Raw genomic sequence first — 57091 nt, 5'->3', positions numbered from 1 at the left:
GGCGTCGCAGTGGCCGCATGGACCTGCGCAATCACCGCAAGATCGCGGTGATCGACAACCGCGTCGGTTTCGTCGGTTCGCAGAACCTCGCCGAGCCGGAGTTCGTGCCCGGATTTCCCAACCGTGAGCTGGTCGCGCGGGTGCAGGGGCCGGTGGTGAATCACCTGGAAGCGGTGTTCGCCAGCGACTGGTTCATCGAGACCGGCGAACGTCTGCAAGTACAGCCGGACGCAACGCGGCACGCGGAGGATGTGATCACGCAGCTGCTGCCCAGCGGGCCGGCGTACCCGTTCGAGAACGCGCGCGACGCGGTCAACGCGCTGATCCATCTGGCACGCCGCCGCGTGGTGCTGGTCACGCCGTATTTCGTGCCGGACGAGGCCACGCTCAGTGCGCTGCGCATCGCCGGCATGTCTGGCGTGGACGTGCAGCTGATCCTGTCGCAGAGCAACAACCAGCGGCTCACCGCCTGGGCGCAGGAGGCCTACTACGACGAGCTGCTGCGCTGTGGCGTCAAGATCGCGCTGTATCGGCCGCATTTCCTGCACGCCAAGCACCTGAGCGTGGACGACGATGTGGCGCTGGTCGGTTCGATCAACCTCGACATCCGCTCGTTCGCGCTCAATGCCGAGATCGGCATGCTCTGCTACGACCGCGGCGTGGTGGCGCGGTTGCACGAGATCGAGCGCGATTACCTGAGCGACTCGATCCAGGTCGACATGGCGCAGTGGCGCGCGCGCCCGGCATGGCGCCATAGCCGCGAAGGCATCGCACGGCTGGCCGATGCGTTGATGTGACACGTAAGCGGGACGTGAAACAGGGTTGCCCGGCTGACGCAGACGGGTAAACCTCATCCTCTACAATCGCCGGATGAACGAACAGATGTCCTCGCGCGATTGCGACATCGCCATCATCGGCGGTGGCGCCTCCGGCGTACTGGCGGCAATCCAGCTGCTGCGGCAGGCGCATGCCGCGATCCATATCGTGCTGGTGGGTTCGGCGTTGCCGCTGGCCGATGGCGTGGCGTATTCCACACGCCGCGCCGAGCATCTGCTCAATGTGCCGGCCGGCAAGATGAGCGCATTCCCGGATCGCCCTGGCGATTTTGTCGACTTCCTGAGTGGTGAGCCGACCTTCGATGACGTGGACGCGGCAGAGCTGGCGCGGCGCTACATCGGGCGTCGCCATTACGCGGACTACCTGCGCGAACGTCTGCGGCAAGCCCGGCAGGACAGCGCGGCAACGTTCGAGGCCATCCACGATCGCGTGCTCGGGCTCGAAAAACATGAGGACGCACTGCGCCTGCAATTGGCCCGGCAAGGCGAGCTGCGCGCGCGAGGCGTGGTGCTGGCGGTCGGCAACGCTTTGCGACCGCTGCCGGCGCGCGGTGCGGCCGGGCTGGAAGCTTCGCAACGGATCGAGGCCTGGGACAGCGAGGCGCTGGGCGGGATCGCGCCGGAGTCCACGGTGTGCATCGTCGGCTCCGGGCTGAGCATGGTCGACAGCGCGGTGACGCTGCATGCGCGCGGTCATCGCGGGCCGGTGCACGTGGTGTCGCGGCATGGCCTGATGCCGCTGCCACATGCGCGGGATGCGGTTGCCGAGCTGGATGTGCAGGCGTTGCTGGCGATGCGACTGCGTCCGCGCATGCGCGCGCTGCGCAGCCATGTGCGCGCGGCGATGGTACGCGGCCTGCCCTGGCAGAGCGTGATGGAGGCGCTGCGCCCGTACAGCCGGGCACTGTGGCAATCGCTTTGCATTCGCGACCAGCGCCGCTTCCTGCGCCACGTGGTGCGATATTGGGACGTGCACCGACATCGGATTGCGCCGGAGGTCCACGCCAGCCTGCAGGCGATGTGCGACAGCGGTCAGTTGCAGGTGCATCGCGCGCGTCTGGATACGGTGTTCCCGGTTGGTGCCTGCGTGCAGCTGAGCGCACGCACCGCGCACGGGCATGCGTTGCAGCTGGATGCGAATCAGCTCGTCAATGCCACCGGCGTGGAGATGCGCGTGCAGGCGATGCGCAATCCGCTGTTGCAGCAGTTGCTCGGTCTAGGCCATGCCGTGGCGGGGCCGCATGGCATCGGTGTGGATACCGACGAGGCCGGTCGCCTGATCGATGCCGAAGGTCGTGCCGATCCGCGTATCCAGGTGATCGGCAGCCTGCGCACCGGCAGCCTGTGGGAGAGCCTGGCGATCCCGGAGTTGCGCGGGCAGGCGCACGAGGCGGCGACTGCGCTGCTGGCGTTGTAGGGCGGGATTCGGGGTTCGCAAAAGCCTGTTCCGGACAGCAGGTTCGCTGTGGGAGGGACTTCAGTCCCGACAGGACTTGTCGGCCCACTGTCGGGACTGAAGTCCCTCCCACAAAAAACAATCAGATCGCTTGCCAACTGGATCCGGGAAAAGAAGCCTATCCCGATTCCCGATTCCCGATTCCCGATTCCCCACTTCGCGTAAAATGCGCGGGTGGATGTCTCTCATTTGCTCGATCACCTGAACCCCGCCCAGCGCGAGGCCGTTTCCGCGCCGCCCGGGCACTATCTGGTGCTGGCCGGCGCCGGCTCCGGCAAGACGCGGGTGCTCACTCACCGCATCGCCTGGCTCAACGAAGTCTATGGCGTGCCGACCCATGGCATCCTGGCGGTGACCTTCACCAACAAGGCCGCCGGCGAGATGCGGCATCGCACCGACCTGCAGTTGCGGCAGGGCAGCCGCGGCATGTGGATCGGTACCTTCCACGGTCTTGCGCACCGGCTGCTGCGCCTGCACTGGCAGGACGCGAAGCTGCCGGAAAGCTTCCAGGTCATGGACAGCGACGATCAGCTGCGGCTGGTCAAGCGCGTGGTGCAGGCGCTGGAGCTGGACGAGACGCGCTACCCGCCCAAGCAGGCGATGTGGTGGATCAACACGCAGAAGGACGAAGGCCGTCGCCCGCAGCACATCCAGCCTGAAGGTCGCGACGACTGGACCGAGACCCTGCGCCAGGTCTATGTCGCCTATCAGGAGCGCTGCGATCGCGCCGGGTTGGTCGATTTCGCCGAGTTGCTGCTGCGCGCGCACGAGCTGCTGCGCGACACCCCGGCGCTGCTGGCGCATTACCGCGCGCGTTTCCGCGAAATCCTGGTCGATGAGTTCCAGGACACCAATGCGATCCAGTACGCGTTCGTGCGCGTGCTGGCGGGCGATTCCGGCCACGTGTTCGTGGTCGGCGACGACGATCAGGCGATCTACGGCTGGCGCGGCGCCAAGGTCGAGAACGTACAGCGCTTCCTGAAGGATTTCGGTGGCGCACAGGTCATCCGGCTGGAGCAGAACTACCGCTCCAGCGCGAACATCCTCGGCGCGGCCAATGCGGTGATCTCGCACAACCCCGATCGCATCGGCAAGCAGCTGTGGACCGAGTCCGGCGACGGCGATCCGATCGACCTGTACGCGTCCTACAACGAGGTCGACGAAGCCCGCTACGTGGTCGAGCGCGCGCGCCAGTGGGTGCGCGACGGCGGCAGCTACGGCGAGGCCGCGGTGCTCTACCGCAGCAACGCGCAGTCGCGTGCGTTCGAAGAAGCACTGCTGTCCGAACAGATCCCGTATCGCGTCTATGGCGGTATGCGCTTCTTCGAGCGCGCCGAAGTGAAGGACGCGCTGGCCTACCTGCGGATGCTGACCAACCGCAGCGACGATGCCGCGTTCGAACGCGCGGTCAACACGCCTACGCGCGGCATCGGCGAGCGCACGCTCGACGAGGTGCGCCGGCTGGCGCGCGCGCAGAGCCTGTCGCTGTGGGAAGCGGCGATGGTCTGCACCCAATCCAGCGAACTGGCCGCACGCGCGCGCAACGCGCTGGCCGGTTTTCTCAATCTGGTCCAGCAACTGGGCGTGGAAAGCGCGCAGATGCATCTGTCCGAGCGCATCGATCACGTGCTGGCGCGCTCGGGTTTGCGCGAGCACTGGTCCAAGGAAAGTCGCGGCGGACTGGATTCGGAGTCGCGCACCGAGAACCTGGATGAACTGGTCTCGGTCGCCTCGCGCTTCGTATTGCCCGAGGCCGACGAGGAAGTGCCGGCGATGAGCGAGCTGGTCGCGTTCCTGTCCTACGCCTCGCTGGAGGCCGGTGAAGGCCAGGCCCAGGCCGGCGAGGAAGGCGTGCAGCTGATGACGCTGCATTCGGCCAAGGGTCTGGAGTTCCCGCTGGTGTTCCTGGTTGGCCTTGAGGACGGGCTGTTCCCGAGTGCGCGTTCGCTGGAAGAGAGCGGGCGGCTGGAGGAAGAGCGCCGGCTCGCCTACGTCGGCATCACCCGCGCGCGCCAGAAGCTGGTGCTCAGCTACGCCGAATCGCGTCGCATCCATGGCCAGGACAACTACAACGTGCCTTCGCGCTTCCTGCGCGAGATCCCGCGCGAGCTGCTGCACGAAGTGCGACCGAAGGTGCAGGTCTCGCGTACGGCCTCGCTCGGTGCGATGCGTGGGCCGGTGCGCGGCGTGACCGAGGCCGCTCCGATCAAGCTCGGCGCCAACGTCATGCACGCCAAGTTCGGCGGCGGCGTGGTCACCGACTACGAAGGCAGCGGCGCGCATGCGCGCGTGCAGGTGCAGTTCGACGAAGTCGGCGCGAAGTGGCTGGTGATGGCCTACGCCAACCTGACGGTGGTGTAGCAACCCGCCAGGCGCCAGTCCCGGATCGCGTCTGGCGCTGGTTTTGAGTCCGCTGATGGTCGTCGTATGCTGTGGCGACGACGGACAAGGAGTGGACCGATGCGCACATGGATCGTGGCGGCACTGATGGCGTGGCCGATGCTGGCTGCAGGCGAGCCGAGGCTCGATACGTATCGAGCCGAGGAGATCGCCGGACTTTGGGAGGCACTCGGGCCCTTCGACGATATCAAGCATGAGAGCTACGTTGGTTTCACCCGGGTGGCAGACCTGGATGGTGACGGCGTCGAAGAGATCGTCTATCTCGGATCGAACTATTGCGTCGGCGCCGGTTTCGACTGCCCGAATGACGTCAATGTGCTCACCCGCCTGGTCCCGGGCAAGGGTTGGATCACGAGAGACCGGGACGAATATGAGGTGCGCGCACGCAAGACGGGCTATGTGCCCGATACCAGCGTGCAGATTCCCGGTGAAGTCATGTCGCTTTCGATCAAGGGAAACCGGATCGAGGTCTTTTTCATCGTGCGCGCCGAGTCGCCGATCTGCCTGCAGCAGCAACGTGATCGAGCTGGAAACAAGCGCTGCCCGGAACCCGGACGCTACCGATGGGCCTACGCCTGGACACCCGGCAAGCTCGAGCGCCTTCCCGACAGCCAATACGACGCCGTGGCGCCGCGCACCCATTTCCCGGAGCAGTTGCGGGATCGTTGGGTCGTGGCCGGTACCTCCTGCGAGCAGGCTTTGGTTGACGATGGAAAGGGCTACGTCGAGTTCAATTGGAATCGCATGACCGGCAAGGGCGAGGACGTCTGGCCGAACATCGTCACCCTGGTCGCGCAGGTGCCCTGGACGTGGCGCATCGTCACCGAGCGCAAGGGAAGCCGTGGCAAGGAAACACCCTCGGTGTTCATCCTCAGCGAGAAGCAGAACCGGCTGATCATCGTCGAAGAGGATCGCGTACGCACCTTTGATCGCTGCCGCTTCAATGTACTGAACGATCTGCGCCGCAAGCGGGAACAGGGCGGAGCCGCTGTCGGGCAGGTGTCTGGCGAGGGATTCAGCCAGCAGCAGGGATCCGGCCGGCGTTGATCCGGATCAACGCATCGTCTAAACGCGGGGTGTGCAATCGTATGGACCGCCGTCCTGGACGGCGTAACCGGAGATCGACATGTACAAGCGCATCCTGATCGCCATCGACGGTTCCGAGCTGGCCAATCGCGGCCTGCAGCAGGGCCTGATGCTGGCCAAGGGCACCGGCGCCGCCATCGACCTGGTCACCGTATCCGAGCCTTGGGCGATGGGCATGTATGACGCGATGGGCTGGAGCGTGGGCTACGAGGCCAGCCCGGAATACAGGAAGGAGCGCGAGGAAAGCGCCCAGGCCGTGCTGACCCCGGCGCTGGAAGCCGCCCGTGCGGCTGGCGTGATCGCCAATCCGCATCACGTGCTGGACCGCTATGCCGCCGAGGGCATCCTGGAGGCGGCCAGGGAGCTTGGCAGCGACCTGATCGTGATGACCTCGCATGGCCGCCGCGGCATGAGCCGGGTGTTGCTGGGCAGTCAGACCATCGAGGTGCTGACCGGCAGCACGGTGCCGGTGTTGGTGGTGCGGTGATTGGGGATTCGGGATTGGGGGATTCGTAACAGCCCCAATCCATCGTAGGAGCGGCTTCAGCCGCGATGGGGCATTTCCACCGGGAAAGCTCCATCGCGGCTGAAGCCGCTCCTACGAGATCACTTGTACTCGACGGTGGACTGGTAAGGCCCGTCGAGGCTGAAGCCCCTCCCACAACAGCAGCCTTTCCGAAGCAGGCTTTTACGAATCCCTAATCTCCAATCCCACATCCCGGCCTCACCAGCTATACAGCTTCCAGTACACCGGCGAAACGCCGTTGGGGTCGCCCTGGAGGTGGCCATCGCCGTTCTTGTCGTACAGGTAGTACGGGGCGCCGCGCACCGGGGTAATCTTGACCATGCGCAGCTGACCGCCCACGCGGTACTCATCGATCTTGTCGCCGTTGTCCATGGTCTTGCTGGCGATGTCGGGATTGTTCAGCGCGAGCGGAGCGCCGTCCTGGCCCATGGTGGCGCAACCGGCCAGCAACAACAGGGGCGCCAGCAGCAGGCTTGCTCGTTTCATCGTGGTGGCTCCAAGGGGGGATGCCGGCGATTATGCGCGCTGCCGCCGTGGCCGTGCGTGGAGGCCGCGTAGAATGACGCGATGAGCAGATTAGTCCTGATTGACGGGTCCAGTTACCTGTATCGCGCGTTCCATGCGCTGCCGCCGCTGAGCAATCCGCAGGGCGAGCCCACCGGTGCGTTGTTCGGCGTGGTCAACATGCTGCGCGCGACGCTGAAGGAGAAGCCCGAGTACGTCGCCTTCGTGGTCGACGCGCCCGGCAGGACCTTCCGCGACGATCTGTACGCTGAATACAAGGCGCATCGCCCGCCGATGCCCGACGACCTGCGCGCGCAGGTGCAGCCGATGTGCGAGATCGTGCATGCCCTCGGCATCGACATCCTGCGCATCGACGGCGTGGAGGCCGACGACGTGATCGGCACGCTGGCGCTGGCCGGGGCCGCCGACGGCATCGAGGTGACGATTTCGACCGGTGACAAGGACTTCGCCCAGCTGGTGCGTCCCGGCGTGGAACTGGTCAACACGATGAGCGGCAGCCGGATGGATTCGGACGCGGCGGTGTTCGACAAGTTCGCGGTCAATCCCGGCCAGATCGTCGACTTGTTGGCGCTGATGGGCGACACCGTGGACAACGTGCCCGGTGTGGAGAAATGCGGCCCGAAGACTGCGGCCAAGTGGCTGGCCGAGTACGGCTCGCTCGACGCGATCATCGCCAATGCCGACAAGATCAAGGGCAAGATCGGCGACAACCTGCGTGCGGCGCTGCCGCGCCTGCCGTTGAACCGCGAACTGGTCACGATCAAGACCGACGTGGCGCTGGAAAAGCGTGCGCAGGAACTGGTGCTGCGCGAGCGCGATGCCGAGGCGTTGCGTGGCCTGTACCAGCGCTATGGCTTCACCCAGGCGCTGAAGGAACTTGAGGGGGCCAGCATCGACGTGGCGGTGGCCGAAAAGGAGCCGGGCAAGGCGCGTGGTGCGGGTTTTGCCGCCGCACCTGTCGTCGCTGCCGCCGACCTCGATCCGGCGCTGGCCGCAGCCGGCGAGTACGAGATGATCAGCACGCTCGAGCAACTCGATGCCTGGATCGCGCGGCTGCGTGAAGCTGGTCAGTTCGCCTTCGATACCGAGACCGACAGCCTGGATTCGATGCAGGCCAACCTGGTCGGCCTGAGTTTCGCCGCCGAAACCGGCAAGGCCGCGTATCTGCCGCTGGGCCACGACTATCCGGGCGCACCGGCGCAGCTGGATCGCACGCAGGCGCTGGAGCGGTTGCGGCCGCTGCTCGAGGACGCAGCCGTGCGCAAGCTTGGCCAGCACGGCAAGTACGACCTGCACGTGATGCGTCGCCACGGCATCGCGCTGGCCGGCTACGCCGACGACACCTTGCTGGAGAGCTTCGTGCTCAATTCGGGCAGTGCCCGCCACGACATGGACAGCCTGGCGCGACGTTATCTCGGCTACGACACCATCAAGTACGAGGACGTGGCGGGCAAGGGCGCCAAGCAGATTCCGTTCTCGCACGTCGGCCTCGACGAGGCGACGAAATACGCCGCCGAGGATGCCGACATCACCTTGCGGCTGCACCATGTGCTGGCGCCCAAGCTGGCCGCCGAGCCGGGCCTGGAACGTGTCTATCGCGAGATCGAGATGCCGCTGGTGCCGGTGCTGGAGCGGATCGAGGCCAACGGCGTGCAGGTCGATGCCGAGGAACTGCGCCGGCAGAGCGCCGACCTGTCGCGGCGCATGCTGGCCGCGCAGCAGAAAGCCACCGAACTGGCCGGGCGTACCTTCAATCTGGATTCGCCCAAGCAACTGCAGGCGCTGCTGTTCGACGAATTGAAGTTGCCGGCGGTGGTGAAGACACCCAAGGGCCAGCCGTCCACCAACGAAGAAGCGCTGGAGGCGATCGCCGACCAGCACGAGCTGCCGCGGGTGATCCTGGAATATCGCGGCCTGGCCAAGCTGCGCAGCACCTACACCGACAAGCTGCCGGAGATGATCCATCCGCAGACCGGGCGCGTGCATACCAGCTACCACCAGGCGGGCGCGGCGACCGGGCGATTGTCTTCGTCCGATCCCAACCTGCAGAACATCCCGATCCGCACCGACGACGGCCGCCGCATCCGTCGCGCCTTCGTCGCCCCGCCCGGACGCAAGCTGATCGCCTGCGACTACTCGCAGATCGAGCTGCGGATCATGGCGCACCTGTCCGGCGATCCGGGCCTGGTCGCTGCGTTCGAATCCGGCGCCGACGTGCACCGCGCCACCGCGGCGGAGGTGTTCGGCCGCAAGATCGACGAGGTGACCTCCAACGAGCGTCGCGCCGCCAAGGCGATCAACTTCGGCCTGATGTACGGCATGAGCGCGTTCGGGCTGGCGCGTCAGCTCGGGATCGGTCGTGGTGAGGCGCAGGATTACATCGCGCTGTACTTCAGCCGTTTCGCCGGGGTGCGCGATTTCATGGAGAACACCCGCCAGCAGGCACGCGAGAACGGCTACGTCGAGACCGTGTTCGGCCGGCGCCTGTATCTGGACTACATCGCCAGCAGCAACCAGGCCCAGCGCGCCGGTGCCGAGCGCGCGGCGATCAACGCGCCGATGCAGGGCACCGCGGCGGACATCATCAAGCGCGCGATGGTGACGGTGGATGCATGGCTGGCCGATCACCGCGAGCGTGCGCTGATGATCCTGCAGGTGCACGATGAACTGGTGTTCGAGGTCGAGGAAGGTTTCGTCGAGGAACTGCGCCGCAACGTGGTCGAGCGCATGGCCGGTGCCGCGCAGCTGCGCGTGCCGCTGCTGGTCGATGTCGGCGTGGGCGACAACTGGGACGAGGCGCATTAGCGCGTGTCATCTGCTGCCTTGAATCCCGCGCAATCGGCATGCGTGGTTCCAGGGCGGCATTGCTCGGAATGCGCGCAGAAAATAAGCGGGATGAACGAGTCGGCGGAATGAATCCGTCCTTAATCCGACGAATTCTTAACCAGAATCTTCACGATTCATCAATGTAGGAAATGGTGTTATAGCCCTCGACAGGCGCAACGCCTGTCTGCAGATCTCTCCCATCCCCTGGAGCAGATCTCTGGAGCGGAACTCCTCCCCAAGTTCCCGTTCCCTGGCCCCGCCGACCTCCCCCTGGTCTGCGGGGCTTTTTATTGGTCGCGTGTCTGCGAGCGGTGAGACACGCGATCGGCGGTGATCGGATGTCGGGATCCACCCGCTGGATGTTCTGCAGCGATGAGGGGATATTCGGCATGGCGGCGGGCCGGGCAGGCTGGCGTAACCCGGCGTCGAATGCCGGGGTATTACGACATTGCACTGATCCTCTTTCGCTCAGACTGTGCCGTATCCGACCACGACGCTTATCTCATCCCATGTGCCTCCCGGCCCTGTTCAGCTTTCCACAGCCGTTGCGCTCCCTTGATCTGCCGTATGCGGAGGCGAAACCATGCGCGTACTGATTGCCGAGGACGAACCGTCGATTGCCGATGCGGTGGTGTTCGCGCTGAGGCAGCAGGGCCATGCGGTGGACCACGTCGACGATGGCACGCATGCCGACGCGGCGCTGCGCAGCACCGACTATCAGTTGCTGGTGCTCGACCTCGGCCTGCTCGGCGAAATGGACGGCATACGTGTGCTGGAACGGCTGCGGCGACGTGGGGCGAACACCCCGGTGCTGGTGATCACCGCGCGTGAAGGCCTGGATGAACGCGTGCAGGTGCTGGATCTCGGTGCCGATGACTATCTGGTCAAGCCGTTCGCGCTGAAGGAGTTCGAAGCGCGGGTGCGCTCGGTGCTGCGGCGTGCGATCAGCCAGGGTGCGCCGGAACTGCGGCTGGGCCAGCTGCGGCTGGACCTGAGCGGCCACCGCGCCTGGGTCGGCGAGGACGCGCTGGAGCTGACCGCGCGTGAATTCGGCCTGCTCGATGCGCTGGCGGTGCGTTCCGGCAAGGTCACCAGCCGCGCCCAGTTGGTGGAGACGCTGTGCAGCTGGGACGAGGAGATCAGCGACAACGGCCTGGATATCGCCATGCACCGCCTGCGCCGCAAGCTGCACGGCAGCGGCGTGGGTATCCGCACCATCCGTGGACTGGGCTATCTGCTGCAGGAACGCCAGGAGGGTGACGATGAGCCCTGAGCGCGTACCGGTGCGGCCGAGCCTGCGCCGGCGCCTGCTGCTGTTCCTGGCGGTGCCGATGCTGCTGTTGCTTGCGCTCGACGCGGCGGTGACCTACCGGATCGCGCTCGGCTATGCCAATCGTGCGCACGATGCCAGCCTGGCCGACGACCTCAGCGCGCTGACCGCGATGATGCGCAACATCCCGGGTGAGCGCGTGCTGTCGGCGCAGGCGCAGTTCCTGCTGCGCTATGACCCGGATGGGCCTAATTACTTCTCGGTGTCCAGCCGTCGCCATGGCCTGATCTACGGCGATACCAGCCTGCATCGGCTGCACCAGCCGGCGTCGGGCGCCGGGCCGCTGCTGTACGACATCGATGATGGGATCCGGCGCCTGCGCGCGGCTTCGATCAGCATGCCTTCGCCGTACGAGGACGGTGACGTGTTGACCGTGACCGTCGCCGAGACCCTGATCGATCGCCATCGCAGCGCCCGCCAGGTGCTGCAGTTGACCCTGCCGATACAGGCGGCGCTGATCGTGGCGGTGATGGGGCTGGTGTGGTTCGGCGTCAACCACGGCCTGGGCGTGCTGGCGCCGCTGACCCGGCGCCTGGCCGAGCGCGAGCAGGCGTTGGCGCCGGTCACCGGTCCGGACGTGCCGCTGGAGATCCTGCCGCTGACCCAGACCCTGGACACGTTGTTCGCACGCGTGCGAGGCACGTTGGCGCTGCACGAGCGCTTCATCACCGATGCCGCGCACCAGCTGCGCACGCCGCTGGCCGGCCTGCAGCTGCATGCCGAGCGCGCGATGACCGCCGATCCGGAACAGTTGCGCGACTCGCTGGCGCATATCCGCCAGCTGACCGGACGCGCGGCGCGTGCGGCCAGCCAGTTGCTGGCGCTGAGCCGCGTGCAGTCGCCGCATCGCGATGCCGATTTGCAGGCACCGGTCGCGCTGCATCGGTTGGTGCCGCAGGTGGTGGCGGCGCGGGTGCCGGACGCGTTGGCCGCCGATGTCGATCTGGGTTACCAGGTCGACAATGGGGAGCAGGCGGTGATGGTGCTGGGCGATGCATCGGGCGTGCAGGAACTGCTCGACAACCTGATCGACAACGCGCTGCGCTACGCCGGGCGCGGCTGCAGCGTCACCGTCGCGCTGGCGACGGCCGGCGCGCAGGCGGTGCTCAGCGTCGAGGACGACGGCCCCGGGGTGCCGGAGGCGCTGCTGGCGCGATTGGGCGAGCGCTTCTTCCGGGTGCCGGGCGTCGGCGGTGACGGGTCCGGCCTGGGGCTGGCGATCGTGCAGGGTATCGCCAGCCGCTACCAGGCGACGGTCGAGTTCCTGCGCGGGACACAGGGCGGGTTGCGGGTGGAGATCCGCTTTCCGTTACAGAACTAGGTGTTTGGTCCCGGAATGGATGACACGCCCCAGGGCATTTCACCGTAGGAGCGGCTTCCCCGGGAAAGCCTCATCGCGGCTGATGGCCCTAGGCCACCCAGAGCCGCCCCTACGGTGAACGAGGGGGCTGAAGCAAACATGCTCCAGTTGGCGGGGAGTCGATACGCTTCCTGAACGGATATGCCCGAGGGGCGCGATGAAAGTTTCGGGAAAACCTCGGCTGGGATGCTGGTCGCCTTCCAGGAAGGCCGTCCGACGTGATCCGATCCAGTGAATTCTTCTTTCGCGGTGGCCGCCATGGCGTGCTGCTCATCCACGGCCTGACCGGCACCCCGGCGGAAATGCGCCGGGTCGGCATGGGCCTGCACCGTGCCGGCTTCACCGTGCACGGCGTGCAGTTGGCCGGCCATTGCGGCGACATGGACGATCTGCTCGCCACCGGCTGGCGCGATTGGTACGCCAGCGTCGAGCGCGCCGCCGAGGCGCTGGCCGCCGAGGTCGATCAGGTGTTCGTCGCCGGGTTGTCGATGGGCGCGCTGCTGGCGCTGATGCTGGCGATTGAGCGGCCGGAACTGGTCGCCGGCGTGGGCGTGTACGGCGCGACCTTCCGCTACGACGGCTGGAACATCCCGTGGACGCGCCACCTGTCGTTCCTGCTGCCGTGGTTCAAGCGCTTCAACATCGGCCGCCGCCGCATGTTCATGGAGGAATCGCCGTACGGGCTGCGCGATGAGCGCCTGCGTGCGCAGATCAGCGCGGCGATGCAGAGCGAGGACAGCAGCGTGGCGGGACTGCCGGGCAATCCCTGGCATTCGCTGGCCGAGCTGTACGCATTGTCGGCGCGGGTGCGGCGCGGGCTGCCCATGGTGATCGCGCCCTGCCTGGTCGCGCATGCCGCCGAGGACGACGTGGCCAGCGTGCGCAACGCCGAATGGGTGATGCGCGGCGTGTCCGGGCCCACCGAGTTCCTGTTGATGGAAGACAGCTACCACATGCTGACCCTGGACCGGCAACGCCGCCTGCTGACCGAGCGCAGTGCCGACTTCTTCCAGCGCATCGCCGAATTCGGCCCGGAATCGCTGCTGCACGATGATCTGCGAATGACCGCGGCGGTGTTGTCGTGAGTCCACTCACCGCGGCGCTGTGGCTGCTGACCGTGGTGGTCGATACCGGCGGGCAACTGGCGTTCAAGGCGGCGGCGGTGGAAGGCATCGACGCCGGTGGCGATCTGATGGCGCGCTGGCGGCATCGGCTGGGGCGGCCGTGGCTGTGGCTGGGCATCGCCTGCTATGTGATCGAATTTCTGGCCTGGATCGCGTTCCTGTCGCTGGTGCCGCTGTCGGAAGGCGTGCTGCTCGGCTCGATCAACATCCTCGCGCTGATGCTGGCCGGGCGCGTGTTCTTCGGCGAGCGGCTGATGCCGTTGCGGGTGGCCGGGATGAGTCTGATCGGATTGGGCGTGGCGATCGTGGGAGCGGGTGGATGAGGCGGCTGTATCTGATCGGTTTTCCGCTGCTGCTGGCGTTCGATACGCTGGCGCAGCTGTGCTTCAAGCTGGCCGGCACGCACGCGTTGCCGCTGGAATTCAGCGTCGGCTGGTTGCAGCGCTTGTTCGGCCAGCCCTACGTCTACGGTTCGTTGTTCGGTTACGTCGGCGCGTTCTTCACCTGGATGACGCTGCTGGAGCGCGCGCCGATCGGTCCGGCGTTCGCCGCCTCGCACCTGGAGGTGGTGACGGTGCTGGCGCTGTCGGCGTGGCTGCTGGGCGAGCCGGTGACCGGCGTGCACCTGGCCGGCGCCGCGTTGATCCTGGCCGGTGTGGTCTGCCTGGCCCGGGCCGAGTCGCAGGATGTCGGTGCTACGGCCTGAGCTGCCGCCGACCGCCGGCCTGCCGCTGCGGCTGGGCGATCTGCTGCCGCGTGGCGGCGATGATCTGGAGACGTGGTTGCAGGCATTGTTCGGCCTGCCCGAGCCGCTGCTGACCTGCTCGGGCACTGCGGCGTTGCTGGTGGCATTGCGCACGCTGCATGCACTGGCGCCGGCGCGCGACGAGGTGGTGGTGCCGGCCTACACCTGTCCGCTGGTGCCGCTGGCGGTGCGCGCGGCCGGCTTGCGGTTGCGCGTATGCGACCTGCGCGAGGACCACTTCGATTTCGAACCGGACGCGCTGCAGGCGGTGTGCGGGCCGCGCACGCTGGCGCTGGTGCCGACCCATCTCAGCGGCCGCGTCGCCGATGTGGCGACCGCGCAGGCGGTTGCACGCGGCTGCGGCGCCTGGGTGATCGAGGATGCTGCGCAGGCGCTAGGGGCTCGCGTCGACGGCGGCAGTGTCGGTCTGCGCGGCGACATCGGATTTTTCAGCCTCGCCGCGGGCAAGGGGCTTTCGCTGTACGAGGGCGGCGTGCTGGTCAGCCGCGATCCGGCCTTGCGCGCGCTGCTGGCGCGTGCGGCGGCGAAGGTGCCGGTGCAGCCGCTGTGGGAATTGCGCCGCAGCGTCGAACTGTTCGCACTGGCGCTGCTGTATCGGCCGCGTGCGCTGGCACTGGCCTACGGAATGCCGCTGCGGCGCGCGCTGCGGCAGGGTGATCCGGAGCGCGCGGTCGGCGATCTGTTCGATCCGGAGATTCCGCTGCATCAGGTTGGCGCATGGCGGCGCGCGGTCGGTGCCAATGCGGTGCAGCGTCTGCCGGCGTTCCTGGTGGCGGCGCGCCAACGGGCTTTGGCGTGGCGTGAGGAATTGAACGCGCTGCCGGGCGTGAGTGTGTTCGGTGATCGTGCTGGTGAGCAGGGCACCTGGCCGGTGCTGTGGCTGCGGCTACCGGATCGGACGCGGCGCGATGCGGTGTTGCAGACGTTGTGGACGGCGGGGTTGGGTGTGAGCCGGATGTTCATCCATGCGTTGCCGGATTATGCGTATCTGCGTGAGTGCGTGCCGGCCGTTGAAGTGCCGCGGGCGCGGGCGTTGGCGGAGTGCACGTTGACGATTGGTAATGGGCCTTGGTTGGATGAGGCGGCGCGGGGGCGGATTTTGGCGGAGTTGATGAGGGTGGTGGGTTGATGTGATGTCTTTTTGTAGGAGCGGCTTCAGCCGCGATGGGGCTTTACCCCGGGAGTTGGAATTTGTGGGAGGGACTTCAGTCCCGACGGGCTTTCCTGGTGATGCTGTGCGTTTGCTGGTTGAAGCTACGATCAAGGGCAAGATCAAGGGCTTTCGCTCCTTCGGAGCGAGTCACCTTGATCAGCCATTCGGCTGCTGTAAAGCGCTTCTTTGCTCGTGCAAAGAAACGTAACCCAAAGAAAGCACGCCCCAGTCCTCGCGCCCTTCGCTGCGCTACGGGTCCACTCCGCCAGCGGGATTTTCTGACGCGGCATCCATGCCGCGGCAGAAAACGACGCACATCCATGTGCGTCGCCCTTCGGGTTTTTCCCGCTGGCTCCGTCGCTGCGGATGGGGGCCCCGAAAAAGCGAAAGGCGACAGCAAAATCACGAGCAACAGCAACAGCAACAGCAACAGCAACAGCAACAGCCGTAAAGCCGAGCTTGTTCGGCTGCTGGAAATTTTGGGGATATCTTCGAGACCGATACCTATCGGGTACTTCCTCGCCACGTCGTCCCCGCGCAGGCGGGGACCCCGTGCCTTTGAGCACTGCAAGAAAGTCCCTATCAGCCTTCGGCTGCTGAAAAACGCTTCCCGCCTTCGCGGGGATCACAACGTGAAAGTATGCGAGCGCTACAACCCGCGATCCGCCAAGACGGGAAGCGCTAACGCGCCTGCAGCGCCTGCAGCAGTTCCAGATTCAGCGCATGCTGCCCGGCCTGCCAGGCCGGCAGTGCCAGTGGATCCGGTTGTTGTTGTCCGTCCAGTGCCGAGAGCAGGCGTTTGAACGGGCTGCGGTAGCGGTAGTCGGAAATTTCGCCGGTGATGTCGCTGCCGATGATGGGGCCGGTCAGTGCGTTGATCAGGGCCTGCGCGTCGGCGAGTTGGAAGCGGCCTTGGTCCCAGTTGGTGCGGGCTACGTCTTCGGCGAACACGTCCTTGTCGATCGACAGGTAGGTTGGCAGGTGGGCGTCGTGGCGGGCGGCGAAGCTCGCCAGCAGGGTCGGGATGTCGCCGAAGCCATGCACCGTGCCGGCGCAGCCGAGCAGGCGTGCCCAGCGTGTGTCCACGCCCAGGCACCAGAGATGCAACCGGCCGGCGCGCAGGGGGGCGAGGTACTGCTCCCAGCAATGGGTGGTGCCGGCGTCGGACGAGCAGATGCCGACCACGTGTACCTGCGCGACCTGCGCCAGTGCGGCGGCGTGGCGTACCCACGAGCCGCAGTGCACGCCGAACGGGTAGCGCATGTTGTCCGGATGGTTGTCGAGCACGACCACCTGCAACCGGTGCCGGCTGCGTTCGGCGGCGAACTGCACCAGTGGCCAGCTCAGGTGATGGAAATCGCCGCTGCCCAGGAACACGGTGCCGTGCGGTCGCTCCAACGCCGGTCGGATCTGGCCGACGAAGCGGCGCAGCGTGCGCTGGCTGCAGCCGAAGCGCACCGCTTCCTGCCAGTGTTCAAGTGGCAGCACGCACGCATCGGGTAGCGCATCGGTGGAGTTGTCCAGGTCCAGGATCAGCGGGGCATTCATCCCGCTGCCTCGGCTTGCGGCATGTCGCCGGCTTCGTGCTCGAAACGGTGGACGTTGTGACGCAGCAGCAGGCGCAGCAGTGGGTTGCGTGGATACACGGCGTGCCGGGTCGGGGTGAGGCGGGCGCCGAGGTGGCGCTTGATCTCCGGATCGGTCCAGCCGGCCACGTAGTGGCTCAGGCCTCGTTGGCGGGCGTATTCCAGGTTGTGCATCCAGCTGACGGTGTAGAGGTTGTGCTCGCGTGACTGCGGGTAGGCGAAGCCGACGTACTTGTCCACCAGCATCCCGGCGTGCTCGTAACACAGGTTCCAGCCGATCAGCGTGTCCTGGTGGTAGTACGCGAACACGAGGCCGCCGCTGTCGCCATCACGCAGCAGCGCGGTCATGAAATCCTCGCCAAGCAGATCGAAATGAATCTGGCTCTGCGCGTAGACGGCGTAGAACAGCGCGTAATAGGCCGCGCACAGCTGTGGATCGTCGAAACAGGCCGCGCCGGTGGGATGGCATTCGATCCGCACGTGGGCGCGCGAGCGCAGCTTGCGACGGATATCGCGGCGGCGTCCGGATGACAACTGCGCCAGATACTCGTCCTCGCTGGCGAAATCGATCGGCACCCAGGCCAGCTGCATGCCCTGCATCAGCACGAAGCCGCGTTCGACCAGCGCCAGCGCGAATGCCTCGGCGCGCTGGTTGCTGCGCACGTCGAGCAGCGGCGATTCCGACGGCAGATCCTTGACGATCAGCAGCGGCGCGCGCTGTGCCTGCGCCAGTACCTCGTCGGCCAGCGCCTCGACGCTGCCGGCCAGCGGCAGCGGCGCGTACTCGGTGACGGTGCAGCCAATGAAGCTGGCCCGCCACTCCAGCCAGCGTCGCCAGTAGCGGTAGCCGGGCAGCGCGGCGACGCGCGTGCGCAGCGCGTCGTCGGCGGTGGTCAGCAGGTCCAGGCGAGCGGAGAACAGCGGCAGGCCGCTGGCCAACCGCTCGGCCTGGAATCCCTGCGGCGGGTGCGCGATGAAGTCACGCAACAGCGCCTCGGGTTCGAGCTGAGTGCAGTAGTGCATGCGCGCCGTCCGGCCCCGCGTCAGGCGGCCTTGGCCTTGGTCAGCGCCTGATCGATCAACGCGATCGCCAGGTCGATTTCCTCGTGGGTGATGTCCAGCGACGGCGCCAGCGTGATCACGTTCTTGTACCAACCGCCGACATCGAGCACCAGGCCGATCTTCTTGCCGTTGTGGGTCAGGTCGCCGGCCAGACCGATGTCGACCATGCGGTCGAGCAGCGCCTTGTTCGGCGTGTAACCGTCGGCTTCGCAGATCTCCGCGCGCAGCGCCAGGCCGAGGCCGTCGACGTCGCCGATTTCCGGGTGGCGCTTCTGCAGGTCCTGCAGGCCGGCGAGGAAGTGCGCGCCCTTCAGCGGCACGGTGCGCTCGTAATCCATCTCGTAGCCCATCCGGATCACTTCCAGGCCGAGCGAGGTGCCGAGCGGATTGGAGTTGAAGGTGGAATGGGTCGAGCCCGGCGGGAACACGGTCGGGTTGATCAGCTCATCGCGTGCCCACAGGCCCGACAGCGGATTGAGGCCGTTGGTCAGCGCCTTGCCGAACACCAGCACGTCCGGGGTCACGCCGAAGTGCTCGATCGACCACAGCTTGCCGGTGCGCCAGAAACCCATCTGGATCTCGTCGACCACCATCAGGATGTTGTACTTGTCGAGCACCTTCTTCAGGTCGCGGAAGAAGTTCGGCGGCGGGATCACGTAGCCACCGGTGCCCTGGATCGGCTCGACGTAGAACGCGGCGTACTCGGCCTGGCCGACCTTGGGGTCCCACACGCCGTTGTATTCGGTCTCGAACAGGCGCGCGAACTGCTGCACGCAATGGTCGGAATACTCTTCCGGGGTCATGCCCTTGGGACGGCGGAACGGATACGGGAACGGGATGAACATCGCGCGCTCGCCGAAGTGGCCGAAGCGGCGGCGGTAGCGGTAGCTGGAGGTGATCGACGAGGCACCGAGCGTACGCCCGTGGTAACCGCCTTCGAAAGCGAACATCAGGCTCTTGCCGTTGCGCGCGTTGCGCACCAGCTTCAGAGAATCCTCGATCGCCTGCGCGCCGCCGACGTTGAAGTGCACGCGGCCTTCCACGCCGAACTTGCGCTCCACGTCCTGCGCGATGGTCTTGGCCAGCTGGATGCGGGTCGGGTGCAGGTACTGGCTGGCGACCTGCGGCAGCGTGTCGATCTGGCGCTTCAGCGTCTCGTTCAGGCGCGCATTGGAGTAGCCGAAGTTGCACGCCGAGTACCACATCTGCAGGTCGAGGAACGGCACCTCGGCGCTGTCGAACATGTAGCTGCCTTCGCAGCGACGGAAGATCTTCGGCGGATCGACGTAGTGCACGGTGTCGCCGAAGGAGCTGTAGCGGGCTTCGTCGGCCAGCAGCTGGGCGTCATCGTCGAGCGAGAGGGCGGGTGTGTGCAGCAGGTTCATAAGATCGGGGTCCGGTGTGGAAGGAAGCGTCGGCTCAGGCCGGCAACGGCACGGGGGAAAGGGGCATCAGCGGCGCGGGATCGGTCAGGCGGCCATCGAGCAGGCGCGGCAGCAGTGCGAGCGCGTCTTCGAAGTCGTTGATCGGGCTGTGCGGGATGCCGCGCAGGCGGCAGTGATCGATCAGCTTGCGCTTGGCGAACACGTAGTCGGCACGGCCGGCCGCGCAGAAATCGGAGGTGCCATCGCCGATCAGCAGCACGCGGTCCTGTGCGCTCGGGCGGTGCTGGCGGATCTGCGCGCACTTGCAGGTGCCGGAGGCGCAGCCGGCGACCTGGTACGGCGAATCCAGCTCCCAGCGGCGCGGCTGTGCGGAAGGGCGGATGCGGTTGGCGACGATCGGCAGGTGCTTGAGGCCGTTGCGGGCCAGCAGGATCTGGATCGGGTGATCCAGGCCATCGCTGACCACCTGCAACGGCAACCCGCGTGCGGCCACGGCGGCGACGAAACGCGGGAAATGCGGGTCGATCGCCAACCCGTCCAGGTGCCGTTCGAACTGCTCGGGGCTCATGTCCAGCAAGGCGACCTGGCCGCTCATGCAGGCAGCCGAGCCGATGTGGCCGGCCTGCCAGTCGGCCTCCAGGGCCTCCCAGCCGGGCATGCCGAAGCGGTCGAGCAGGGTGTCGATGACGTCCTGCAGGCCGATGGTCCCGTCGAAATCGCACAGGACGCTCCAGGACAACGAAGGGATAGGTGACATGGGACTCGGGGAGTCGGACTAGGGTGGACGCCACCGTAAAAGGGCGACCTTTCGGCCTCCTTTCCGTGCCTGAACCGGTCTGCCGGCCTTCAGGTTGGGTTGCTCTGCCGATACCGCCCGGGTCCGGTATTGGCTAGTGTTCGGGTCTCGCCCCGCAGAGGAATGCGCCCCATGCACGACCTGTTCAATCTGGCGATGCCCTGGTGGGAGATGGTGCTGCGCGCGGTGCTGGTCTACGTGATCGTGCTGGGCATGGTGCGCGTGTCAGGCAAACGCACGCTCGGCCAGTTCACCCCGTTCGACATGCTGTTGATCGTGCTGCTCGGCAATGCGGTGCAGAACGCGCTGCTTGGCCAGGACACCTCGCTGGGTGGCGGCCTGTTGCTGGCGGCGACGTTGATCACGCTGAACTATGGCGTGGGCTGGATCACCACGCGCAGCAAGCGCGCCGAACGCCTGATCGAAGGGGTGCCGGTGGTGATCGCACGTGATGGCAAGGTGTTCGAACGGGTGCTGCGGCGCGAGCTGATCAGCGAAGCCGACTTTCAGGTGGCGATGCGCCAGCAGGGATGCACGAGCGTGGACAAGGTGCGGCTGGCGCTGCTGGAGACCAACGGCCATATCACCATCCTGCAGGAGCAGGATGTGCCGACGCCGTAGCGCGTCGGCGTATTGCGACTCAGCCGAGCCAGTCGCGCGGTACCAGATAATCGGCCAGTCGCGTTTCGGCGCTGCCCGGCTCGGGCTGGAAGCCGTATTCCCAGCGCACCCGCGGCGGCAGGCTCATCAGGATGCTTTCGGCGCGACCACCGCTCTGCAGGCCGAACAGCGTGCCGCGGTCGTAGACCAGATTGAACTCGACGTAGCGCCCGCGCCGATACAGCTGGAATTCGCGCTCGCGCTCGCCGTACGGCGTGTCCTTGCGGCGCTCGACGATCGGCAGGTAGGCATCGAGCAGACCGTCGCCGACTGCGCGCAGGTAGGCGAAGTCGGTCTCGAAGTCGCCATGCAGATCGTCGAAGAACAAGCCGCCGACGCCGCGCGTCTCGTTGCGGTGGCGCAGGAAGAAGTAGTCGTCGCACCAGCGCTTGTGCGCGGCGTAGCGCTCCTCGCCGAATGGCGCGCACAGCGCCTGCGCGGTGCGGTGCCAGTGCAGCACGTCCTCGTCGAACGGGTAGAACGGGGTCAGATCGAAACCGCCGCCGAACCAGGCCGCGACCGGTTCGCCATCGCGCTCGGCGCGGAAGTAGCGCACGTTGGCGTGGGTGGTCGGCAGGTACGGATTGCGCGGGTGGAACACCAGCGAGACACCACAGGCGCGCCAGCTGGCGCCGGCCAGTTCCGGGCGGTGCGCGCTGGCCGAGGGCGGCAGGCGGGTGCCGGCGACATCGGAGAAGCCGATCCCGGCCTGCTCGAACACCGCGCCGTCGCGCAGCACGCGGGTGCGACCACCGCCGCCCTCCGGGCGTTTCCACAGATCCTCGGCGAAACGGGCCTGGCCGTCGGCGGCCTCGATGGCCGCGCAGATGCGGTCCTGCAGGCTGGTCAGATAATCACGTACGCGGTCGAATTCGTTCATGCCGGCAATTCTAAGCGGCACTTGTTACCCGTAGGAGCGGCTTCAGCCGCGATGGCTTTCATGCAGGTCCCTCCGCAAAAGCCCGCACATCCATGTGTGGGGATTCAAACGGGAAAGCCATCGCGGCTGAAGCCGCTCCTACAGGTCTACAGGGAGTCATCCTGGAACTCGGCACGGATCTCCGGCCGGCACAGCTTCCACGCGATCCAGCCGTGCACCGCGGCGATCAATACCGCGCCGATCAGGCAGCACCAGAACAGCGCCTGCTGCAGCGTGTGGGTCATCGCACGCAACTGGTCGAGGTCGGCCGCGTCCGGGCTGGCCATGCCGTCCACGAGGCCGCCGAACAGGTTGTCCAGCAGCGGCAGGCCGGCGAAATTGGCCAGTGCCGCCAGGATCAGCCCGGCGATGAACGCGCGCCGCGCCCATTCGCGCCGACGCAGCAGTCCCCAGGACACCCAGGCCAGCACCGCCGAAAGCAGCACCCCGGCCAGCGACAGCCCGAGCAGATGCTCATCCAGCCACAGCAGCGGGGCCGGCACCGGCATATCCGGCGGCAGCAGGCCGGCAGCCAAGCCGTCGGCAGGCAGTGCGCCAGCCAGCAACAGTTGCAGCAGATTGCTGAGCACGCCGAAGCCACCCAGGGCCAGCGAGATGGCCGCCATCACCGTGACGAAGCTGCTGCGAACCGAAGTGGGCATGGTGGGTTACCGGATATCGCGTCGGTGGGGTTGGGTATCAGGGATGCAGCGCGGCCAGGTGGGCATCGAGCATGGCCTGCCCCGGTTCGTCGAGCCGGTCGTGGATCGACTGGTACCAGGGCGCGATCGCCTCGGCGGGCAGCTGCGTCCGCAGCAGCGGCAGGCTGCGCTCCAGGAAGGTCTCGAAGAACGGCAGCCCACGCACGTACAGGAAATGCGAGTCGGTGATCGACAGCTGGGCGTAGACGTCGCGCAGCCATTCCAGATGCGGCAGCGCACGCTCGGCGTGGCCGGCCTGTTCCAGCGCCGAGATGAAGTTGCCGCGTGCCAGCGCCGGGGAGACTTCGCGGGTCTCGGCGTTGATCTGGTCGAACTTGGCCAACCACGCTTCGCCACGGTCGATCTCGCCGCACATCACCGACACGGTGGCCAGTTGCAAGGCGTTGTGGGCGCTCTGCTCGCGCTCGAACAGCGGCAACCAGTAGTCGAACGCCTGCGGATAGTGGCCCAGTGCGCTCAGCGACAACGCGCAGATCCGGTAGGCATCGGCACCGGCCTGCACCTGCGGCGAGGCCAGTGCGAAGGCCTGCTCGTGCTGGCCGGCCTGGAGTGCTTCCAGGGCCGGGGCCAGCGCCGGATCGATGCCCGGATCGGCTTCGGCCGGTGTGGCGCTGGCCGGTTCCGCTGCAGTGGCGGCGCCGGAAGTACGGCCGAACAGGCGACTCAGGAAACCCATCGGCGACATCCTTGCTCAGTGAAGATGGCGCAAGGTACCGACTTCAGATGACCGCGACCAGCAGCGGCAGGATATGCACCGCGCTCAGCGGCGCGACCGGCACCGACCACGGCGGCGTGGCGCTCAACCAGATCAGTTCGGCGATCTCGGCCTGCACGGATGGCACGCCGTCGATGCGCACCGCGAACACGTCGGCACGCACGCGCCGCCCGGCTTCGTTGACCGCATCGTGCTCGAACTCGCCGAGCCGGCGCGCGCTGCCGGGCACGATGCCCACGTCCAGTTCCTCGCGCAGCTCGCGCGCCAGCGTCGCCAGCGCATCCTCGCCCGGCTCGCGCTTGCCGCCGGGCTGGATGAAGATCGCCGAGCCGTGCTTGCGCACCAGCAGCGCGTGGCCGGCACCGTCGTCGATCAACGCGGCGACGATGCGGATCGGCTCGGAACTCAGGGCGGCTGTTTCATTCATCGGGCGAGCATAGCGGTCGCCTGGGTGGCGACCGGTGCCGTCACCCAACGGCCCTGGCAGGGATCGCCGTGCGTGTCCTGCGCAGCGGGGCCGCCATCGAGCGACGGTGACACGCCTTGCGGACCCGAGCTGATGCGGGTGGCATCGACCTGCCAGCGCGCCGAGGGTGCGAAGTGCACATCGTTCAATTGCACCTCGAGCGGGTGGCTGGCATCGAAACCCTGCATCACCAGGTCGCCATCCTGCCCGTACACATGCTCGAACACGATGTTGCGATAGACCGGAATGTCGCTGCCGCTGGCATGCGCGTCGTAGCGCGTCTGCAGTTCGATCGGACGGCGGTTGTTGCGCAGGCAGATGTCGCTGTAGCGCACGTCCTGCACCAGGCCGCCGCGGCTGGCATCGCTCTTGATCCGCAGCCCGGCGGTGGTGCCGTCCAGCGTCAGGCGGTTGACCAGAACGTCGCTGACGCCGCCGTTGGTCTCGCTGCCGATGGACATGCCGTGGCCGGCGAGGAAGTGGTTGTCGAGGATGGAGATGTAGCGGCTGGGGCTGTCGTGGCCGGCCTTGATCGCCACGTTGTCATCGCCGGTGCTGATCAGCGAATGGGTGATGGTGACGTCCTCGGCATTGCCCGGGTCGATGCCGTCGGTGTTGCGCGCATTGGCGGGCGCGCGGATGTCCACGCCCCACACGGTGATGCCGTGCACGCGGCGCATCGCCACGTGGAAGTTGGGCGAGTCGCGCAGCTGCAACCGGTACAGGGTGATGTCGTGCGAGTCGTCGATGTCGATCAGGTGCGGCACGTTCTGCTTGCCGCCGGCACGGGCCTGCTCGGCCAACTGCCACCAGCTGGTGTGGGTGCCGGCCATCGGCTGGCCGCCCTGTCCGTCGATGCTGCCCGGCCCGCGCAGTCCGCTGTCATGGGCATGCTCGAAGCTGATGAAGGCCCGGCAGGCATGGCCCTTGGCATCGATCCGGCCGCACTGGCCGCCACCGCGGTCGTAGTCGCGCGGATCGGTGCTGGCGGCGAGGGTGACGCCAGCATCCAGCCACAACGTCACCCCGGAAGGGATCAGCAGGGGCGCGCTGATGATGCGCCGGGGCGCATCGGGCGCCTGCACGCGCACCGCCTGTCCGCTGGGGCAGTGGTCGAGTGCCTGCTGCAACTGATGCTGGGTCTGGTGCGCGTCGGCGCTGGGGTCGGCGGCGACGAGACTGCAAACGGTGGGCGCACCGACCGGCTCGCTGACCTGGCGGCGGTCCTGGGCGTGGGCGGCGGGGATCAGGGCCAGGGCGCAGGCGAACATGCCGGCGGCGCGGAATGACAGGGGAAGCATGCTCGGGCTCGCGGGTGGGGAGCCGGCAGCCTAAGCACAACTGGATAAACCCCGGCCATACGCGAATAACGGTATGGCCCGGGCCTGCCGCGACGATGCGGCAGGCCCGTTGCCGGACGCTGCGGTATCAGCGCAGCTGTTGCTCGAACAGCTTGAGGATGCGCTTGTACTCGTCCAGCCAGGAGTCGGCGCGGGTGAAACCGTGGCGCTCCAGCGGGTACGGGGCGATTTCCCAGTTGTCCTTGTGCAGTTCGATCAGCTTCTGGGTCATGTCGACCGAGTCCTTGAAGAACACGTTGTCGTCGATCATGCCGTGCGCGATCAGCAGGTGGCCCTGCAGGCCTTCGGCATAGTTGATCGGCGAGGAGGTCTTGTACGCCTGCGGATCGATGTCCGGCGTGTTGAGGATGTTGGAGGTGTATTCGTGGTTGTACTGCATCCAGTCACCGACCGGACGCAGCGCGGCGCCGGCCTTGAACGTGCCCGGCGCACGGAACATCGCCATGAAGGTCATGAAACCGCCGTAGCTGCCGCCGTAGATGCCGGCGCGATCGCGATCGCCCTGCTTGTTGGCAGCCAGCCAGTCCAGGCCGTCCAGGTAATCCTCCAGCTCCGGGTGGCCCATGTTGCGGTAGATCGCGGTGCGCCAGGCGCGGCCGTAGCCTTCCGAGGCGCGGTAGTCCAGATCCAGCACGATGTAGCCCTTCTGCACCAGCAGGTTGTGGAACATCTGCTCGCGGAAGTAAGGCGTGTAGCGCGCCGAGACGTTCTGCAGGTAGCCGGCGCCGTGCACGAACATCACGATCGGATAGTGCTTGCCGGGCTCGGGGTTGGCCGGGCCGTAATACTTGCCCCAGATCGTGCCGGCGCCGTGTTTGGACGGCACCTGCACGTACTGCGGCTGGACCCACGGCTGCGCCTTGAACGCCGGGGTGCGGGTGTCGGTCAGCACCGTGGCCTGACCACCGCTGGCTGGCAGCACCGCCAGCTGCGGCGGCAGGTAGGCGCCGGAGTAGCGCACCAGCAGGCGGCTGCCGTCCGGAGAGACGCTGTAGTCCTCGACACCGTCCAGCGCGGTCAGTTCGGAGACCTTGTCGCTGGCCAGATCGAGCTTGCAGACCTCGTAGTCGCCCGGCCACTTCTGGTTGCACAGGAAGTAGAAGCCGTGCCCGTCCGGGGTCGGCTGCGGGGCGGAGACTTCCCACTTGCCGGCAGTGCGCTGGCGTGACTTGCCGTTGCCCTCGACGGTGTACAGGTGCGAGTAGCCCGATTCCTCCGACAGCAGCCACAGCGTGCGGTTGTCCGGCAGCCAGCCGAAGTCGTTGAAGTCCCAGTTGATCCAGGCGTCGTCGTGCAGGCGATGGCGCGAGCTCAGCGTGGTCTTGTCCAGGTCCACCGTGGCGATCCAGCGGTCCTTGTTGTCGACCGCGCGCAGCAGCACGGCGACGTTGCGGCCGTCGTTGCTCCAGTGGATGGCCGCATCGCCGCCGCCGTAGCCCTCGATCCCGACCCGCACCGCGCGCTCACCCTTGAGCGGCTCCTTGCCGGCGGCCTTGCGCAGCGCCGCCAGCGGATCGGTGGCGATGCCCGGAAGATTTTCGAAGCTCAGCTTGCTGGCCTTGCCGGTGATCGCATCGACCAGCCACAGCGTTTGCGCCACCGGCGCGTTGCGGCCGACCCGGGTGCGTACTTCCTGGAATTCCTCATAGCCGGACTCGGTGACGTACTTGGGCATCTTGCCGGCCTGGCCCTCGTCGGCGCCCTTGGCCTGGGTGACGACGAGCAGGTGGCGGCCGTCGGGCGAGAGCGCGCTGTCGGCGATCTCCACGTCGTCGCCGAGATAGACCGGGGCCGGGGCGCGGCTCGGGTCGGCCTTGCGCCATGCTTCTTCCTGCTGTTTCAGCGCATCGCGCTGGGCGCGATCGGTGCGCAGCGTGGACAGCGTCGCCAGCTGCTGCTCGCGCAGCACGTCCGGCTTGGGATCGGCATTGGGATCGCGCGCGGCCTTGAGCACCGCGATCTGCGCGACACCGCCGCCCGGCGTCCAGCGATACCAGTCGTTGCCGGCGCGCCAGACCGCGCTGCCGTCGCTGGCGAACTGCGGGCGCGATTCGGTCTCGTTGCTGCGGGTCAGCTGGGTCAACGCGCCACTGCGCAGATCGCGCAGGAAGATGTCGCCATTGCGCACGAACAGCATGCGCTGGCGCTGCGCGTCGAAGACCGGCTCGTCGGCGTCGAGCGTGGCGCGTGCGTCGTCGCCAACGCGCGTGGCGGCGCTGCCGTCGATCGACTGGCGGTAGCTGTCGCGTACCGGGCTGCCGTCGCGCTTGAGCAGGTATTCGACCTGCTTGCCGTCCCACGACCACCAGGCCTTCTCGACCGAGGGGCCGATCCAGTCCGGGTCGGCCATGGTCTGTTCGATGGTCAACGGCGCGGAGGGCGCCTGGGCGGCGGCGGTGGCGACGAACAGCAGCAGGGACAGCGGCAACAGTCTGGGCATGGGCGGCAGCAATGAAGAGAACCGGGCAAGCCTAGCAGTCAGGGTGCGTTGGCCGGCTGGGCCACAGGTCATGCCGCGCTCATCTCGCTCTGGTATCAAGGCCGCCTTGCCAGCCTGGCGCCGCTGCCGCCAAGCTGGTGCGATGTTCCGCCCCGTTTTTGCCTGGAGAGTCCGATCCGATGTCCGCCGTTCCTGAACACCTCGCTCCGGCCACCGGCCCGCTGTTGACCTTGGGCAGCGGCGATCCGGACCGGATCGTCGTCTTTGACGGCGCCACCGCGATCGATCTGGCGAGCTTCCACGCGCATGTGCGCGGGCTGGCGGCGTGGCTGCCGTCCGGCACCCATGCGGTCAACCTGTGCGAGGACCGCTATCGCTTCCTGGTGGCGCTGTGCGCGGTGGCGCTGCGCGGGCAGACCACGCTGCTGCCGCCGTCGCGCGCGCCGGCGGTGGTCGAGGACGTGATGCAGCGTCATGCCGGCGCCTATGCACTCGGCGACGAACTGTTGGAGCTGGAACCGGCGCATTACCGCCGGTTGCCGGAGATGCTGCCGTCGGTTGCCGGCGAGCTTCCCCAGGTGCGTGCCGAAGCGGTGGCGGTGATCGCCTTCACCTCCGGCAGCACCGGCCAGCCCAAGCCGTATCCCAAGACCTGGGCGCAGTTCCGCGATGGTTGCCAGCAGAACCTGCTGGCGCTGCGTCAGCTCTGGCACGAGCGCGCGCCGGCGGTGCTGGCGACGGTGCCGCCGCAGCACATGTACGGACTGGAGATGTCGGTGGTCCTGCCGCTGTTGGGCGGGCTTGCCGTTGCCAGCGGGCGCCCGTTGTTCCCGCAGGACGTGGCGGCGGCGCTGGAGGCATTGCCGCGTCCGCGCTTGCTGGTCACCACGCCAGTGCATCTGCGCACGCTGGTGGCGGCGGAGGTGGCGATGCCGCAGGTCGATGGAATGATCTCGGCCACCGCGCCGCTGTCGCAGGAACTGGCCCAGCAGGCCGAAGCGAGCTTCGGCGGACCGATGTGCGAGATGTTCGGCTCGACCGAGACCTGCATCTTCGCGCGTCGTCGCACCGCACTGGAAACCGCCTGGACCCCGCTACCCGGCGTGCGCCTGACCCCGCAGCCGGACGGCACGCTGGTGCATGCCCCGCAACTGCCGCAGCCGGTGCCGCTGGCCGATCTGATGGAGATTCATGCCGACGGCAGTTTCGAGCTGAAAGGCCGCCAGGCCGACCTGCTCGACATCGCCGGCAAGCGCGCCTCGCTGGGCGACCTCACCCGCCGCCTGCTGGCGGTGCCGGGCGTGCAGGACGGCGTGGTGGTGCAACTGGAAACACCCGACGAGATCGGCGTGCGCCGCATCGCCGCGCTGGTGGTCGCACCGACGCTGGACGAAAGCAGTCTGCTGGCCGCGCTGCGGCAGACCATGGACCCGGTGTTCCTGCCGCGCCGATTGCGTTTCGTCGAGCGCCTGCCGCGCAACGAGACCGGCAAGGTGACCAGAGAGCGGTTGCTGGCGTTGCTGGGGGCCTAGCAAGAGCGTCGGTGCCCTCGTAGGAGCGGCTTCAGCCGCGATGAGGCATTACCGCTCCGAAGCAGGGATTCGGGATTGGCGATTCGGGATTCGCAAAAGCCTGCTTCGGAGAGACGGCTCTTGTGGAAGGGACTTCAGTCCCGACAGGCTTTACCGGCCTGCTGTCGGGACTGAAGTCCCTCCCACACAGCAGCCTTTCCGAACCGAGCTTTTACGAATCCCCAATACCGAATTACGAATCCCAGCCCCTCACCCCCACACACCATCGATCTCCACCGCCAGGTCGCGGCGACACACCACGGCGTTGAGCAATATCCGCGGCACGCTGTCGCCCAGCCGTTCGTCGAGTGCCTGGGCAATGCGCGCCAGGTCTTCCTCGCGGGTCACGTAAACCTTGAGCCGGCTGCCCGCGCCGATCACCGTCGGTAGCGCCGGTGCGTGCGTCCGCGCGGCGCCGACCAGCGCGTCGAAGTTGGCGAAGATTTCCTCGAGCTGCGCCAGCAACTGGCCGCCGTGACGCGTCTCGTGGCCGACCACGCTGGCGGTGCCCGACAGCAGCAGCGGCATCGGCGCGCTGTCCGGCGCCAGCATCGCGCGGGCGAAGCTCGGCGATTGCGGGCCGTACTGGCGCGGGTAGTGGTAGGCGCTGACCTGGCGCGGGTTTTCCAGCGGCGTGCCGGGTTCGCGCGCGGCCAGCCAGTACACCTGCAGCGTGCGCACGCCGTCGGTACGGCCGATCGCGGTCGCCGCCGGTAGCCGGCCTGTCTCGATGGTGCCGATGCCACGCGCGCGGCCGACGCAGAAATGGCGATAGCGCTCGTCGTCGCCTTCGCCCTCGATGATCGCGTCGAGGTAATTCCAGATCCGCAGCTGGTGCGGGTGGCGGCTGCCGGCCAGATGCGCGCCGATGCGCCGGTAGGCGTACTCGGCGGCGGCGGCGATGCCGCCGTGCGCGGCTTCATCGACCTGCAAGGCGCCGAACGCCAGGGTGTCGTCCTCGGCCCAGGCCAGATCGCCGTCGTGGCCGCTGCGGACCGGGCCGGCGCTGCGCCAGACCTCCAGCCGTTCAGTTCCGTAGGGGTGCAGGCCGACCTGCAGGTAGCGCGGATCGTCGCTGGGCGGGGCCGCGTCGCCGGCGCGGAAGCCGAGGATCGCCAGCACCTGCGGATCGGCAAGCAGGGCAGCGCATTCGGCGGGATCGGCGTAGTCCACCCGCAATGCGGGGGCGTGGGACATCATGTGTTCACTGCGCAGTGGTGGTGAAGCGGGCATGATAGCTCGGCATGGTCGGGGGGCCGGCTTGCCTGAAGGCGCGCAATCCCGGATCGTTGCGCCCCTTGTCCCGACGGAAGTACCCATGTCGCAACACACCGACGCCGAACGCGCGCTCGCCGAATTGCTGGTGGAAAGCCTGAACCTGGAAGGGGTGGAGCCCGCCTCGATCGATCCGGAAGCCGCGTTGTTCAACACCGGCCTTGGCCTGGATTCAATCGACGCGCTGGAGCTGGCATTGGCGATCGGCAAGCGCTACGGCGTGCAGTTGCGTTCGGACAGCGATAGCAACCGGCGCGTGTTCGCCTCGCTGAGGGCGTTGTCGGCGTATGTCGAGTCGCATCGCACCCGCTGAACCGCCGCATCCGGAGGACACCGGCCTGGCGCTGGGCCTGCGGGTGTTGTTGCTGCTGGCCTATCCGGTGCTTTCGCACGTAGCCAGCCTGCGCGATGACGGCCGCTGGTCGGCGCTGGCGCTGGCCAGCCTGGTGCTGCTGATGCTGCTCGGGCCGCTGCTGCAGCGGCGTTTCTGGGCGCTGGGCGTACTGAGCGTGGCCTTGGCCGGGCTATACGTGCTGGCCGGCTCGCGCCTGGCCTGGATGACCCTGCTGGCGCCACCGGTGCTGTTCACGCTGCTGGTGGCCTGGGGCTTCGCGCGCACGCTGCGGCGCGGCCAGGTGCCGCTGATCACCCGCATCGTGCGCGCGCTGTATGTGCAGGCCGGCATGGCGATGCCGGCCACGACCGAACGCTACACGCGCCGGCTGACCGCGGCCTGGGCGCTGCTGCTCGCGTCATTGGCGGCGATCAACCTGGTGCTGGCGCTGATCGCGGTGCCGGACGGCGTGCTGTGGATGCTGGGCGTGCAGTCGCGCTGGGCGATCACCCACGTGCAATGGTCGTGGTTCGCCAACCTGGCGTGCTGGGGCCTGATCGGCGGCTTTGCGGTAATCGAGTACGCCATCCGCCAGCGCCAGGTCGAGGAACATCCGTACCGCAACCCGGTGCAGTTCGTACGCCAGCTGATGCAACTGGGGCCGGCGTTCTGGCGCGAGTTGTTGCGCTGATGCAGTTCCGGGTGCCCGCCGATCATCCTTGCCTGCCCGGGCATTTCCCTGGTCATCCGGTGGTGCCCGGCGTGGTGATCCTCGACGAGGTGATTGCCGCGATCGCCGCCGAACTCGGCAGCGTGCCGGCGCAGCTGCGCCTGGCACAGGTGAAGTTCGTGCAGCCGTTGTTGCCGGAGCAGACTGCGACGATCGCACTGCTCGGCGCGGCGCCGGCGTGGACATTCACGGTGCGCCATGACGAGCGCGTGCTCGCCAGCGGCAGCGTGCAGGTCCAGGCAACGGCATGAGCAGCAACTGGAAGCAACGCCCGGAAGGTGGCGGCCGCTTTGCGATCGGCCTGATCGTGGGGATTGCACGCCGCTGCGGTCGGCGCATCACGCGGCTGCTGCTGTATCCGATCACCGCTTACTTTCTATTGGTGCGAGGCCCTGAACGCGTCGCCTCGCGTGCCTACCTGACGCGTGTGCTGGGACGCCCGGCGACGCTGGTCGATGTGGCGCGGCACATCCATACCTTCGCCTCGACCATCCTCGATCGGGTGTTCCTGCTCGGCGGGCGCATGGATCTGTTCCGGATCGACGTGCGCGGCGTGGAAACATTGCTGGAAGCGCTGGAGCACGGTCGTGGCGTGCTGTTGATCGGCTCGCACCTGGGCAGTTTCGACGCGCTGCGCGTGCTCAAGCGCATGCGCGGCGACATCGGGCTGCGCGTGGTGCTCGACAAGCAGCACAACCAGGCGATCAGCCAGGCGCTGGACGCACTCGACCCCGCGCTCGCCGCCGGGATCATTGATGCCGGCCAGGATGGCGCCAGCGTGGCGCTGGCGATCAAGCAGGCCGCCGACGAAGGCGCACTGGTGGCGATGCTGGCCGATCGCGCGCAACCCGGCGAACCGGCACTGCGGCTGCCGTTCCTGGGCAAGCCCGCGCCGCTACCGACCACGCCGTGGCTGATCGCCGCCGCGCTCGGCGTGCCGGTGGTGCTGGCGTTCGGCCTGTATCGCGGCGGCAATCGTTATGAACTGTCGTTCGAGTCTTTCAGTGACGGCTTGTCGTTGCCGCGTGCGCAGCGCGCCGAACATCTGGCCGAAGTGATGCGTCGCTACGCCAGCACGTTGCAGGCGCGTGCGCTCGATGCCCCGTACAACTGGTTCAACTTCTATGACTACTGGCAAGACGATGGCTCGACCGATGCGGCTGTTCCCACTGATGCTGCTCTGCGCCGCCGTACCGCCGCTCGCCGCAGCGGCTGACGGCCTCGACGCCACTGCAATCGTGCATGCGCTGGCGCGCCCGGCGCCGAGCGCGACCGCGTTCGTGGAACTGCGCGGTTCGGCACTGCTCAAGCAGCCGCTGCGGGTCAGCGGCGAATACCGCCGTCCCGACGCCGACACGCTGGTGCGCGAGGTGCGCGCGCCGTATCACGAGACCACCACGATCCGCGGCGGTCAGGCCACGATCGAGCGCGAGGGCAAATCGCCGCAGCATTTCGAACTGGCACGGGTGCCCGAGCTGGCCGGTTTGCAGGCCAGTTTCAGTGCGCTGCTGAGCGGCGATGCAACAGCGCTGCAACGCCAGTACCGTGTGCAGGCCGAGGGCGATACCCAGCGTTGGACGCTGACGTTGCAGCCGCTGGACGCCGCCCTCGCCAAGCGTGTGCGTCAGGTGGAACTGCATGGTGCGGGTGATGAATTGCGCTGCATCGAGACGGTGCCGGCGCGTGGCGATGCGCAGCGCACCTTGCTCGGCAGCGCCGCACAGGCGGCAGCGCCGCAGCTCGATGCGGCGGCGTTGCAGCGGTTGTGCCGGGGTGGGGCGTGAGTGTCGCTACGTTGGGAGATCGGGTTGATGTTGGGTAGTCCGGATTCGTTGGGGGCTTGGATTCGCATGCGGTGGGCCGCCGCGGAAGGGCTCCTGTCGTCCTCGCGGCAGCAGGGATCCCGTGTCTTCCACGCGGACTCTCCATCGTCGTCTCCGCGCAGGCGGGGACCCAGCGCTTTTACTCGCCATCTCTCTACCGTCATCCCCGCGAACGCGGGGGCGAAGCGCCGCTGCTGGCGAGCCACTGGCTCGCGCGGCGCTGAGCGCCATCGGGCTATGCCCGGTGGCCGGGGATCGAAGATCCATGGACGTTCGTACAGGCGTTGGCGAACTCATAGAGCGGAGCTTGCTCCGCTGCTCTTCTGCTTTGGGCATTATGTTGAGAGCAAGATCAATTGCGAAGGCTTTCGCTCCTTCGGAGCGAGTCACTTTTCTTTGCTTGTGCAAAGAAAAGTAACCAAAAGAAAGCACACCCCGGCCTTCGCGCCCTTCGCTGCGCTACGGGTCCGCGGAGCCGACGGGATTTTCGGACGCGGCATCCATGCCGCGGCCGAAAACGACGTGCATCCATGCACGTCGCCCTACGGGTTTTTCCCGTCGTCTCCGCCGCTGCGGCAGGGGCCCCGGTGGAGCAAAAACCAAGGCAACTGCAACAGCAAAATCACGAGCAACAGCAACAGCAACAGCAACAGCAACAGCAACAGCGGTCGCCATGCCACGTAGCCTGACCTCATTGCACCGCACGCTGCTGGCGCTGCTGTGGCTGGCGTTGCTCGGCGTGCTCGGCTATTGGCTGGGCACGCAGTTGTCGCTGTCGGGCGACCTGCGCAAGTTCATGCCGGAAGCCCGCACGCCGTCGCAGAAGCTGCTGATGGACGAACTCGGCGAAGGCCCGGGCTCACGCCTGTTGCTGTTGTCGCTGTCGGGCGCGCCACCTTCCACGCTGGCCGAGCAGTCGCGTGCGCTGCGCGCCGCGTTGCAGGCGCAGCCGCTGTTCGTGGTCATCTCCAACGGCGAGACGCCGGGGCTGGAGGCGATTCCGGAAAAGCTGCTGGCCTATCGCTACCTGCTGGCACCGGCGCCGCAGGCGGGTGATTTCTCTGCGGCAGCACTGCACGACGCCTTGCAGGCACGCGTGCAGGATCTGGGCTCGCCCGCAGGCGAACTGGTCGAGCCGCTGCTCGGGCGCGATCCGACCTTGCAGACGCTCAAGGTTGCACAGGCGTTGCAGCCAGCGCGACAGCCGCAGCAGATCGACGGGGTGTGGTTCGATCGCGCCGGTCGCGCTGCGCTGATGCTGGTGCAGACGCGTGCACCGGGATTCGATCCGACTGGACAGGCCGAGGCGGTGCAGGCGATCCAGGACGCGTTCGACAAAGTGTCCGCAGGCTCCGGCAGCCGGCTGGAAATGAGCGGCCCCGGTGCATTCGCGGTGAAGATCAGCACGCATACCAGCAACGAGGCCGGCACGATCGGCACGATCGATACGATCGGCATGATCCTGCTGTTGCTGCTCGCCTACCGCAGCTGGAAAGCGCCGCTGCTCGGCTTCCTGCCGCTGGCCACCGCCGGCCTGGCCGGCCTGGCGGCGGTGGCGGCGCTGTTCGATGGCGTGCATGGCATCACGATTGCTTTCGGTTTCACCCTGATCGGCGTGGTGCAGGACTATCCGGTGCACTTCCTCAGCCACCAGCGCCCCGGTCAATCGGCATGGGCGAACGTGCGCCATCTGTGGCCGACGCTGGGCACCGGTGTGGCCTCCACCTGCATCGCCTACCTGACCTTCCTGTTTTCCGGCGTGGACGGTCTGCGCCAGCTGGCGGTGTTCACGATCACGGCGCTAGCCGCCGCCGCGTTGGCCACGCGTTTCCTGCTGCCGGGGCTGGTCGATCCGGCGCGGCGCGATCTGGCCGATTCGGTGCGGTTGTCACGCCTGTGGTCGCGGATCGAACGCCTGCCGCGCCCCCGGGTGTCGCTGCTGATACTGTCGGCGATCGCGGTCGTGCTGATCTGGCGCGCACCGCAGCCGTTCTGGGAAAACGATCTGTCGAAGCTGACCCCGGTCGATCGCGCCGATCTGCTGCGCGATGGCGAACTGCGTGGAGAACTGGGTGCGCCGGACGTGCGTTACGTGCTGGCACTGCGCGGCGCCAACGAGGAAGAAGCGCTGGCCGCTGCTGAAGGCCTGCAACCGTTGCTGGAACACGAGATGGCGACCGGCCGGCTCGGCAGTTACGACATGGTCACGCGCTACCTGCCGAGTGCCGCGACCCAGCGTGCGCGCCAGGCGGCGTTGCCGACACCGCAAGCCCTGCGCGCCGCGCTGGCCCAGGCAGTGGCCGATTCGCCATTCCGCGCCGATGCGTTCGACGATTTCCTGGCCGACATCGAGCGCGCCCGCACCGCGCCACCGCTGCGCGCACAGGATCTTGCCGGCACGCCGTTGGCGACCGTCGTCGATGGCCTGCTGCTGCATTCGCGCCATCACGCCACCGCGCTGGTGTCGCTGGGCACGTTGTCCGATCCGATCGGGTTGGCGACGCTGGCCGCGCAGCACGGTGCCCAGCTGATCGACCTGAAACACGCGTCCGAATCGCTGGTCGCCGCTTACCGCACGCGGCTGTTGCTCGCACTCTGTGTCGCCGCGCTGCTGCTGGTGGCAACGGTGTGGATCGCGCTGCGCTCGCCGCATCGGGTGGTGCGGGTGCTGTTGCCGATGGCGCTGACCACGTTGTTGACCGTGGCGGTGCTGCGCAGCGCCGGGGTGGAGTTGAACCTGTTCCACCTGATCGGGTTGATCCTCGGCGCCGGACTCGGACTGGACTACGGGTTGTTCTTCGAACATGCCGGCGACGGCCGTGCCGATCAGTTGCGCACGCTGCACGGATTGATCGTGTGCAGTGTGATGACGGTGGTGGTGTTCGCGTTGCTCGGCTGGTCGGCGATCCCGGTGCTGCGCGCGATCGGCGTCACCGTCACGCTCGGCGTGCTCAGCAACTTCGTGCTGGCGCTGCTGGTGTCGCGGCATCCAACCCGTGAGGTCGAAGATGCGCATCGGGCGTGATCGCATCCTTGCTCTGGTACCGCATGCCGGCGCGATGTGCCTATGGGACGAGGTGCGCGCGTGGGACACGCAGCGCATCGTGCTGGTCGCGCGCAATCACCGTGATCCGACGCATCCTTTGCGCCGCGAAGGTCATCTCTCGGCAGTGCATCTGTGCGAGTACGGCGCGCAAGCGATGGCGGTGCATGGCGGTCTGCTTGCGCAGGACGCCGGTCGTGCGCCGCGCCCGGGCATGCTGGTATCGCTGCGTGGCGTGGAGCTGCATGTGGCGCACATCGATGCTCTCGAAGGCGAGCTGATCGGCGAGGCCGAGCAACTGGTCGCCAGCGACAACAGCCAGCAGTACGCCTTCCGCATCCATCATCAGGACTGCTTGCTTGCCGAAGGCCGCGCGGCGGTGATCCTGCAACCGGAGATTCCGCAATGACCCAGATTCCACGACGTGCGCTGGTCACCGGCGGCAGCGGCGACATCGGCGGCGCGATCTGCCGTCGCCTGGCCGCAGATGGCGTGCAGGTGATCGTGCACGCCAACGGCAATCTCACCCGTGCGCAGGCATTGGCCGGGGACATCACCGTGGCCGGCGGCCAGGCGCAGGCGGTGGCGTTCGACGTCGCCGATGGCGCGGCCAGCGCGGCGGCGATCGAGACGCTGCTGCAGGACGGACCGATCCAGATCGTGGTCAACAACGCCGGCATCCATGACGACGCGCCGATGGCGGGCATGAGCGAGACACAGTGGAAGCGGGTGATCGACGTGTCGCTGCACGGGTTCTTCCACGTGACTCAACCGCTGCTGCTGCCGATGGCGCGTACGCGCTGGGGTCGTATCGTCAGTGTTTCCAGTGTTGCGGCGGTGCTGGGCAATCGTGGTCAGACCAATTACGCGGCGGCCAAGGCGGCGCTGCACGGTGCCTCGAAGTCGCTGGCGCGCGAGATGGCCAGTCGCGGCATCACCGTCAATGTGGTGGCGCCGGGAGTGATCGAGGGGGCGATGGCGGAGCAGGCATTTTCGCCTGAGTTGATCAAGCAGATGGTGCCGGCGGGGCGAGCTGGGCGGCCGGATGAGGTGGCGGGATTGGTCGGGTTTTTGTGCTCGGATTTGGCTGGGTATGTGAATGGGCAGGTGATTGGGGTTAATGGGGGAATGGGCTGAGTCGCTTTCTCCGCGAGCGCCGTGCACGGTGACCCGCTTTGTAGGAGCGTCTCTACGTGGCCTAGGGCCATCAGCCGCGATGGGGCTTTGCCGGTAGCGTTGTGATGGCCTGTAGATCTGTGGGAGGGACTTCAGTCCCGACGGGCTTTCCCCGCGATGCTTCAGTTTGCTAATTGAAGCGACGGTAACGGCAACAGCAATCTCTCTACCGTCATTCCCGCGAAAGCGGGAGGCGCTTCTCAGCAGCCGAAGGCTGATCATCTATGGACGTTGCTTTTAGCTTCTTGTGGTTGAAGCAACTTCAACTTCAACAGCAAAGGCTTTCGCTCCTTCGGAGCGAGTTACCTTGATCAGCCATTACCAGCCATTTGGCTGTTGTGAAACGCTGCGGCAGGTGTTTACAGATACACGTCAACCGTAGGAGCGGCTTCAGCCGCGATGAGGCTTACCGAGAACACCTCATCGCGGCTGAAGCCGCTCCTGCGATTCTTGGCATCCGTCATCACTTGCGCCTAAAACGCTCTAACTGTGATGCTCTTCAGGCCGGGCGATATCGATCTCCGGCCACGCCGCAACAGGGTCATCGATACACGGCGGGGTATCGCGCGTCAGCCGGTAACGCGCGCCTACATCACCATGGGTGATCACCTGGCCGACCACGTGCGAGGTGATGCGGTACAGGTCGCGCAGGGGACGGAAGTGGCTGCGGCGGAAGCGAGTGTCGGCTGCGTCGTGGCCGTAGCGGGTTTCGATCGGGACCGACACCGTGCCCATGCCGAGTTCGCGTGCCGCCGAGATCAGCAACTGCGCTTCGAATACGAAATCCTCGCCGGGGATGTCGCCCAGCCGGCATACCGCGGCGGGGTAGTAGCGCTGGCCGCTCTGGCTGTCGGCGATGCGGAAGCCACAGGCCCAGCCGATGCCCCAGTCGCCGAAGGCGTTGGCCATGCGGCGATGCCGCGGTTGCTGTGCGCGCTGGCGCAGGCGGGCGCCGATCACGATGCGGCGCGGATATCGAACCGCGGCCTGCAGCAGGCGCGGCAGGTCGGTCGGGTCGTGCTGGCCGTCGCCGTCCATCGTCAGTACGCCGACATAGCCGCGCCGTATCGCCTCGGCGAAGCCGCTGCGCAAGGCGGCACCCTTGCCGAGTCGCTGTGGATGCCGCAACAGCGTCACCGGCAGGCCTTCCAACTGCGCGACGGTGGCGTCGTCGGAGCCGTCGTCAATCACGATCACCTGAGGAAACTGCGCCAGCGCGCCCAGCACGACGTCGCGGATGCGCAGCGCCTCGTTGAAGGCGGGGATCACCACCGCAACCGAGTCGCGGGTGGGCATGGGCTCAGTCATGCGCCAGCTCCAGCGCCAGTACCCGTCCCGGGCCGGCGTGCAGGGTCGCGTGCGGTTGCCGCAGTGCCAGCGCGTCGAACAGTGGCAGCATCGTGGCCATGATGTTGCTGGTGGCGAACGTCGCCAGCGGCCCCGGTGCGGCCTCGACCTCGCCGTCCTGCCAGTGAGCGCGCAGGCGCGGGCCGCTGCCGTCTCGCGCCAGCACCAGCGCACCGCCGAGCAGGCCATCGCTGAGTGCCATTTCGCCGAGCGGGCCGCTGCCGCCGCCGTCATAGCCGACCAGCAGCACCGCCTCGGCGCCGGCGTGCAATTGCACCAGCGCTTCGAGCAGGCCCTGCGCGAAGCTGGCGCGGTAGGCGCTGATCGCGGTGGCGGGTGTGTTCGCGCCGGTGCCGATGGTCCAGTAGCCGGCGGCGGCGTTGTGCACCGAGTTGTGGAAGCGGGTCGGCGACAGCGCGCTTGGGTCATCGGCCAGCGTCGCGGCCATGTAGTCGGTGATCGCCAGGTCGCCGTGGCTGGAGGCGAACACCGACGGCAGCGTGGCCGGATCGCGTCCGGCCGCCTGGCAGGCTGCCAGCGCTACTTCCAATGCCACGGCCACGGTCTCCGGCGCGCGTCGGCGCTCGTTCGGCGGCAGCAACTGTGGCGATGGCCGTGCCGGTGCCTCGGCCGCCGCCGGCTCGCCGTGGGCGAACGCGCGCGCGGCCTCCCAGCCGGGCAGGCCGCGGGTCCAGAAGCCGATGCCTTCGAGCGTGGCCTGCAACATGGGAGCGGGCCGGCTCATGCGCGTCCGAACAACAACGTGCAGTTGTTGCCTCCGAAGCCGAACGAGTTGTTCATCGCGTAATCGATCCGGCGCGTGGCCGGAGCGAAGCGGATCTGCGGGCCGCAGGCCGGATCGGGCTGCTCGCTGTTGAGCGTGCCCGGCAGTTCGCCCTCGCGCAGTGCCAGCAGCGCGAACACCGATTCGACGATCCCGGCCGCGCCGAGCGTGTGCCCGGTCCAGGCCTTGGTCGAGCTGGCGTGCAGGGTGTCGGGGAACAGCGCGGCCACGGCGGCGGCCTCGACGCTGTCGTTGGCCGGCGTGGCGGTGCCGTGCAGGTTCAGGTAGCCGACCTGCGCGGCGTCGATATCGCCGCGCGCGAGCGCCTCGGCCATTGCCAGACGCGCGCCGAGGCCTTCCGGATGCGGCGCGGACATGTGGTGGGCGTCGCTGGACTCGCCATAGCCGCACAGCAATGCCAGCGCTTCGCCATCGCGTTCCAGCAGTGCAAAGCCGCCGGCCTCGCCGAGCGAGAGTCCGACCCGGCGCGCGTCGAATGGCCGGCACGGCTCCGCTGCGACCAGCTGCAGCGAGTTGAACCCGAACAACACGCTGCCGCACAGCGTGTCGACACCGCCGACCAGCGCTGCATCGGCCAACCCGGCCTGGATCAGCCGCGCCGCCTGCGCGAACACCTTGGCGCTGGACGAACAGGCGGTCGCCACCGTTACCACCGGGCCGCGCACGCCGGTGGCGGCCTGCACGAAGTTGCCCAGCGAGTGCGGCGTGTGCAGCGCCGGCCGGGCCAGGTCGGCGGGGAAGTGCGCCACGCCGTCGTCGCCGGATTCGAGCCGGGTGTAGGCCTCCTCGGTCGCGCCGATGCTGGAGGTCGAGGTGCCCAGCACCAGCGCTACGCGGTCGGCGCCGTGGCGGGCGATCGCCGCATCCAGCTGCGCGTGCAGATCGTCCTGTTGCAGCGCCAGCCAGGCCAGCCGGTGGTTGCGGCAGTCCCATTCGGCCAGCGTGTCGGGCAGGCGCAGTGCTTCCAGGCCGTCGACCCGGCCGATCCAGCACTCCAGCGGCTGCGGGCCGAAGTCGTTGCGGCGCAGTCCGCTGCGTTGCTCCCGCAAGGCTTGCATCTGCGCCTGCAACCCGGCCCCCAGCGCAGTGGTGGCGGTGAAGGCGGTAATCGAAAGCGGGACCATGCGGGGCGGCGGCTGCGCTGGATTCACTCGTGGCTCGTATGAATGGCGTGAAGAAACGTCGCAGGAGTATATCGGCCACTCCTTCGAGTCCAGTGAGTTTGCCCGGCCGTTCACGCACCGACGCGTCAGATGAATGGCGCTGAGTGTGGTGAAGCTTTCGCCAGTGCCGTATTTCCGACACAATTCCGGACACTTCGATCTTTCCACGCCGGGCGCGATCCCGTGCGCATGCAAGCCTACGTTTATAAAAGCCAGCGCAAACAGGACACCTTCGTCTACCTCGCACGGCGCGATGACTTCGCCACGATGCCCGAGCCCGTGCACGCGCAACTCGCGCCGTTCACGTTCGTGCTGGAGTTCGCGCTGACGCCGGAGCGTCGCCTCGCGCAGGCCGATGCGGAGCAGGTGCGCGCGCAACTGGTCGAGCGCGGGTTCTTCCTGCAGTTTCCGCCGTCGCCGCTGGCGACTACCGGACGCGGTGATGACTGACGGCCGTTTCCGGCGTTCAGGCCCCGCCGCTGCCGCACTGGCGATGGGCCTGGCGCTGTCGTTGCTGACCGGGTTCGGTGGCGTGGTCGCCGTGCTCGGTGCATGGCTGGCACAGCCGGCGTTCGCGCTGGCGGTGTCCTGGCGCCGCGGCACCCGTGCGTTGCCGTCCGCGCCGCGCACGCTGCTGCAGGAGATCCCGCCGCTGCTGGGCCTGTGGGGCGCCGGGCTGGCGGCATTGGCATTGCTGGTGACCTGGCCGCTGGCGGCACTGCGCGACAGCGGCAGCCTGGCCGCCGCGCTGGCGCTGAGCGTGGCGGTCAGCGCCGCGCTGCTGGCGCTGTGGCGGACCTGGCCGCTGTGGAGCGGCGCCGAACGCGAATCCGGCTCGCTGCGCGCGCGCTGGCAGGCGCTGGCCGGGCAGGAACTGCAATCGTGGCAAGGATTGGGCGTGGCCGCGCTGGTGCTGGCGGCGTGCGCCAGCGGCGTCGCGCTGGCCTGGCCATCGCTGCTCTCGCCGACCACGCACTGGACCCTGGCGATCGCCACCGCCGTGCTGCTGCCATTCGCGCATCTGCTGCTGCAGCGGGTCGAAGTGGCGGCGATCGCTGACGACCTGCCGCGTCGTCCTCAAGCGCACGAACTGTTCGAAGAAGCCGCCATCGCCCCACGACCGCTGGAGCCGATGGCGAGCGAGCGCCTGCTGCCCGAGCTGTACGAGGCTGCGCGCAACGGTCGCGTCGATCGCGCATTGCAGTTGCTCGAAGCCGGCGCCGACCCGCACGCGCTGCCGCCGAGCGACGTGCGCGACCAGCGCAGCCTCGCGGTGCTGGCGGCAGTGCTGCCGGACCTGCGCCTGCTGCGCGAGCTGATCGTGCGCCGGGTCGACGTCAACCACGCCTATCGCGGCATGACCCCGCTGCTGGCCGCCACCCGCGACAGCTGGCACGGCCGCCCCGAGGCGGTGATGACCCTGCTCACCAACGGTGCCGACCCGCGCGCCACCGACACCGACGGCAACACTCCACTGCACCATGCCGCGCGCAGTTCCGACCCCGGCGTGGCCGCGCTGTTGCGCGATGCCGCCGCCGAACTGGAGGCGTTGAACAACGACGGCCTTTCGCCGCTGGCGACCGCCTGCCAGGCCGGCAACTGGCGGCTGGCCAAGTTCCTGCTCGAGCGTGGCGCGCGCCCCGAGCCCGAAGGTGGTACGCCCGTATTGCTGGCCGCAGCCGGCACCGAGGAAGACGATCCGGTTGGCGTGCAATTGCTGCTCAAGCACAAGGCGCGCATCGACGCCCGCGATCGTCAGCGCCGCAGCGCCCTGCACGAGGCCGCGCTGGCCGGCCATGCCGAGGTCGTCGAGGTGCTGCTCGGCGCCGGTGCCAACATCGAGGCGCGCGACACCCTGGCGCGCACGCCGTTCCTGGATGCCGCGCGCAACGCCCGCGGCCCGGTGCTCGAAGCGCTGCTGACCCGCAAGGCCGACTTCACCGCGGTCGATGCCGAGGGCCGCAACGCGGTGCTGCTGGCGTGCGGTGCCGAACAGGTCTCGCCGGCGCTGGTGCAGCGCCTGCTGGAACTGGGCATTCCCGCCGACCAGCCTGATCACGCCGGGCGTCGCGCCGTGGACCTGGCGGCCGGTGCCGGACGCTGGGCGATCGTTTCGCTGCTCGATCCGGCCTATCCACTGCCGACCGCAGTCGCCGACGCCGGCAACGATGCCGACGATGCACCGGGCACCGCGCCGCGCACGCTGCCGGATCGCCCGCCGCTGGTGTTGCTACGCGAAGGCCTGCAGCTTGGCCAGCGCGATGGTCTGGCCGCACTGGCGCGGCTGTGCGATCCGCAGGAAACCGGCGGCCTGCTGCACGACCCGCATCTGGCACTCAATCCCGAAGCGATCGACTGGCTGCTCAACCACGGTGCGCAGCCGGAAGTGCGCGATGCCTGCGGCGACGTACCGATGTTCGCGCTGCTCGCGCGCGGCGTGGATGCGGTGCCCGTGTTGCAGGTGCTGCTGCGCCACGGCGTCTCGCCGGCGGGTGCCGGTGGCCTGGGCCGTTTCCTCGCCGCCTGCGTGCAGCACGACACCGCCTCGCGTGGCCTGGAACATGCCACACTGGAACTGCTCGAGCGCGGCGCCGACCCGTTTGCGCCATCGCCGGCCGGCGATCCGCCGTTGTCGCTGGCGGTACGGCTGGGCTGGTCGCGCCTGCAACTGGCGCTGCTGGAGCGCGGTGTCGATCGCGAAGCACGTGACAGCCATGGCATGACCGCGCTGCACCTGGCGACCGCGCTCGGCCGCGAGGCTTCATTGAAGTTGCTGGTGCTGCAAGGCGCCTCACCGGAGGCGCGTGCCGCCGATGGCCAGACACCGCTCGGCGTGGCGCTGTCGATCGGCCGCCGCGATCTGGCCGACTGGCTGGACTGGCGGGTGTGGTCGTTGCCGCGTCGCGCGCTGCGTCCTGCCGACGTGCCGTCCGCCGCGACCGGCGGCGACGCCGACGCAGTGCGCCGCCTGATCGACCTCGGCCTGCCGGTCGACGCCACCGATGCACAGGGCTGCACCGCACTGCTGCGCGCCGCCGGTGGCGGTCACGTCGCCGTGGTCGATCTGCTGCTGGCCCGCGCCGCCGATCCGCAACATGCCGCCAACAGTGGCGCCACGCCGCTGTCCGCCGCGGTCAGCATGCGTCACGCCGGCATCGTTGCCGCGCTGCTCGACGCCGGCGCGCAGATCGAACATCGCCTGCCGGGCGGCGTCACCGTATTGATGCTGGCCAGCGCCTTGGGCCTGCCGGACATCGTCGCGCGCCTGCTGGCCGCCGGTGCCGACGTGCATGCCAGCGATGCGCAGGAACTGGCGCCGCTGCATTGCGCCGGGCTGTACGGATTCACCGCGCGCGACAAGACCCGCCTGCTGGCGTTGCTGGACACGCTGCTGCTGGCCGGCGCCGATCCGGAAGGCGGCACCGGCAAGGTCAGCCCGGTGCTGCTGCTGCTCGGCGCCCGCGCCGAACCCGGCACGCCCTGCGACGAACAAGTGGTGCTGGCCGGCGTCGAACGCCTGCTCGACGAAGACGTCTCGCTCGACGTCGCCGATCCACGCGGCTTCGGCCCACTGCACCTGGCCGCACTGCACGGCCTGCCGCTGCTGGTGCAGCGCCTGCTGCGTGCCGGCGCCGACCCAGACCATCGCGACGCACTCAACCGCACCCCGCGCGAAATCGCGATCATGCGCGGCTTCATCGACGTCGCCGGCCAGTTCGAACCGGCCCTGCCGGGAACCTCGTCGATGGCGCGGTTTTTGCGCGAGAGCCGGTAGGCATCCGCGGCGTGGCCGAAGTTCACGCCGCTGCAGTTCATGACCACGCCGCGGCGCCGATGTCGCCGCCTGCATGCCGTAACCAGATCCACACATCACGCATGTGAGACTGCTGCTTCTGTCTCCGGGCAAGTGTGCGTGCCGTGCAGCGGTGTTGATCCGCTGATACGAGGATTCACTACCGGTCGTACGCTCGTCATGACACACAGGGAGATAGGCAGGTTGCGTGGTTCGACAACACGTCGCGCCCGCTCGGTTTTCCCGCTGAGGAGACACGTCATCCATGAGCGACATCGCATCCGTACCACCCTGCATCATTGTGGTGTTTGGTGGCCGCGGTGATCTGACCCGGCGCCTGGTCATGCCGGCGTTGTACAACCTGCGCCGTTCTGGCGGGCTCAGTGAGAACTTCGCGATCGTCGGTATCGATCACGGTGACACCGGCGAGCGGGCCTGGCGTACCGAAACCGGGCGCGCGATGCGTGAGCTGATCGGTGGTCGTGATGCCGAATTCCAGGCCGAGGGTTTCGACGAGCAGGCCTGGGACTGGTTGCGCGAGCGCATGCATTACCTGCGCGGTGACTTCACCGAACAATCCACGTTTGTCCGGCTTGGCGCGCTGCTGGAGACGTTGCAACCGCGCTACGGCACGCAGGGCAATGTGCTGTTCTATCTGGCCACGGCGGCGCGTTTCTTCGAGCCGTTGCTGGTCAACCTCGGCCACGCCGGGTTGGTGAAGCAGCGCGAAGGTGGGTCCTGGAGGCGGGTGATCATCGAGAAGCCGTTCGGTCATGACCTGGCCAGCGCGCGTCATCTCAACGAGGTGGTGGCGCGGGTGCTGAAGGAGGATCAGGTGTTCCGCATCGATCATTTCCTCGGCAAGGAAACGGTGCAGAACATCCTCGCGTTCCGCTTCGCCAATGGTTTGTTCGAGCCGGTGTGGAACCGCGATCGCATCGACCACATCCAGATCACCGCCGCCGAGACGATCGGCGTGGAAGGGCGTGGGCGCTTCTACGATCCGACCGGTTGCCTGCGCGACATGGTGCCCAACCATCTGTTCCAACTGCTGGCGATGATCGCGATGGAGCCGCCGTCGGCGTTCACCACCGATGCGATGCATCGTCGGCGTGCCGAGGTGATCGAGGCGATACATCCGCTGACAGCATCCGATGTGGTACGCGGGCAGTACGCCGCCGGTGCGGTCAACCGCACCGCGGTGTGCGGCTATCGCGAGGAAGACTCCGTTTCGGACGACTCCGATACCGAGACCTATGTGGCGATGAAGCTGCAGGTGGATACCTGGCGCTGGGCCGGCGTGCCGTTCTACCTGCGCACCGGCAAGCGTCTGCGCGAGCGCACTACCGAGATCGCGATCCGCTTCAAGTCGGCGCCGCTGGCGCCGTTCCGCAATACCGAGATCGGCGGTTACGGCCCGGACTGGCTGGTGCTGCATATCCAGCCGGACGAGGGCATCTCGCTGCAATTCGACGTCAAGCGACCCGGCCCGCAGGTGGCGCTGGCGCCGGTGCGGATGGACTTCCGCTACCGCGACTGGTTCCCCAAGCAATACACGGTCGGCTACGAGCAGTTGCTGCGCGACTGCATGAATGGCGAGTCCGGCTTGTTCCAGGATGCGGTGACGGTGGAGAGTGGCTGGCGCATCGTGCAGCCGATTCTGGATGCGTGGCGCGAGCCGCCCAATGATTTCCCCAACTATCCCGCCGGCAGTGCCGGCCCGGCAGCGGCCGATGCGTTGCTTGCCTTGAACGGCGGACATGCCTGGCGACCGCTGACACCGGGACGGCGACCGCCGCCAGCGAATCGGACGGCGGCGAAATCGACTACGCCGGCCGCACCGGCGAAGGGCCGGGCCAAGCCGGCCAAGGTCGCAGCGAAGAAAGCAGCGGTGAAGAAAATGCGGACAAAGAAGACATCGGCAAAGAAGCCGCCGCCGAATTCACGCCGACCAGCCACGAAAGCACCGAAGAGGCGTTAGGTGGTCCCAATGGAGGCTCCAAATGACTGAGATGCCAACATACAAGTCCATTGAGGAGTCGTTGCTCAGTGATTCTTCAAGCCGCATGGAAAAAGCAAAAAGCGCTGGAGATCGTGAAACTTTTGATCGCTATAAAGAGGAACTAGTGCGTGACATGAGCGCATTAGGCGCTGCGTCTAAGGCGCGCGAACGGTATGAGCATTTTCTCGCGATGTCGTTCGACAGCGATGGTGAGGCATAACAACTCATCCAGGCCACCACCGCTTCGCTGTGCTGCTCAATTCGGGTGTACAGGCCTCATGGCAGTGAGACGTTGTACAGCAAGATACGGGGCGCCGCATCACGACGCCCCGTGAACCTCAACGCGGCCCGGCGTTGGCCTGCACGAGCGAGGGCACGTTGGCCGCCGCATCGAGCGTGTAGGCATAGCTCACCGGCGAGCCGGTGAAGCCCGAGCCGGTCGCCGAGGTGCCGGTGGTGGCGTTGTAGACGTTGCTGCGCTCGTAGAAGCTGTAGGTGTCGCCGCTGCTGTCCAGGCCGATCTGATGGCTGTTGTGGGTCTTGTAGAAGTAGTTCGACTCCGACACCACGAAGCTGCCGCTACCGACCTGCAACGCGTTGTACTGCTGCTTGCTGTAGCTGTGGCCATCGACAGCCAGACGCGTGCCGCTGGGCGCGGTGCTGTTGTCGAAATAGTTGTTGTAGGCGTGCACCCAGCCGCGCAGCAGCGGACGGCCACGCATGTTGGGGCCGAACCAGTTGTGGTGCATCGTCACCCGCAGCTTGTTGCCGCCATAGACGTGGGAGTCGCTGCGGCTCGCGCCGATCACCATCGCCAGACGTTCGCCGGCCAGGTCGCTATAGGTGCCGACCCAGTTCCACACCGGGTTCGGATCCATGTTGACCCAGCCGTCGGTGAAGTAGAAATGGTTGTAGGAGAGCGTGACGTAGTCCGAGGCCAGGCTCACGCTGAACAGGTCGTCGCTGATGTCGTAGAACGTGCAGTGATCGATCCAGGCGTTGGAAACCCGGCGCAGCGATACGCCCAGATAGTTGATGCCGATATTGTTGGAGGTCCCGGCGACCTGTACCGGCAATGCCTGCAGGTCGGTGATGCGGCCACGGAAGGTGATGTTCTTGATCACCACGTTCTCGATGTTGGTGCCGCTCGCCAACTGCTCGCCACTGAACTTGAGCTGGATGTTCTCCAACACCGCGCCGCCGCCGGCGGCGCCTTCGATGGTGGTGTTGTTCCAGCCGGTGTCGGCGAAAGTGAGGGTGGTCAGCGTGGCGCCGCCGTAGATATGGCCGCTGATCACGATGTGGCGTTTGCGCGCGTTGAACGCGGCCTTGAGGGCGTCGAGCGTGGTGACGGTGGTGGCCGCCTCCGATGAGCCGCGTCCGGACGAGAAGCCGCCGGTTGCGACCTGGGCCTGAGCCGGATGGATGCCGAACAGCAGCACCGTGGCGAACACGCATGCATGCAGAGACTTGCTTGAAAAGCCCATGATTTCCTTCCTGGATAGTGGATGTTGTCCCTCGCGGGCCGGTGATTGTCCAGAAAGTGCGTCAAAGCTGGGGCGACGTAGTACTCAAGATGGGAAGGTGACGTCATTTGTGATGCTTTTGTCTTGTCCTGGCCTGTCCTGTGAAGACGTATGAGGTCATCTGATCCGTAGGAGCGGCTTCAGCCGCGATGAAGCTTTCCCTTTTGAATCCCCGCACATGGATGTGCGGGCTCTTGCAGAGGGATCTGCATGAAAGCCCCATCGCGGCTGAAGCCGCTCCTACAAATGCCATCACCCAAAGGCCGTCACTGCCCCATTGACCATCACGCCACATCGGCGCAGACTTCGCGCCGCCGCCGGCGGCATCCCCGCCGGCGCGTCTTTGCGAGTCCCTCGCAAGAGCGCCGCACATCCATGTGCGGGCATCCCTTTTTGGAGTCCCAACACCATGTCCAGCGACAGTCACCCTAGACCGGGGTCGATGACAGTGCTGGCGACCGCCTGAGGGATCGGGATCGGTTCGCCGCTGCTGCCACCGACCGTGGCCGATAACCAGGCGAACCCATGAACAACGAGAACCTGCTGCGACTGCCTCCCGAGGATGTCGACGCACTGACCGCGCCGCTGGTCGAGCTCAACACCGCCGATGCGGTGGAGTACCTCAATGGCCTCGACAGCGAGGATGCCGCCGCGATCCTGGCCGTGCTGCCGCTGCCGCGCGTGGTCAAGATCCTGGAGCAGCCGGAACTGCGCGACGCCAGCGCGCTGGTGGCGATGCAGAACGCCGACCGCGCCGCCGAGATGCTCGGCCAGATGGCCGACGACCGCGCCACCGACATCTTCCAGGACCTGGACGAGGACGACCACGAGCAGCTGCTGTGGCGGTTGCGTCCGGAGACCCGGCGCGCGATCCAGAAGCTGCTGCGCTATTCGCCGCATACCGCCGGCGCGCTGATGACCACCGAATTCGTTGGCGTCCCGGCCGACTGGACGGTCGCGCGCACCCTGCAGTACGTGCGTGAAGTCGAGCGCAGCCGCGAGACCGTCTACGCGATCTATCTGCTGGAGCCGCACGAGCGCACGCTGGTGCAGGTGGTGACGATGCGGCGCCTGATCACCGGTGAGCCGGACGCGCCGATCCTGGACGTGGCCCAGGTCAATCCGCCGATCACCGTGGATGCACAGATGGATCAGGAGGAAGTCGCGCGGCTGATCCGCCGCCACGACCTGCTGGCGATCCCGGTGGTGGATGCGCAGCGGCACGTGCTTGGCATCGTCACCGTCGATGACATCCTCGATGCGCTGATCGCCGAATCCACCGAGGACGTGCACAAGTTCGGCGGCGTGGAGGCTTTGGACGAGCCGTACATGCGGATCGGCTTCGGCGAGATGATCCGAAAGCGTGCCGGCTGGCTGAGCGTGCTGTTCCTCGGCGAGATGCTGACCGCCAGCGCGATGCAGCACTTCGAGAACGAACTGTCCAAGGCGGTGGTGCTGACCTTGTTCATCCCGCTGATCATGAGTTCGGGCGGCAATTCCGGCTCGCAGGCGACCTCGCTGCTGATCCGCGCACTGGCATTGCGCGAGCTGCGCCTGGGCGACTGGTGGAAGGTGGCACTGCGCGAGATCCCGACCGGACTGGTGCTGGGCAGCATCCTCGGCGTGCTGGCGATCGTGCGCATCGCGGTCTGGCAGAACGCGGGCTTCTACGACTACGGCCCGCACTGGGTGATGGTCGCGATGACGATCGGCGCCGCGCTGGTGGGTATCGTCACGTTCGGCTCGCTATCCGGTTCGATGCTGCCATTCGTGCTGCAACGGCTCGGCTTCGATCCGGCCAGTGCCTCGGCGCCGTTCGTGGCGACGCTGGTGGATGTGACTGGATTGGTGATCTATTTCAGCATCGCCGCGATGATCCTGAGCGGCACGCTGCTGTAGTTCTTTCTGGTCTGCACCGGCTCTCAGGTTGTCGCGCCAAAACCGACCGTCGTCCCGCCTTCGCGGGGACGACGAGGTCAGGGATAGGGGGCAGGCTGAAAGTAAAAGGCCGTCCCTGGCCCGGTTCGATCAAAGGAACTCGTAACTCAGCGTAACGCGCAGATTACGGCCCGGCTGCGACCAGCGGCCGATGCCCGCCGCGCTGGTGTTGCCCTGGAAGATCGTGGTGCCGGCACCGGCGGTGCGCACCCGGTTCCACAGGTAATACTCCTTGTCGAACACGTTGTAGACGCCGGCGGTCAGGTGCAGCTTCGAGGTGATGTCGTAGCTGCCGAACACGTCCAACAGCGTGTACTCGCGGGCCTTGTACGCATATACCGGCACCACTTCGGCGCCATAGCTGGAGTTGGTCACGCTGGTGCCGTAGTCGGACGGACTCTTGCGATCTTGGTGGGTGACGTTGGCGGTGACGCTCCAGCGCTGCGACGGCGCGTTGTAGCTCAGGCCAAGAATCGTCTTGGCCGGGATGATGCTGGCCAGCGGTTCGCCATCATTGTCCTTGCCCTCGTTGTAGGAGTACGCCAGGCGCGCCAGCCAGTTGTCGCTCAGCAGCCACATGCCTTCGGCTTCCACGCCCTTGACCGTCACTTCGCCACGGTTGATCGGCATGGTGTAGGTGTAGCCGTTGGTGATGGTGGTGACGCCGCGCGTGGTGGTGCTGTATTGCACGTCGGCATCGGCGACATACTCGGCGGTGTCGATGAAGTTGCTGTACTTGTCGCGGAACACCGACAGGCCCAGGCGCAACCGCTCGCTCTGGTAGCGCCAGCCCAGCTCGATGTTGAGGCTGCGCTCGGCTTCCAGGTTCGGATTGCTCCTGCCGTCGGGCACCGTCACGGTGGCGCCGTCGGAGACGCGGGTGACCTCGGTGGTCGAGGAGCTGCCGTACATGTCGTTGACGCCGGGCGCGCGGAAGCCACGGCCGAACTGGGTCCACAGCGACTGGGTATCGGTCAGCTTGTACTCGGCGCCCAGATTCCAGGTCGGCGAGGAGAACTTGGAAGTGCCCACGCTGCCGGCACCGCCGACGTAGCCGGAGTTGCTGCCGGAGGTGGCGGCGGTTTCCGGCACGTACTTGTAGCTGTCGTAGCGCAGGCCGCCGGTCAGGATCAGGCGGTCGTCGAGCAGGCCGACCTTGTCGCGCACGTAGGCGGTCCAGTCGGTTTCCCGGGTGTCCGGCCACAGCGAAGCGTCGGTGTCGCGCGAGTACAGCGTGCCGGTGTTGCCCCAGCGCGAATCAATCGAGTTCCAGTGGATCTTGCCGCGCTGCCAGGCGGCACCGTAGACCAGCGTGTGCTGCAGCTCGCCGGTCTCGAAGCGCTTGTCGAGATCCACCGCCACCCGGTCCATCTTCTGCGTGTCGTAGCGGTTTTCCTGGCGGCTGCACAGCGCGGCGATCGAGCAGGAGGTGCCGTAGGTGGCAGCGGTGCCGCTGGCGACCAGCACGTTGGTCTGGCCCTGGATGTAGTTCTTCTGGTGGTCGACGGTTGCTTCCAGCGTGTCGAACAGGCTGTTGTCGGCCTTCCACGTGTACTTCAGGCCGTAACGGTCGCGATCGTTGCGATCGACCGCGCTGCGCTGGTAATAGGCGCCGGTGCCGTCGCTGCGGGTCCAGTTGTCGACATCATTGGTGGCGCGGGCACGCTCGTAGACCACGCCCAGGGTCTGGGTATCGGTGGCGAGGAAGTTGACCTTGGCCAGTATGTTGTCGCTCTCGCGATCGATCGGATCGGGCGTGCGACGGTCGGGGCCGAGCCGGGCGATCGTGGTCTTGTACCAGGACTCGGTCTCGTGGCCATCGCGCTTGGTGTACACCAGCAGCGATTCGAACTTGCCGGTGCGGTTGGCGAAGGTCAGCGTGCCCATGTTCTCGTCGCTGGAACCGGTGTAGCCGTACTTGATCGCGCCATAGCTGTCATTGCCGCCGGGCTTGAGGAAGTCGCCCGGATCCTTGGTGGTGAACATCACCGCACCGCTGAGCGCGCCGCTGCCGGCAGTGATCGCGTCGGCGCCCTTGATGATCTCCACGCTCTTGACCGCTTCCAGATCGACGCTGCCACGGCCGGAGCGGAAGAACTCGTATGGCTGGTAGCTGCCCGGATCCAGGCTCTGCGGGAAGCTCAGCCCGTCCAGGGTGATCGCCACCCGGTCGGCTTCCAGGCCACGGATGTTGAAACCGTTGAAACCGGCGCGGCCCAGATCGACCATTTCCACGCCGGGCACATAGCGGATCACGTCCTCCATGCTCTGCGCGCCCTGTTGTTGCAGTTCCTTGGACGACAGCGTGGTGACGTTCTGGTTGTCGGATTGCTTGCGCGTCTCGATGACGTGGATGGGGTCCAGGGTCGAGTTGGCCCCGGCGGCATCGGCCGGTGCTTCGGCGCGTACGACGCTCGGCGCGGCCAGGCACGAGGACACTGCCAGCGCGAGCAGGGTGGGACGGTACTTCATGGATGACTCCGCAGTGGATGATGGAACGAGCCCCACCGAGGTGGCGGAGCGGGAGGTTCCTGGCTGCGGAAGGCCGACGAAGAGGTGAGGCGTACGTCGCTAGGAAAGAAGGAGGCGCGGTCCGGCCTGCTAGGGCTCGGGCGGCCGGCTGCTCAGCGTGATCTGGCCGATCTCCGCCTCGCCATGGCGTTGTTCGCTGACGGGCCTGGAGGGATCGAGCACGAACGGCACCGCCAGCAGTTCGTGACCACCACGCTCGCGCGCGGCTTCCACGCGCAGCACGTAGCGGCCGACCGGTACTGCCTGGCCGCGATCATCGCGGCCATCCCAGGCCACGCTGTAGCGACCCGGCGCGCGAGTCGGACGGGCAATGCCGAGTGCGCCGGCCGGGTCGTTGCGACCATAGTGGCGCCACCACTGCGGCAGTTCGCCGAGCCAGCGGGTGCGATCGCCGAGCACGTGCAGCTGTCGCACCGGTGTGCCGTCCTCGCGCTCGATCCATAGCGCGACGTAGGGTTGGCGATAACCCGCCGCGATACTCGGCTGAGGGATTTCGTAATCGACGATCAAGCGTGGCGGAGCGGTCGTGATCGCGGTATCCGCCAGCAACGCGGGCCAGCGTGTCGAAGCAAAGGCGATGCCGGTGTCGCTGACGATCAACGCGGCGGCGCCATCGATGCGGTCGACCAGCGCCAGTCCATCGCGGATCGGCAGCACGCTCAGTGCAGTGGCGAGCGCGTCGGCGCTTGCGGCATCGCCGGCCACCACCGTCGCCGAAGGCGCGTAGACCATCGGCCAGCCTTCCTGCGGATCGAGAATGTGGCTGAAGTGGCGCCGCCCGAGCGTATAGCCGCGACTGCGATGGCCGCTGGCGGCGATGGCCTGCGAGCGCAGCGCCAGTTGCGCGATGCCGGCGACGTTGTCGAGTGGCCGCAACGGATCGGCGATGGCGACCGGCCACGCGCTGCCGTCTTCGCGCGTGCCCCAGTACAGCGCATCGCCGCCGATGTCGATGCGGATGCCGCGTGCATGCGGTGCGGCAGCGCGTGCACGTTCAAGCGCATGGTCGAGGATGTAGCCCTTGGCCAGGCCGTCCACGTCGAAGCGCAAGCTGGTGGACGGATCGAGCGGTCCACTACGCGGCAATTCCAGCGCAGCCGACGCGCGCGCCTGCCGACGCAGTGCTGTGCGATCAGGCAGTTGCCCGTCGGCTTCGGCCTGATGCCATTGCGCGATCACCGCGCCCAGCCGGCAACTGAAAGCCCCCTCGCTGCGCTCGCGCCATTGCTCGCACAACGCCAGCACCTCGGTAACGGCCGTCGGCAGCACTTGTGTGTCGAGTTGCCCGGCGTTGTAGGCCGACAGTGCACTGTCGGCGCGCCAGGTGCTCAACTCGCCTTCCAACCGTGCGATCTCCGCCAGCGCGGCGGCGACCGCGCCGTCGGCATGCCGGTCGTCGCCTTCCACCTGCATCTCGAAGGACGTGCCCAGCACGCCTTCGCGCTGTACCGGCGGCGACGCCACGGCGGCGGTCTGCAGCGTCAGCCACAGACCGATGCCGCCGAGCCACGCGCGGGAAGGGCACATCCGCATGCTCGTACGTCCCGGTCAGTCGGCGCTGCTGCGCGCGGGTGCGGCTTGCGGACGCACGGGCGGCGGCAGCTTGGCATCGGCGGCGTTGACCACGCCGTCGTGGTTGCGGTCGGCGGTGTCGAACAGGCGTTTGCCGGAGGCCTGGTACTCGGCAAAGGTCAGCTTGCCGTCCTTGTCGGTATCCAGCACGCCGAAGCGCACGTGCACCTGGCGATCCTCGCCCTGGGTCAGCGTGGCGATGCGGCGATCCAGGCGATCCTCGAACTCGGCCAGATACTCGTCTTGGCTCAGCACGCCGTTCTTGTCGGTATCGGCGCGCGCGAACTGCTCATCGCGTACGCGATCGAACTCGGCGCGATCGACCTTGCCGTCGCCGTTGCTGTCGTACAGCACCAGGAAGCCCTCGGCGGTGTGGCTGGTCGGCATCGCCAGACGGCCGCCGGCGTTGTCGAAACGCGCGGCGGATGCCGCGGTCTTGGCTTCGCCGGGCTTGTAGTCGGCCTTGGGCTTGTCCTTGCTGGCCAGCGCGCGCTGGCCGCCTTCCCAGGTCTTCTCGCCGGCAGCATCGAATTCCTTGCGCGATACGTTGCCGTCCTTGTCGGTGTCCAGCGCGCCGAAGCGCACGCGGGTCTGCTCGACCTGCGCGGTGCGCTCCTGTTCGAGCTGTTCACGCATGCGCGCGTCGAACTCCTGCACGTACTCGGTCTGATCCACGGTGCCATCGGCATTGCTGTCGGTGGCATCGAAGCGCGCACGCCGGAACGTCTCGAACTCGGTCCAGGTGACGCTGCCATCGTTGTTTTCGTCGTATTGGGCGATGAACGCCTCGACGTTGTTGCCGTGGCCGCCGATCAGCGGGCGGGCGTCGGAAGAAGCGGTCTGCGCCTGGACGGCGAGCGGAAGCAGCAGCGCGGTCAGGCACGCGCCGGCAAGTGCGCCAGTTTTCATGGGATATCTCCGGAAGTTGGGGGAGCCTTACGGCTCAAACACGCGGAAGGTGAGCGTGTAGCTGTGGCTGTATTCGGCCACCGGCGCGCTGGCCGGGGCGGACGTGCGATGACGGCTGAGCGCGAGGAAGGTACCGGCGTGCTGCAGCTTGAGCCGCACATGACCGTTCGCGTCGGTCTCCAGCGCGTCCACCTGCGGCTTGCGGTCGGAGGTCCACACCGCCTCGGTCACCTCGACCTTCTGGTTGGCCAGCGGCTTGCCGTCGTACTGCACGACGAACTCGAAGGTCTCGCCCACGTACAGATCGCTCGGATGCGTGACCGGTACGAATTCCAGGCCGGTGCCGCGTGCGGTCAGCGCCGTGCGATCGGGCGCGCCGACGCTTATGTAAGTCTCGGCGAGCGTGAGTGCCTGGAAGTTCGCGATCACCTTGGCGCCGGCCGGGATCTTCGCCGATGCATCGCGCGAGCTTTCGCGCTTGCCGTTGACCTCCCAGGTACGGAACTGCGCACCCAGGCGCGGGCCGGTGCTCAGGCGATAAGTGCCGTTGCCGGCCGGCAGCGTGTACTCGGCGACGGTGCGGGTCTTCATCACCTGCACCGCATCGGGCGCGGCGGCACTGCCGTCGGGGCGGGTAATGGCGAAGCGGCTGTCGTCGAACACCGCCTCCGGCACGAAGAAGGTTTCGGCGAAGGACGCATCCAGCGCGATGGTCTGGCCGGCGCGCGGTGCAAACTCGCTGGGGGCGAGGTAGGGCGTGTGCGCCGAGGCGCTCATGGCGGCGGTGCCGAGCATGGCGATGCCCAGCAGGGTCAGCGATTTCATGGGAATTCCCCGTTCCGGTGGTCGAAATCGCTGGCCGGACGGGCGTCCACATGCTGGCTGATGCCGCCATGTTACGGCAAATGAGAATCGTTATAAACAAGTGAAGGTGCATCGCCGTGATCGCGTTGCGTCATGCCGTGCCCGTGAGCTGCCGTGTACCTTGTGAGGCCTCGCTACACGTTGCCCGTTGCATGAGCACCTATCACCTGCAGTCCGTATTCCGTCCCAAGTCCGTGGCGATCGTCGGCGGCAGCCCGCGCGAGCGCTCGGCCGGGCGGGCGGTGGTGCGCAACCTCCGAGCGGCCGGTTTTCCCGGCCAGATCGGCTGGGTCAGCCCACGCTATCCGGTTATCGATGGGGTACGCACGGTGAGCCGGCTCACCGATCTGCCATGGGTACCGGAACTGGTCGTGATCACCGCGCCGGCGCGGATGGTGCCGCGGGTGATCGCGATCGCCGCGCGCCAGGGCGTGGCCGCCGCGATCATCCTCACCGCCGGGCTCGGCGCCGGTCCCGGTTCGCCGGCCGCGCGTGCCGAGGCCGCCGCGCGCGCCAAGGGCCTGCGTATTCTTGGCCCGCATTGCCTGGGCGTGATCGCCCCGCACGCGCGGCTCAATGCCTCGATCGCCGCGCACTGCCCGCAGGCGGGCGACCTGGCGTTGATCTCCGAATCCAGCGCCATTGCCGCCGCGCTGGTCGAGTGGGGCGTGGCGCGTTCGGTCGGGTTCTCCGCGGTGGTCTCGCTCGGCGATGCGGTCGATGTCGATTTCGGCGATCTGCTCGATTACTTCGCCACCGACCACCGCACCCGCGCGATCCTGCTCTACGTCGAACAGATCCGCGACGCGCGCAAGTTCATGTCGGCCGCGCGCGCCGCCGCGCGCGCCAAACCGGTGGTGGTGGTGAAGTCCGGCCGGCAGGCGCGGCCCGATCCGAACGCCGATACCCATTCGCAGACCTTGGCGCGTTCGGACGCGGTCTACGGTGCGGCGTTCGCGCGCGCCGGGCTGCTGCGCGTGGGCGCACTCGACGAACTGTTCGCCGCCGCCGAGACGCTCGGCCGGATCGGCACCTTTCCCGGACGCCGGCTGGCGGTGCTCAGCAACGGCGGTGGCGTCGGCCGGCTCGCGGTCGATCAGCTGACCCTGCGCGGCGGCACGCTCGCCACGCTGGCACCGCAGACGGTCGAACGCTTGGATCGCGCGCTGCCGCAGGGCTGGTCGCGCG

Annotated in this window: 48 protein-coding genes (2 of these 48 only partly in view); 28 read left to right on the top strand and 20 right to left on the bottom strand. The window is 67.3% G+C overall.

From position 1 onward, the window contains the following. From cls to AC3WJE_RS06335, 5 genes are all read left to right on the top strand, one after another. Nucleotides 1–797, top strand: the 3' portion of a protein-coding gene (cls, locus tag AC3WJE_RS06355) for a cardiolipin synthase (RefSeq protein ID WP_493729939.1). 622 nt of this gene lie to the left of the window's left edge; only the last 797 of its 1419 coding nucleotides appear in the window; its start codon lies off the left edge, out of view; the stop codon is at nt 795–797. Nucleotides 798–870: 73 nt separating this feature from the next. Next, the gene (locus tag AC3WJE_RS06350) at nt 871–2253 is read left to right on the top strand and encodes an FAD/NAD(P)-binding protein (protein WP_493729938.1); all 1383 of its coding nucleotides are present in this window, start codon (nt 871–873) and stop codon (nt 2251–2253) included. 213 nt (nt 2254–2466) lie between these two features. Beyond that, nucleotides 2467–4653: a DNA helicase II gene (uvrD, locus tag AC3WJE_RS06345; RefSeq protein ID WP_493729937.1), complete on the top strand. Its 2187-nt coding sequence runs from the start codon at nt 2467–2469 to the stop codon at nt 4651–4653. A gap of 99 nt (nt 4654–4752) precedes the next feature. After that, nucleotides 4753–5739, top strand: coding sequence for a hypothetical protein (locus AC3WJE_RS06340; protein ID WP_493729936.1), 987 nt, complete (start codon nt 4753–4755; stop codon nt 5737–5739). Between the two features lie 79 nt (nt 5740–5818). Beyond that, nucleotides 5819–6265: a universal stress protein gene (locus AC3WJE_RS06335; protein WP_493729935.1), complete on the top strand. Its 447-nt coding sequence runs from the start codon at nt 5819–5821 to the stop codon at nt 6263–6265. A 237-nt stretch (nt 6266–6502) separates the two neighbouring features. Here the strand turns inward: AC3WJE_RS06335 and AC3WJE_RS06330 are convergent, their stop codons facing one another. Then, entirely contained in the window at nt 6503–6790 is a 288-nt protein-coding gene (locus tag AC3WJE_RS06330; protein ID WP_493729934.1) for a DUF2782 domain-containing protein, read from the bottom strand. An 81-nt stretch (nt 6791–6871) separates the two neighbouring features. On the opposite strand from AC3WJE_RS06330, the gene polA reads away from it, so the two are divergent. The 7 genes from polA to AC3WJE_RS06295 all read left to right on the top strand — a co-directional run bounded on the left by polA (nt 6872) and on the right by AC3WJE_RS06295 (nt 15364). Beyond that, nucleotides 6872–9634 carry a DNA polymerase I gene (gene polA / locus AC3WJE_RS06325; protein WP_493729933.1) on the top strand — a complete coding sequence of 921 codons (2763 nt, stop codon included), beginning with the start codon at nt 6872–6874 and terminating at the stop codon, nt 9632–9634. A 604-nt stretch (nt 9635–10238) separates the two neighbouring features. Then, nucleotides 10239–10928 (top strand): response regulator, encoded by a 690-nt coding sequence (locus AC3WJE_RS06320; RefSeq protein ID WP_493729932.1) that lies wholly within the window; start codon nt 10239–10241, stop codon nt 10926–10928. Then, entirely contained in the window at nt 10918–12306 is a 1389-nt protein-coding gene (locus tag AC3WJE_RS06315) for a sensor histidine kinase (protein ID WP_493729931.1), read from the top strand. Before AC3WJE_RS06320 ends, AC3WJE_RS06315 begins: the two co-directional genes overlap by 11 nt. Nucleotides 12307–12563: 257 nt before the next feature. Further along, nucleotides 12564–13430, top strand: coding sequence for an alpha/beta hydrolase (locus AC3WJE_RS06310; protein ID WP_493729930.1), 867 nt, complete (start codon nt 12564–12566; stop codon nt 13428–13430). Next, the gene (locus tag AC3WJE_RS06305; protein ID WP_493729929.1) at nt 13427–13792 is read left to right on the top strand and encodes a hypothetical protein; all 366 of its coding nucleotides are present in this window, start codon (nt 13427–13429) and stop codon (nt 13790–13792) included. Before AC3WJE_RS06310 ends, AC3WJE_RS06305 begins: the two co-directional genes overlap by 4 nt. Beyond that, nucleotides 13789–14175 carry a DMT family transporter gene (locus AC3WJE_RS06300; RefSeq protein ID WP_493729928.1) on the top strand — a complete coding sequence of 129 codons (387 nt, stop codon included), beginning with the start codon at nt 13789–13791 and terminating at the stop codon, nt 14173–14175. The genes AC3WJE_RS06305 and AC3WJE_RS06300 overlap by 4 nt, the downstream gene beginning before the upstream one ends. Continuing rightward, nucleotides 14156–15364 carry a DegT/DnrJ/EryC1/StrS family aminotransferase gene (locus AC3WJE_RS06295; RefSeq protein ID WP_493729927.1) on the top strand — a complete coding sequence of 403 codons (1209 nt, stop codon included), beginning with the start codon at nt 14156–14158 and terminating at the stop codon, nt 15362–15364. The genes AC3WJE_RS06300 and AC3WJE_RS06295 overlap by 20 nt, the downstream gene beginning before the upstream one ends. 705 nt (nt 15365–16069) lie before the next feature. Here AC3WJE_RS06295 and AC3WJE_RS06290 read toward each other — a convergent pair. From AC3WJE_RS06290 to AC3WJE_RS06275, 4 genes are read right to left on the bottom strand one after another with little or no spacing between them, the layout of a single operon-like run. Continuing rightward, entirely contained in the window at nt 16070–16936 is an 867-nt protein-coding gene (locus tag AC3WJE_RS06290) for an arginase family protein (protein ID WP_493729926.1), read from the bottom strand. Continuing rightward, nucleotides 16933–17997 (bottom strand): GNAT family N-acetyltransferase, encoded by a 1065-nt coding sequence (locus AC3WJE_RS06285; protein WP_493729925.1) that lies wholly within the window; start codon nt 17995–17997, stop codon nt 16933–16935. Before AC3WJE_RS06285 ends, AC3WJE_RS06290 begins: the two co-directional genes overlap by 4 nt. 20 nt (nt 17998–18017) lie before the next feature. After that, the gene (locus AC3WJE_RS06280; RefSeq protein WP_493729924.1) at nt 18018–19421 is read right to left on the bottom strand and encodes an aspartate aminotransferase family protein; all 1404 of its coding nucleotides are present in this window, start codon (nt 19419–19421) and stop codon (nt 18018–18020) included. A gap of 34 nt (nt 19422–19455) precedes the next feature. Then, on the bottom strand, nt 19456–20178 hold the full coding sequence (locus AC3WJE_RS06275; protein ID WP_493729923.1) for an MtnX-like HAD-IB family phosphatase: 723 nt from the start codon (nt 20176–20178) through the stop codon (nt 19456–19458). Between the two features lie 171 nt (nt 20179–20349). Here AC3WJE_RS06275 and AC3WJE_RS06270 point away from each other — a divergent pair, with 171 nt between their 5' ends. Beyond that, a complete protein-coding gene (locus AC3WJE_RS06270; RefSeq protein ID WP_493729922.1) occupies nt 20350–20838 on the top strand; it encodes a DUF421 domain-containing protein in 489 nt (162 codons plus the stop codon). 19 nt (nt 20839–20857) lie between these two features. Here the strand turns inward: AC3WJE_RS06270 and hemF are convergent, their stop codons facing one another. From hemF to AC3WJE_RS06240, 6 genes are all read right to left on the bottom strand, one after another. Then, a complete protein-coding gene (hemF, locus tag AC3WJE_RS06265; protein WP_493729921.1) occupies nt 20858–21757 on the bottom strand; it encodes an oxygen-dependent coproporphyrinogen oxidase in 900 nt (299 codons plus the stop codon). A 146-nt stretch (nt 21758–21903) separates the two neighbouring features. Continuing rightward, on the bottom strand, nt 21904–22458 hold the full coding sequence (locus AC3WJE_RS06260) for a hypothetical protein (RefSeq protein WP_493729920.1): 555 nt from the start codon (nt 22456–22458) through the stop codon (nt 21904–21906). Between the two features lie 37 nt (nt 22459–22495). Beyond that, nucleotides 22496–23194 carry a hypothetical protein gene (locus AC3WJE_RS06255; RefSeq protein ID WP_493729919.1) on the bottom strand — a complete coding sequence of 233 codons (699 nt, stop codon included), beginning with the start codon at nt 23192–23194 and terminating at the stop codon, nt 22496–22498. Nucleotides 23195–23237: 43 nt separating this feature from the next. Then, nucleotides 23238–23660, bottom strand: a complete 423-nt coding sequence (locus AC3WJE_RS06250) for an NUDIX hydrolase (protein ID WP_493729918.1) — start codon at nt 23658–23660, stop codon at nt 23238–23240. Then, nucleotides 23657–25000, bottom strand: a complete 1344-nt coding sequence (locus tag AC3WJE_RS06245) for a glycoside hydrolase family 28 protein (protein ID WP_493729917.1) — start codon at nt 24998–25000, stop codon at nt 23657–23659. Before AC3WJE_RS06245 ends, AC3WJE_RS06250 begins: the two co-directional genes overlap by 4 nt. Nucleotides 25001–25127: 127 nt before the next feature. Continuing rightward, entirely contained in the window at nt 25128–27500 is a 2373-nt protein-coding gene (locus AC3WJE_RS06240; RefSeq protein ID WP_493729916.1) for a prolyl oligopeptidase family serine peptidase, read from the bottom strand. Nucleotides 27501–27679: 179 nt separating this feature from the next. Between AC3WJE_RS06240 and AC3WJE_RS06235 the strand changes: the two genes are divergently transcribed. Further along, nucleotides 27680–29032, top strand: a complete 1353-nt coding sequence (locus tag AC3WJE_RS06235; RefSeq protein WP_493729915.1) for an AMP-binding protein — start codon at nt 27680–27682, stop codon at nt 29030–29032. Between the two features lie 249 nt (nt 29033–29281). Here AC3WJE_RS06235 and AC3WJE_RS06230 read toward each other — a convergent pair whose 3' ends face one another. Then, complete coding sequence (locus AC3WJE_RS06230; RefSeq protein WP_493729914.1) at nt 29282–30268, bottom strand: chorismate transformation FkbO/Hyg5 family protein; 987 nt, start codon at nt 30266–30268, stop codon at nt 29282–29284. 121 nt (nt 30269–30389) lie between these two features. Between AC3WJE_RS06230 and AC3WJE_RS06225 the strand changes: the two genes are divergently transcribed. The 8 genes from AC3WJE_RS06225 (at nt 30390) to fabG (ending at nt 37413) form a co-directional block, all read left to right on the top strand. Then, the gene (locus AC3WJE_RS06225; RefSeq protein ID WP_493729913.1) at nt 30390–30659 is read left to right on the top strand and encodes a phosphopantetheine-binding protein; all 270 of its coding nucleotides are present in this window, start codon (nt 30390–30392) and stop codon (nt 30657–30659) included. Continuing rightward, nucleotides 30634–31371 (top strand): COG4648 family protein, encoded by a 738-nt coding sequence (locus tag AC3WJE_RS06220; RefSeq protein ID WP_493729912.1) that lies wholly within the window; start codon nt 30634–30636, stop codon nt 31369–31371. Before AC3WJE_RS06225 ends, AC3WJE_RS06220 begins: the two co-directional genes overlap by 26 nt. Continuing rightward, nucleotides 31371–31661, top strand: coding sequence for an ApeI family dehydratase (locus tag AC3WJE_RS06215; RefSeq protein WP_493729911.1), 291 nt, complete (start codon nt 31371–31373; stop codon nt 31659–31661). Before AC3WJE_RS06220 ends, AC3WJE_RS06215 begins: the two co-directional genes overlap by 1 nt. Beyond that, the gene (locus AC3WJE_RS06210) at nt 31658–32626 is read left to right on the top strand and encodes a lysophospholipid acyltransferase family protein (protein ID WP_493729910.1); all 969 of its coding nucleotides are present in this window, start codon (nt 31658–31660) and stop codon (nt 32624–32626) included. The genes AC3WJE_RS06215 and AC3WJE_RS06210 overlap by 4 nt, the downstream gene beginning before the upstream one ends. Further along, nucleotides 32565–33194, top strand: coding sequence for a LolA-related protein (locus AC3WJE_RS06205; RefSeq protein ID WP_493729909.1), 630 nt, complete (start codon nt 32565–32567; stop codon nt 33192–33194). Before AC3WJE_RS06210 ends, AC3WJE_RS06205 begins: the two co-directional genes overlap by 62 nt. A gap of 712 nt (nt 33195–33906) precedes the next feature. Then, nucleotides 33907–36258 (top strand): MMPL family transporter, encoded by a 2352-nt coding sequence (locus AC3WJE_RS06200; protein ID WP_493729908.1) that lies wholly within the window; start codon nt 33907–33909, stop codon nt 36256–36258. Further along, nucleotides 36242–36685, top strand: coding sequence for a hotdog family protein (locus AC3WJE_RS06195; protein ID WP_493729907.1), 444 nt, complete (start codon nt 36242–36244; stop codon nt 36683–36685). Before AC3WJE_RS06200 ends, AC3WJE_RS06195 begins: the two co-directional genes overlap by 17 nt. Then, nucleotides 36682–37413: a 3-oxoacyl-ACP reductase FabG gene (fabG, locus tag AC3WJE_RS06190; RefSeq protein ID WP_493729906.1), complete on the top strand. Its 732-nt coding sequence runs from the start codon at nt 36682–36684 to the stop codon at nt 37411–37413. The genes AC3WJE_RS06195 and fabG overlap by 4 nt, the downstream gene beginning before the upstream one ends. Before the next feature lie 522 nt (nt 37414–37935). On the opposite strand, the gene AC3WJE_RS06185 is transcribed toward fabG, so the two are convergent. Genes AC3WJE_RS06185 through AC3WJE_RS06175 form a run of 3 tightly spaced genes read right to left on the bottom strand, consistent with a single transcriptional unit; the run spans nt 37936 to nt 40728 of the window. After that, nucleotides 37936–38760, bottom strand: a complete 825-nt coding sequence (locus AC3WJE_RS06185; RefSeq protein ID WP_493729905.1) for a glycosyltransferase family 2 protein — start codon at nt 38758–38760, stop codon at nt 37936–37938. Beyond that, a complete protein-coding gene (locus AC3WJE_RS06180) occupies nt 38753–39544 on the bottom strand; it encodes a beta-ketoacyl synthase chain length factor (RefSeq protein ID WP_493729904.1) in 792 nt (263 codons plus the stop codon). The genes AC3WJE_RS06185 and AC3WJE_RS06180 overlap by 8 nt, the downstream gene beginning before the upstream one ends. Continuing rightward, entirely contained in the window at nt 39541–40728 is a 1188-nt protein-coding gene (locus tag AC3WJE_RS06175) for a beta-ketoacyl-[acyl-carrier-protein] synthase family protein (RefSeq protein ID WP_493729903.1), read from the bottom strand. Before AC3WJE_RS06175 ends, AC3WJE_RS06180 begins: the two co-directional genes overlap by 4 nt. A gap of 228 nt (nt 40729–40956) precedes the next feature. Here AC3WJE_RS06175 and AC3WJE_RS06170 point away from each other — a divergent pair, with 228 nt between their 5' ends. The 4 genes from AC3WJE_RS06170 (at nt 40957) to AC3WJE_RS06155 (ending at nt 46782) form a co-directional block, all read left to right on the top strand. Continuing rightward, on the top strand, nt 40957–41217 hold the full coding sequence (locus AC3WJE_RS06170; RefSeq protein WP_493729902.1) for a YcgL domain-containing protein: 261 nt from the start codon (nt 40957–40959) through the stop codon (nt 41215–41217). Continuing rightward, nucleotides 41210–44542 carry an ankyrin repeat domain-containing protein gene (locus AC3WJE_RS06165; RefSeq protein WP_493729901.1) on the top strand — a complete coding sequence of 1111 codons (3333 nt, stop codon included), beginning with the start codon at nt 41210–41212 and terminating at the stop codon, nt 44540–44542. Before AC3WJE_RS06170 ends, AC3WJE_RS06165 begins: the two co-directional genes overlap by 8 nt. A 283-nt stretch (nt 44543–44825) precedes the next feature. Further along, nucleotides 44826–46541, top strand: a complete 1716-nt coding sequence (gene zwf, locus AC3WJE_RS06160) for a glucose-6-phosphate dehydrogenase (RefSeq protein WP_493729900.1) — start codon at nt 44826–44828, stop codon at nt 46539–46541. Nucleotides 46542–46563: 22 nt separating this feature from the next. Then, nucleotides 46564–46782, top strand: a complete 219-nt coding sequence (locus AC3WJE_RS06155) for a hypothetical protein (RefSeq protein WP_493729899.1) — start codon at nt 46564–46566, stop codon at nt 46780–46782. A 118-nt stretch (nt 46783–46900) separates the two neighbouring features. On the opposite strand, the gene AC3WJE_RS06150 is transcribed toward AC3WJE_RS06155, so the two are convergent. Further along, on the bottom strand, nt 46901–48049 hold the full coding sequence (locus tag AC3WJE_RS06150; RefSeq protein WP_493729898.1) for a pectate lyase family protein: 1149 nt from the start codon (nt 48047–48049) through the stop codon (nt 46901–46903). Between the two features lie 564 nt (nt 48050–48613). On the opposite strand from AC3WJE_RS06150, the gene mgtE reads away from it, so the two are divergent. Next, complete coding sequence (gene mgtE / locus AC3WJE_RS06145) at nt 48614–49987, top strand: magnesium transporter (protein WP_493729897.1); 1374 nt, start codon at nt 48614–48616, stop codon at nt 49985–49987. A gap of 129 nt (nt 49988–50116) precedes the next feature. Here mgtE and AC3WJE_RS06140 read toward each other — a convergent pair whose 3' ends face one another. The 4 genes from AC3WJE_RS06140 to AC3WJE_RS06125 form a co-directional block, all read right to left on the bottom strand. Continuing rightward, nucleotides 50117–52498, bottom strand: coding sequence for a TonB-dependent hemoglobin/transferrin/lactoferrin family receptor (locus AC3WJE_RS06140; protein WP_493729896.1), 2382 nt, complete (start codon nt 52496–52498; stop codon nt 50117–50119). Between the two features lie 129 nt (nt 52499–52627). Next, nucleotides 52628–54085, bottom strand: a complete 1458-nt coding sequence (locus AC3WJE_RS06135; RefSeq protein WP_493729895.1) for a DUF2271 domain-containing protein — start codon at nt 54083–54085, stop codon at nt 52628–52630. 21 nt (nt 54086–54106) lie between these two features. Beyond that, on the bottom strand, nt 54107–55039 hold the full coding sequence (locus AC3WJE_RS06130; RefSeq protein ID WP_493729894.1) for a hypothetical protein: 933 nt from the start codon (nt 55037–55039) through the stop codon (nt 54107–54109). A 27-nt stretch (nt 55040–55066) separates the two neighbouring features. Next, a complete protein-coding gene (locus tag AC3WJE_RS06125) occupies nt 55067–55864 on the bottom strand; it encodes a DUF4198 domain-containing protein (protein ID WP_493729893.1) in 798 nt (265 codons plus the stop codon). Between the two features lie 191 nt (nt 55865–56055). On the opposite strand from AC3WJE_RS06125, the gene AC3WJE_RS06120 reads away from it, so the two are divergent. Then, nucleotides 56056–57091, top strand: the 5' portion of a protein-coding gene (locus AC3WJE_RS06120) for a bifunctional acetate--CoA ligase family protein/GNAT family N-acetyltransferase (RefSeq protein ID WP_493729892.1). It continues 1655 nt past the right edge of the window; only the first 1036 of its 2691 coding nucleotides appear in the window; its start codon is at nt 56056–56058; the stop codon falls past the right edge of the window.

Source organism: Pseudomonas sp. GW821-FHT07E12, from assembly GCF_058986605.1.
This window is presented reverse-complemented; position numbering and strand designations above follow the sequence as displayed.

Coding starts and splice junctions, on each gene's coding strand:
- AC3WJE_RS06135 (WP_493729895.1), bottom strand. CDS start 54,085: ATGTGCCCTTCCCGCGCGTGGCTCGGCGGCATCGGTCTGTGGCTGACG.
- AC3WJE_RS06215 (WP_493729911.1), top strand. CDS start 31,371: ATGCAGTTCCGGGTGCCCGCCGATCATCCTTGCCTGCCCGGGCATTTC.
- AC3WJE_RS06125 (WP_493729893.1), bottom strand. CDS start 55,864: ATGAAATCGCTGACCCTGCTGGGCATCGCCATGCTCGGCACCGCCGCC.
- zwf (WP_493729900.1), top strand. CDS start 44,826: ATGAGCGACATCGCATCCGTACCACCCTGCATCATTGTGGTGTTTGGT.
- AC3WJE_RS06245 (WP_493729917.1), bottom strand. CDS start 25,000: ATGCTTCCCCTGTCATTCCGCGCCGCCGGCATGTTCGCCTGCGCCCTG.
- AC3WJE_RS06230 (WP_493729914.1), bottom strand. CDS start 30,268: ATGTCCCACGCCCCCGCATTGCGGGTGGACTACGCCGATCCCGCCGAA.
- AC3WJE_RS06205 (WP_493729909.1), top strand. CDS start 32,565: ATGCGGCTGTTCCCACTGATGCTGCTCTGCGCCGCCGTACCGCCGCTC.
- AC3WJE_RS06165 (WP_493729901.1), top strand. CDS start 41,210: ATGACTGACGGCCGTTTCCGGCGTTCAGGCCCCGCCGCTGCCGCACTG.
- fabG (WP_493729906.1), top strand. CDS start 36,682: ATGACCCAGATTCCACGACGTGCGCTGGTCACCGGCGGCAGCGGCGAC.
- polA (WP_493729933.1), top strand. CDS start 6,872: ATGAGCAGATTAGTCCTGATTGACGGGTCCAGTTACCTGTATCGCGCG.
- AC3WJE_RS06220 (WP_493729912.1), top strand. CDS start 30,634: ATGTCGAGTCGCATCGCACCCGCTGAACCGCCGCATCCGGAGGACACC.
- AC3WJE_RS06320 (WP_493729932.1), top strand. CDS start 10,239: ATGCGCGTACTGATTGCCGAGGACGAACCGTCGATTGCCGATGCGGTG.
- AC3WJE_RS06300 (WP_493729928.1), top strand. CDS start 13,789: ATGAGGCGGCTGTATCTGATCGGTTTTCCGCTGCTGCTGGCGTTCGAT.
- AC3WJE_RS06275 (WP_493729923.1), bottom strand. CDS start 20,178: ATGTCACCTATCCCTTCGTTGTCCTGGAGCGTCCTGTGCGATTTCGAC.
- AC3WJE_RS06200 (WP_493729908.1), top strand. CDS start 33,907: ATGCCACGTAGCCTGACCTCATTGCACCGCACGCTGCTGGCGCTGCTG.
- AC3WJE_RS06175 (WP_493729903.1), bottom strand. CDS start 40,728: ATGGTCCCGCTTTCGATTACCGCCTTCACCGCCACCACTGCGCTGGGG.
- AC3WJE_RS06185 (WP_493729905.1), bottom strand. CDS start 38,760: ATGACTGAGCCCATGCCCACCCGCGACTCGGTTGCGGTGGTGATCCCC.
- AC3WJE_RS06130 (WP_493729894.1), bottom strand. CDS start 55,039: ATGAAAACTGGCGCACTTGCCGGCGCGTGCCTGACCGCGCTGCTGCTT.
- AC3WJE_RS06280 (WP_493729924.1), bottom strand. CDS start 19,421: ATGAACCTGCTGCACACACCCGCCCTCTCGCTCGACGATGACGCCCAG.
- AC3WJE_RS06350 (WP_493729938.1), top strand. CDS start 871: ATGAACGAACAGATGTCCTCGCGCGATTGCGACATCGCCATCATCGGC.
- AC3WJE_RS06315 (WP_493729931.1), top strand. CDS start 10,918: ATGAGCCCTGAGCGCGTACCGGTGCGGCCGAGCCTGCGCCGGCGCCTG.
- AC3WJE_RS06210 (WP_493729910.1), top strand. CDS start 31,658: ATGAGCAGCAACTGGAAGCAACGCCCGGAAGGTGGCGGCCGCTTTGCG.
- AC3WJE_RS06330 (WP_493729934.1), bottom strand. CDS start 6,790: ATGAAACGAGCAAGCCTGCTGCTGGCGCCCCTGTTGTTGCTGGCCGGT.
- AC3WJE_RS06150 (WP_493729898.1), bottom strand. CDS start 48,049: ATGGGCTTTTCAAGCAAGTCTCTGCATGCATGCGTGTTCGCCACGGTG.
- AC3WJE_RS06335 (WP_493729935.1), top strand. CDS start 5,819: ATGTACAAGCGCATCCTGATCGCCATCGACGGTTCCGAGCTGGCCAAT.
- mgtE (WP_493729897.1), top strand. CDS start 48,614: ATGAACAACGAGAACCTGCTGCGACTGCCTCCCGAGGATGTCGACGCA.
- AC3WJE_RS06240 (WP_493729916.1), bottom strand. CDS start 27,500: ATGCCCAGACTGTTGCCGCTGTCCCTGCTGCTGTTCGTCGCCACCGCC.
- AC3WJE_RS06285 (WP_493729925.1), bottom strand. CDS start 17,997: ATGCACTACTGCACTCAGCTCGAACCCGAGGCGCTGTTGCGTGACTTC.
- AC3WJE_RS06140 (WP_493729896.1), bottom strand. CDS start 52,498: ATGAAGTACCGTCCCACCCTGCTCGCGCTGGCAGTGTCCTCGTGCCTG.
- AC3WJE_RS06295 (WP_493729927.1), top strand. CDS start 14,156: ATGTCGGTGCTACGGCCTGAGCTGCCGCCGACCGCCGGCCTGCCGCTG.
- AC3WJE_RS06340 (WP_493729936.1), top strand. CDS start 4,753: ATGCGCACATGGATCGTGGCGGCACTGATGGCGTGGCCGATGCTGGCT.
- AC3WJE_RS06250 (WP_493729918.1), bottom strand. CDS start 23,660: ATGAATGAAACAGCCGCCCTGAGTTCCGAGCCGATCCGCATCGTCGCC.
- AC3WJE_RS06270 (WP_493729922.1), top strand. CDS start 20,350: ATGCACGACCTGTTCAATCTGGCGATGCCCTGGTGGGAGATGGTGCTG.
- AC3WJE_RS06290 (WP_493729926.1), bottom strand. CDS start 16,936: ATGAATGCCCCGCTGATCCTGGACCTGGACAACTCCACCGATGCGCTA.
- AC3WJE_RS06155 (WP_493729899.1), top strand. CDS start 46,564: ATGACTGAGATGCCAACATACAAGTCCATTGAGGAGTCGTTGCTCAGT.
- AC3WJE_RS06235 (WP_493729915.1), top strand. CDS start 27,680: ATGTCCGCCGTTCCTGAACACCTCGCTCCGGCCACCGGCCCGCTGTTG.
- AC3WJE_RS06180 (WP_493729904.1), bottom strand. CDS start 39,544: ATGAGCCGGCCCGCTCCCATGTTGCAGGCCACGCTCGAAGGCATCGGC.
- AC3WJE_RS06260 (WP_493729920.1), bottom strand. CDS start 22,458: ATGCCCACTTCGGTTCGCAGCAGCTTCGTCACGGTGATGGCGGCCATC.
- AC3WJE_RS06255 (WP_493729919.1), bottom strand. CDS start 23,194: ATGGGTTTCCTGAGTCGCCTGTTCGGCCGTACTTCCGGCGCCGCCACT.
- AC3WJE_RS06170 (WP_493729902.1), top strand. CDS start 40,957: ATGCAAGCCTACGTTTATAAAAGCCAGCGCAAACAGGACACCTTCGTC.
- hemF (WP_493729921.1), bottom strand. CDS start 21,757: ATGAACGAATTCGACCGCGTACGTGATTATCTGACCAGCCTGCAGGAC.
- AC3WJE_RS06225 (WP_493729913.1), top strand. CDS start 30,390: ATGTCGCAACACACCGACGCCGAACGCGCGCTCGCCGAATTGCTGGTG.
- AC3WJE_RS06195 (WP_493729907.1), top strand. CDS start 36,242: ATGCGCATCGGGCGTGATCGCATCCTTGCTCTGGTACCGCATGCCGGC.